Consider the following 54254-nt stretch of genomic DNA (forward strand, 5'->3'; position numbering starts at 1 on the left):
CCCATCGTGACGGCCAGCGCCTCGAGCACGATGCGCTGGACATTGTTCTCGGGCTGCGCCTCGGTCAACCCCAGGGAGTTGACCTGGACGCCGTAGCGGAAGCGCAGCTGCTTCTCGTCGGCCACGCCGTAGCGGTCGCGGCCGAGCTCCTCCCAGAGCACCGACATCGCGCGCAGCTTCGCGTGCTCCTCGACGAAGCGCACGCCGGCGTTGACGAAGAAGGAGATGCGGCCGAAGACCGCGCCCATGCGCTCCTCGGGCACGCGCTCGGCGACGGCGTCGAGCACGGCGATGGCGTTGGCCATCGCGTACGCGATCTCCTGCACCGGCGTCGCGCCGGCCTCCTGCAGGTGGTAGGAGCAGATGTTGATGGGGTTCCACTTCGGAACCTCGGTGACCGTGTAGGCCACCATGTCGGCGATGAGCCGCATCGAGGGGCCGGGCGGGAACGCGTAGGTCCCGCGCGCCAGGAACTCCTTGATGATGTCGTTCTGCGTGGTGCCCTGGAGCGCGGCCGCCTCCACGCCGTTCTCCTCAGCGGTGCCGATGTACAGCGCCAGCAGCCAGGCCGCGGTCGCGTTGATCGTCATCGACGTGTTCATCTCGCCGAGCGGGATCCCGTCCAAAAGCTGGTGCATGTCGCCCTTGTGGGCGACCGGCACGCCGACCTTGCCGACCTCGCCGCGGGCGAGCTCGTGGTCGGCGTCGTAGCCCGTCTGCGTGGGCAGGTCGAAGGCGATCGACAGGCCGGTCTGGCCCTTGGCCAGGTTGGCCCGGTAGAGCTCGTTGGACTTCTTCGCGGTCGAATGTCCCGCGTAGGTCCGCATCATCCACGGACGGTCGCGCTCGGGCAGGCGATGCTCCATGTTCAGAATCGTACTTGCGTTCAACGCAAGTAGGCTCCGCCCGAGTGCCCGAGCCTCTCCTGGAACGCGCCCGGACGTCGCTGCGACTCCGGGCCCTCGACCTCCGCGATCGCTACCTGTCCCGGCCACCCCGCGCCGACCGCCTGGTCCCGCCGCGGCGCCTGGACTTCGTCGGCCACTCGGACTTCGTCGACACCGGCGACGAGTTCCTGCGCCACTTCGTCGCGCTGGGCGGGCTGCGGTCCACCGAGCGCGTGCTCGACATCGGCTGCGGCATCGGCCGCATGGCGCGCCCGCTGACGCGCCACCTGACGCCGCCCGGCTCCTACGACGGGTTCGACATCAACGCCGAGGGCATCGCGTGGTGCCGGCGGCGCTACCGCGCGCATCCGCGGTTCACCTTCCAGACGGCCGACCTCTACAACCGGCGCTACAACCCCGCGGGCGCGCAGTCGGCCGACCGGTTCGACTTCCCCTACGCGGACGCGAGCTTCGACTTCGCGCTGGCGACCTCGGTCTTCACGCACCTGCTGGAGGGCGAGGCCGAGCGCTACGTCGCCGAGGCCGCCCGCGTCCTGGCGCCGGGGGGCCGCCTGTTCGCGACGTGGTTCCTGCTGGACGGCGGCTCGCGCGCCGCGATCGCCGCCGGCCGCGCCGGGCTGCCGTTCCTCGACGCCGACCAGCCCGTGGCCGTCGTCAGCGACGAGATCCCGGAGGAGGCCATCGCGTTCGACCGCGGCTGGCTCGCCGACACGCTGACCCGCCACGGCCTGAGCCTGACCGCCGTCGGCGAGGGCTCCTGGCGCGGCGACGGCGCGGGCGCGAGCTTCCAGGACATCGTCGTGGCGACCCGGGTCAGCACATGAGCGAGCACCGCGAGATCGACGTCCACTTCCAGGGCGCCGCCCATGCGGTCTGCGCGCACGTCATCGACGGGTTCGTCGTCGATCCGGGGCCGGAGTCGTCGTCGGCGGCCCTGTTCGCGGCGCTCGGCGACGAGGCGCCGCGCGGCGTCCTGCTGACGCACATCCACCTCGACCACGCGGGCGCTGCGGGCGCGCTGGTGCGCCGCTGGCCCGACCTCGAGGTCTGGGTGCACCGCAACGGCGCCGGGCACGTCGTCGATCCCAGCCGCCTGGTCGCCAGCGCGACGCGCATCTACGGCGACCAGATGCAGCGCCTGTGGGGCGAGATCATCCCGGTGCCCGAGGCCAACGTCCGCGTCCTGGACGAGGCCGCGCCGCTCAGCCCCGCAGACGGTGTGCGCTGGGCCTGGACGCCCGGCCACGCCAGCCACCACGTCGCCTACCTGCACGAGGCCAGCGGGATCGCGTTCGCGGGCGACGTCGCGGGGGTCCGCATCGGCGACGGCCCGATCCTGCCGCCCACGCCGCCGCCGGACATCGACGTCGCGGCCTGGCACCGCTCGATCGACCTGCTGGAGCACTGGGATCCCGGCGCGGTGGCGATCACGCACTACGGCACGTTCACCGACGTCGCCGAGCACCTGAGCACGCTCCACGGCGAGCTGGATCGCTGGGCGCAGGTGGCCCGGCGCGAGGACGAGGCGGGCTTCGAACGCGAGCTCCGGCGGGCACTGGCGGGTACCACCGAGGAGCACGGCTACCACAAGGCCATGCCCCCGAACACGCTGTACGGCGGGCTGGCGAGGTACTGGAGGAACCTGGATACTTCGGAGTCGAGATGAGCCAGACGATCGAGCTACCACGGACTTCAGGCCCCGACAGCGCGCTCGGGGGCGCCTGGCGGGTGATCGTGCGCAACGACGACCACAACACCTTCGACGGCGTCGCGCGGACGCTGGCGCGATTCATCCCCGGGATGACGGTCGCCCGTGGCTACGACATCGCCGATCGCATCCACGCCAGCGGCCTGGCCATCGTGTGGAGCGGGCACAAGGAGCTGGCCGAGCACTACTGGCACCAGCTCCGCGACGCGGGCCTCACGATGGCCCCGCTCGAGCAAGCCTAGAGTAGCCCGACTCTCCACGGCCCCGACGGGTGGCCGTTACCCTGCGAGGGGATGGCCGACGCCGGCGGGCACATCGAGAGCGGCACTCGGGCACACCGCGAGCAGGACCTGCTCCGGCGCTACCACCACCAGGGTGACACGCGGGCGCGCGACCAGCTCGCCGAGGAGATGCTCCCCCTGGCGCGCGCGCTGGCCGGCCGCTACGCCGGGCGCGGCGAGCCCATGGACGACCTCGTCCAGGTCGCCTGCGTCGGGATCATGAAGGCCATCGAGGGCTTCGACCTCGAGCGCGAGGTGCGCTTCTCGTCGTACGCGACCCCGACCGTGCTGGGCGAGATCAAGCGCCACTTCCGCGACCGCACGTGGGCGATGCGCGTCCCGCGCGGCCTGCAGGAGCTGCAGCTGGTGGTCGCCAAGAAGCGCGACGAGCTGACCGGCCGCCTCGGCCGGTCGCCGACCGTCCAGGAGCTCGCCGACGGCGTCGACGCGCCGTTCGAGGAGGTTCTCGCGACGATCCAGAGCGTCGGCGCCCGCCGGACGCGCTCGCTCGACGAGCCGACCGGCGAGGACATGACGCTGGCCGACTCGATCGGCGGGCGCGACGTCGAGCTGGAGCGCGCGGAGATCCGCGTGCTGCTGGACGAGGCCATGGACGTGCTGAGCCAGCGCGACCGCGAGGTCCTCCGGCTGCGCTTCGCCGAGGACCTCACGCAGACCGAGATCTCCACCCGCATCGGCGTCTCGCAGATGCAGATCTCGCGCATCATCCGCCAGTCGATCGCCAAGCTGCGCCTGGACATCGACAAGGCGCCGGCCGCCTGAGGCAGCCGGCGCCCTGACGCGCGCGGGATCGTGGCTACGCGACCAGCCGGAAGCGCGCGACGAGCGCCTCCAGCTCCTGCGCCGTGCCGGCCAGGCCCTGGGCCGCCGCGGCGATCTGCTGCGTGGAGGCCGAGGTCTGCTGCGTGGACGCGCTGACCTCCTCCGACGTGGCGGAGGACTGCTCGGCCACCGCCCCGACCTCGTCCATGTCCTGCTCCATCCGCCGGCTGGCGCCGGCGATCTCCTCGACGGCCGCGGCGATGCCGGCCACCCGTGCGTCCATGTCGCGCACGCCCTCGCCGATGCGCTCGAAGGCGGCGCGGGCCTGGTCGACGACATCGGCGCCGCGGGCGGTGCGGTCCGCGCCGTCCGCGACGACGCCGACGGCGCGCGCGGTCTCGGCCTGGATGTCGGCGATGAGGCCGGCGATCGACCCCGCGGCGGTCTGCGACTCCTCGGCGAGCTTGCGCACCTCGTCGGCGACGACCGCGAAGCCGCGGCCCTGCTCGCCGGCGCGGGCGGCCTCGATCGCGGCGTTGAGGGCGAGCAGGTTGGTCTGCTCGGCGATGCCGCCGATCGTGTCGACGATCGAGCCGATCTCCGAGGACTTGTCGCCGAGCGCGCGGATCGCGGTCGTGACGTCGGCCGACGAGGCCTGGACGGCGGCCATGGCCTCGGTCGCGTCGGCCACGGCGCTGGCGCCGTCGCCCGCTGCGCGGGCGGCCTCGGCGGCGGCGACGGCGCTCTCGCGGGCGCCGTCGGCGCCGGCGTCGACCGCGCGGGCCATGTCGCTCACGCCGGCGCGGGCGGAGGCGATGGCGTGCACCTGGCGCTCGGCGCCGATCGCGACGTCGGACACGGCGCGGGCGATGTCGTCGACCGCGCGGCCGGTCTCGCTGGAGGACTGGGCCATCTCCCGCGAGGCGGTGCCCAGCGCGCCGGCCGAGCCGGTGAGGCGCTCGACCAGCTCGCGCAGCTGGGCGAGCATGCCCGCGAACGCCTGGCCCAGCGCGTCACGTTCTGACCGCGGCGTGACCTCGACGGTCAGGTCGCCGTCGGCCACGCGGGCCGCCGCGCGGCTCATGGCGCGCAGCGAGTCGACGACCTCGCCGAAGTGCCGCGCGGTGCGGCCCAGCTCGTCGTCGCCGCCGACCCGGAGCTCGTGCTCGGTGTCGCCCTCGGCCAGGTGACGGGCCGCGACGCCGATGCGGCGTGCGCGGCCGGCCAGCGACCGGGTGATCAGCAGCGCGACCGCGAAGGCCAGCAGCGAGCCGAGCAGCGTGGCGACGATCGTGACGGTGCGGGCGCGCTGCGCGTCCCCGTTGGCGGCGGCGACGCTGGCGGCGCGCTGCTTGGTCAGGTAGCCGGCGATCTGCTCGCTGGCGCCGATCGGGCCGCGGACGTAGCGGTCGACCTTGCGCAGGGCGGCGAGGGTCGCGGCGGCGTCTCCGCGCTGGATCGCCGGGAAGAGGGCGTCGTGGACGCTCTTGTCGTGGCGGTGGTCCGCGGCCTTCGCGCCGGCCGCGATCTTCTCGATGGTGGGATCGCGCAGCGCGGCCGCGGCCTTGGTGCCGGCGTCGGCGATCGCGACGCCGCGGTCCCACTCGCGGCGGTAGCGGACGTCGCCGGTCGCGGCGTACATCGCCTGGGCGGACTGCTGGATGCGGGAGCCGGTGACCGACTGGGCGATGGCGTCCTGGCCTCGCTGCCAGTGCTGCAGCTGCGCCCACGACCGGTTGGCCGCGGACTGCATGGTCAGGGCGAGGGCGAGCGCGGCGACGAACAGCAGGACGACGGCGCTGAACGCGGCCGCGAGCTTGCGGCCGATGGTCCAGCGGAGGGCGAGGCGGGGCACGGGGAACGGCTCCTTGGGCGGAGAGGGGGTCCCGCCGGTTGTCGGACAGCGCGCCGCGAACCTGAGGCGCGCGGCCGATGCCTCCCGAGCCTGCTAGGGGTGCCGTAGGCGGCCAGCGAGGCCGAGGCCCACGACGGCCAGCCGTCGCCGCCGGAGGTGGGTCCCCAGTCGCGATAGCGACACGGTCTCTTAGTGGGCCGCTAGATGGCGTTGCCGACGGCGGTCGGCGCGACGCCGGACCGCTGGTGGTGCTCGTCGAGGTGGCCCTCGACGGTGACGTCGTTCCACGTGTAGAGGACCGGCACCTGGTAGAGCGCCTGGGCGGCCACGCGGAAGCGCGTGAACTCCGGCCCGGACCAGTAGCGGTCCCAGTCGAGCTTGTTCTCGAAGGTCGCCATCTGGAGGACCTTGTACCGGTCGTCGCGGTTGCGATGGACCGCGTAGCCGGTGGCGCCGTAGCGCAGCGCGACCGGCGCGATCTCGGCGACCATCGCGTCGAGCTTGTCTCCGCGGAAGACCGTGGCGTACCACGGGACGTAGACGACGCCTGCCATGTCAGCCCACCTCCGCGTAGATCGCTCCGGGGCCGTCGGACGTCTTGCCGAGACCCTCCTTCTCCGCGCCGACCAAGATCGAGATCTTGCCGGCGTGCTTGTTGTCCCTCATGAGTTGGTGAGCCTCCGCGACGCCATCGAAGCCCAGGGTACGCCAGAGGACGGGTCGGATGGCGCCCGACTCGATCAGCTCGTTGGCCTTCAGGCACTCGTACGCGTTGGCGAAGTGCGACCCGAGGATCTCCTTCTGCTTCATCCACAGGTACCGCACGTCGAAGTCCAGGTTGAAGCCCGTGGTGCCCGCGCAGATGACGACCTTGCCGAACGGCTTGACGGTCAGCACCGACGTCGGGAACGTCGCGGCGCCGACGTGCTCGAAGACGATGTCGGGGGCGGCGCCGAGCAGCTCCTGGACGCGCTTGCCGAAGCGGCGTGACTCCTTGAACCGCGCCTTCTCCTCCTCGGGCGTCTCGTTGCCGGTGCGCATCATGCCCGCGAACTCGCTGCGGTTGATGTAGTCCACGGCGCCGAGCTGCTTGACCAGCGCGCCCTTCTCGTCGCTGTTGACCACGCCGACGCACTCGGCGCCGGCCGCCTTGCAGATCTGCGTGGCGAAGACGCCCAGGCCGCCGGCGGCGCCCCAGATCAGGACCTTCTGGCCCGCCTGCAGGTTGCAGCGCGTCATGAGCATGCGCCAGGCGGTGAAGTAGACGAGGCCGTAGCTGGCGGCCTCCTCCCAGGTCAGCGCGGCGGGCTTGGGCAGCAGCTGCTGGGCCTGGACCTTCGTGAACTGCGCGAAGGAGCCCCAGGTCGTCTCGTAGCCCCAGATCTTCTGCGACGGCGCCGCCAGCGGGTCCAGGCCGTGGACCTCCGGATCCTCGTAGGAGGCCTGGTTGCAGTGCAGGACGACCTCGTCGCCGGGCTCCCAGCGCGTCACGCCCGCGCCGACCTTCCAGACGATCCCGGAGGCGTCGGAGCCGCCGATGTGATGGCCGAACTCGGGGTGGTCGCCGTACTTCATGACCGAGACCGGCTGCCCGAGGGCGGCCCACACGTTGTTGTAGTTGACGCCCGCCGCCATGACGCGCACGATGACCTCGAACGCGCCGGGCTCGGGGACGTCGATCTCCTCGAGCTGGAAGGCGTCCTTCGGCTCGCCGAAGCGCTCTTCGCGGATGACCCATGCGGCCATCTTGGCCGGCAGCTCGCCCGGCTCGGTGTCGACGGTGGAGACCTGCGTCACATCAACGGCCATGTGTTGTTCGGACCCTCTGGAGTCGGTGGCGGTTCCCTGCGGGGCGCGAACCATACGCCAGATCGGGCTATGCGGTCGCCGACGTTCAGTCGTCGCGGAGGAACCCCTGGCGGCGGAAGTAGAGCAGCAACAACCCGGCTGAGACGACCAGGCCGCCGACCCCGTAGCCCCAGAACGCCGCCGCGCTGTTGATGTGGCGCACGAGCATCCCGAAGTTCTGGCCGAAGAAGCCCGTGACGAACGTCAGCGGCAGGAAGATCGTCGCCACGACCGTCAGCTGCTTGGAGATGCTATTCAGCCGGTTGGAGACCGTGGAGAGGTAGAGGTCCAGCGCACCCGCGAGCAGGTCGCGGTAGGAGTCGATGAGCTCCGAGATGCGCACGAGGTGGTCGTAGACGTCGCGGAACCAGTCGCGCGCGTCGTCGGCCTCCAGGCCGGGGAGGCGGCCCAGCACGTCGCCGCCGCGGGCCAGGATGTCGCGCTGCGGCGTGGCGATCCGGCGCAGCTCGATGAGGCGGCGGCGCAGCGCGAAGAGGTCCTGGCGCTGATCCTGGCTCGGCTTCTCGAGCATCGCGTCCATCAGCAGGTCGATCTCGTCGTCGACTTGGTCCAGGACCGGGAAGAAGCTGTCGGTCAGCGCGTCGAGGACGCGGTAGATCGCCTCCTCCTCGGTCTTCGGCGTCTCGCGCTCGATCCGGTCGGCGGCGTTCTGCAGCAGCTGATGGCCGGCCTGGTGGACGGTGATCATCCACTGGCCGCTGACGTGGAAGTGGACCTCGACGGGCGATCCGTCGGGATCGACGCCGTAGAAGACCAGCAGCGCGGTCTGCCCGTAGTCGTCGATCTTCGGGCGCTGGCCGAACTCCTGCGTGTCCTCGACGGCCAGCGGATGCAGGCCGAAGCGCCGGCCCAGCTCGGCGATCTGCTCGTCGGAGCAGCCCTCCAGCTTCAGCCAGAAGAAGTGACCGGACTCCAGCAGCTCGGGCAGCCGGGAATCGTCGACCGCATGGAGAACCTGCACCGCCGCATCGTGGCGGCGGTGCAGGACGGATCGAGTGCTAGATGAGTTGTTCCACGGGTTCGCTGCCGCCGCTGACCGGCCCGGCCGGCGCCTGAGGCCCCCGATCCCTTGCCGATCCGACCAGGATCGGCTGCGAGATCGTGCGACCTCAGGCATCCGCCCGGACCAGCCATCGACGGGACCGCCTCGTGGAACAACCCACCTAGGCCGGGATCGCGGTCTCGGCCGCGGCGGCCAGCTCGGCGCCGCCGTCGCCCGTGCCGACCTCGGAGCTCTCGGCGTCGTGGACCGGCTGGCGGTGCGGGACGCCCGCCTCGACGAGGACCCAGGCGGCCACGGCGCCGAGCGCGGCGACCACCGCGGCGATGCGCAGACCGTCGTTGAGCGCGAAGAGGAACGCCTGCTGGACGGCGTCGTGCACCGCGCCGGTGCCGCCGGTCGCGCCCGCGCCGAGGCCCTCGGCCAGCGACGCGCGGGTGCCCTGCGGGACCTGCGGCAGCAGCTCGTCGATCTTCTGCCGGCCCAGGCCGCTGATGAGCGCGCCCATGACGGCGACGCCGAACGTGCCGCCGACCATGCGGCTCATGGAGAGCACGCCCGAGGCCACGCCGGCCTTGGTCTGGTCGACCGCGTTCATCGCCGCGGTGCTCATCGGGGACATGATCAGGCCCATGCCCAGGCCCATCAGGATGAAGGCGCCGAGCAGGCTCGTGTAGGGCGTGTCGACCTCGAGGTGGCCCTGCCAGAACAGCGAGATCGCGTTCAGCAGCAGGCCGGCGGTCATGAGCGGGCGCGGGCCGATGCGGTCCGACAGCCGCCCGGCGATCGGGCCGCCGATGATGATCACGACGGTCATCGGCAGGAACCGGACGCCGGCCTGCAGCGGGCTGTAGCCGCGCACGTTCTGCAGGTAGAGGGCGAGGAAGAAGAACGTCGCCAGCATCGCGAAGCTCACGATGAACGCGACGACGTTCGCGCCCAGGAACGACCGTGCGCGGAAGAAGCGGAAGTCGACCATGGGGTTGACCGAGCGCGTCTCGATCACGGCGAAGGCGGCGAGGCCGACGACGGCGGTGGCCAGCAGGCCGACGATCTGGCCCGAGCCCCAGCCCCACGCGTTGCCCTCGACGAGCGCGAGGACCATGGCCGCGAGGCCGACGGTGATCGCCGTCACGCCCGGGACGTCGATGGACCGCGCCGCGGTCTCGTCGCGCGACTCGTGCGTGGCGAACAGGGTGACCACGACGGCCAGGGCGGCGACCGGCAGGTTGAGGAAGAAGATCGACTGCCACGAGACGTTCTCCACCAGGAACCCGCCGACGACCGGGCCGATGGCGAGCGCCAGCGCCGAGACGCCGGCCCAGGTGCCGATCGCCTTGCCGCGCTCGTGCGGCGGGAAGGCGTTGGAGATGATCGAGAGCGTCGCGGGCATCATGAACGCGGCGCCGATGCCCTGGACCGCCCGGCCGGTGACGAGCCAGGCCTCGGACTGCGCGAGCCCGATGAAGGCGCTGGACGCGCCGAAGACGATCACGCCGAACAGGAACATCCGGCGGCGGCCGAAGAGGTCGCCGAGGCGGCCGCCGGTGACCAGCAGCACGGCGAAGCTCAACGTGTAGGCGTTGACGGTCCACTCGAGGCCGCTGATCGAGGCGCCGAGGTCCTTCTGGATGGACGGCAACGCGACGTTGACGACCGTGTTGTCCAACATGATCATGAACAGCGCGAAGCACATCGCGGCGAGGGTCCACCAGCGGCGGTTCTCGTCGTTGACGAAGCGCTTGCGCAGCGTCGTGGGGGTCATTTGCGACGCTCCTTGGGGAGGATGGAGAGGGCGTCCAGCAGGGTCTGGCGCTGGACGGGGGAGAGGTCTTCGGCCCAGGCTTCGATGCCCTGGAGCCGTGCGGTGTCGACGCGGTCGATGAGGTCGCGCGCGGCCTGGGTGGGGCCCACGCGCTTGACGCGCCGGTCGTGCTCGTCCTCACGACGCTCGACGAGCCCGCGCTGCAGCAGGCCGTCCACCGTCCGGGACGCGTTGGGGAGGGACATGGACAGCTGCTCCGCGATCTCCTTGACGGAAACCTCGGTCTGGCACTCCACGAGGACGTGCAGCATCTTGAGTTGCGTCATCGAGAGGTCGGCGTCGGCGAGCATCGCGTACAGCGAGCGCGTCGAGCCGGCCAGCAGCAGGCGCCACAGGGCGAGCATCTCCGCGGCCACCTGGGCCGCAGTCGCTTCCGTGCTCGCACTGCTTGCATGCATGCACATAAGTATTGCGCCCGCGCAGTGATTTCTCAAGCGAACATGTGTGCACCAGCGCACAGAACGGGGTCTGACCCTTCATGAAGGGGTCGATCCGGCATGCGTTCCGTTCGTGGGTGCCGGCGTTGGTGGCTCCGCTCGGGCGCCTGTGGTGCCGCGGCGCGTGGTTGGGCGGCGATGACGGGGAGGTGAGGGGAGGGCGCGGGCCGCGCCGGTCGTCCCGCGATCGCCGGGGTCCGGGCGATCCGTGCGCGATCGACCCCCATATGCGGGGTTGATCCGACATGCGTTTTCGTTTGCGATCGCCGGCGACCTCCCGCGAGTGGCGATTCACGCCCGAACGATCCCCTCACGGCGCCGGGGCAGACGACCCGGCCGGCGCCGCGTCGTCATCGCCCCCGGACCACGCGGCGCAGCGCGTCCACTGCCTGAGCTGAACGCCGCCCGTGTCGTGCCGCGGCGCGTGGTTCGGGGGCGATGACCGGGACGTGAGGTGAGGGCGCGTGCGCCGCCGGTCCTCCGCGATCGCCGGTGTCCGGGCGATCCGTGCGCGATTGACCCCCATATGCGGGGTCGATCCGACATGCGTTTCCGTTTGCCCATTGCCGGCGACCTCCCGCGAGTGGCGATTCACGCCCGAAGGGTCTGACCCCTTGATGCGACCCCTTGACGTGGCCGGCGAGGGTGACTGCGCCGTCGGGAGGCCCGTGCGGGGCTACTTCGTGAAGGCCACGTCGTGGTCCGCGGTGCGGACGAACGTGACCTTCTTGGCGTCGAACGCGTAGTCGCGCTCGCGCAGCTTCTTCGGGCAGCAGAGGTCGTCGCCCGGCGACCAGCGCGGCTCGAGGACGCTCAGCGTGGTGCCGGAGATCCGCAGCGTCGCGCGGTACAGCGACTGCAGGCGGAAGACGACCTTCAGCGACGTCTGGTCGCCGGTGTCGCCGGCCTTCTGGCCGTGCGTGCTGAAGACGTACAGCGCGACCGCGCCCGCGGCACCCGTGGTCGAGACGAGGACCAGCGCGTCCTGGCGTCCGTCGCCGGTCACGTCCACGAAGCCGCTGCGCGGGTCGACGATGCCGGCCTTCGTCGTCAGAACGCTCTTGACGGCGGAGGTGGTCGCCGGATCGTCGATCAGCTTCTGCGTGAAGACGGTCTGGGACGGCGTCGGCGCGGCGTGCGCGGCCGCGGACGGGATCGCCAGCGCGACGAGCAGCGCGACGGGCAGGACGGTGGCGCGGGCGCGACGCATCGCGACATGGTCGCGCATCGGCGCCATCGCCTTGGGGTGCCGTAGGCGGCCAGCGAGGCCGAGGCCCACGACGGCCAGCCGTCGCCGCCGGAGGTGGGTCCCCAGTCGCGACAGCGACACAGTCTCCTAGGGCTGCAGCAGATCGTTCTGCGCGGACGGCCGCTCGCGGCCGATGGTGATCCGCGCGGCGTCCACGCCGTCGCTGCTGGTGTGCAGCTCCCACGTGCCGGGCTTGACGACGGCCTTGACCGACGCCGTCTCGCGCGGGTTGATCGGGCCGGTCTGCACGGCCGTCTCGCCCGGGCCGCCGCCCGCCGCGTCGACCGTCTCCAGCGTCACCTGCTGGGTGGCGTTCGACTGGTTGGAGATCACGAGCGTGATCGGCCCGGCGCCGAAGCGCCGGGGCGAGATCGACACCTGCTGGTCGTCGATCGCGGCGCTCACCACGATCGGCGTGGGCGGGCGCTCGGCGTTCTTGTACTTGTGGTCGGAGCTCCCGCAGGCCGTGACGGCCAGGGCAGAGACCAGCGCGCAGGCAGCGACCGCTGCCTGCTTCGGCGTCCTGCGCATTGCGGGGCGTCTTCTCCTCATCCTCGACCCGGGTCCTGCGTCTCCCACGCAGCGAAACGATGTGACCCGGGCGGAACCCTAGCCGAGCGCGGTCCTTCGCGCCAATGCCCGGTGCGTCGGGGACCCGATCAGCGGGTGTTCAGGTGTGCGGCTCTCCACCGATGGGCGGTGTCGCGCGGTCGGCCTCGATGTCGCGGAGTGCATCCTGGAGGCGCTCCCAGGAGCCCGCCTCGGCGGCGTCGTACTCCCGGCCTTCCAGCTCGACGAGCTGGTCGCGGTAGGCGCTCCACGCCTCGCGCGTGCGCTCGTCCAGCGTGTCCTGATTGGGGGCGAACGTGGTCATGCGGTCCTCCGGTCCGGCTGGGGTCTGTTGTGACGGTATCCGCACCGGCGGTCGGCGAGCGCGCGAGGGCGCCTGCAACGCGCCGCCCGGACCGTCCGCGGGCGGGAGTACAAACACACGTTCGCCATGTCGATCGCCGTCTCCTCCGCCGTCCCGTCGCTCCTCGACGCCCCGCTGGCCACCGCCGAGTTCCTCGTGGTCGACACCGAGACCAACGGCCTCGGCGGCGAGCAGTGCGAGGTGACCGAGATCGGCGTGGTGCTCGTCGGGGGCGGCGAGCTGCACGAGCGCTGGGAGACCCTCGTGCCGGTGCGGGCGCCGCTGTCGCGGGGCATCCAGCGGTTCACGGGGATCAGCCAGGCGATGGTCGACGAGGCTCCGCCCGCCGAGGTCACGCTGCCCGAGCTGGCCGAGCAGCTCGAGGGCCGGGTGCTCGTGGCGCACAACTCGTCGTTCGACCGGCGCGTGCTGGCGCAGGCGTTCGGGCGCGCCGGCCTGGCGTGGCCGGATCCGCCGACGCTGTGCACGGTCGCGCTCGCGCGCCGGCTGCATCCGCTCGCGCGCCAGCGCAAGCTGCGTCCGCTGGCCGAGTCCCTGGGGATCGAGGTCGAGGTCTCGCACCGCGCGCTGGCCGACGCCGAGACGTGCGCGCGCGTGCTGTGCGCGCTGTTTCCGCGGCTGTGCGCCAACGCGGGGACGGTCGGGCAGGCGCTCGGGCTGCTGCGGTCCAGGCGGCAGCGCACCGCGCGGGCCGGCCGGACCGACGGCGGCGTGTCGCTGCGCGGCACGCGCCGGCGCAAGGTCGACTGCTCGGCGCTGCCCGAGGAGCCGGGCGTCTACATCTTCCGCAACGCCGAGGGGCAGCCGCTGTACGTGGGCAAGTCGGTGTCGATCCGCTCGCGCGCCAAGGCGCACTTCGTGCCGTCGTCGCCCGACACCGGATGGGTCGCGCAGGCCGAGATCGCCGACCACGTCGAGACCGCCAGCGAGCTGGGCGCGCTGCTGACCGAGGCGCGGCTGATCCGCGAGCTCAAGCCGCCGGGCAACCAGCGGCTCAAGCACGACGACAACTGGGTCTACCTCCGCTGCCGGCTGGACATCCCGTACCCGATTCTGGAGGTCGGGCCCGAGCCGGCGCCGGGCCGGGCCGTCAACGTCGGGCCGCTGCAGGGACGCTTCGCGGCGGCCGAGCTGGTCGAGCAGCTGACGTCGCTGTTCGAGCTGCGCCATTGCGGGCGCGGGATGAAGCGGCGCGAGCACCCGTCGGCCTACGGCCAGATGGGCCGCTGCCTGTCGCCGTGCCTCGGCGACCTGGATCCGAACGCCTACCGGCGGCGGCTGGACCAGGCGCTGGCGCTGTTCGGTGGCGACGAACGCGACCCGCCCGCCCATGCGCTGCTGGTGTACCTCGACGAGCAGATGCGGCGCGCGGCGGCAGAGGAGCGCTTCGAGCGCGCGGGGTGGCTGCGGCGCCGCCGCGAGCGCCTGGCGGTGCTGCTGGAGCGGCTGGGCGGGGCGATGGCTGCGACGCACGCGCGGCCGCGGCTCGTGCTGGCCGCCCATCCCGTGGAGGCGCGCTACGACGCGCTGTGGATCGTCGGTGGGCGGATCGCCGGCTGGGCGCCGCTGACCGATGCGGACGATGCGTGGGCGCGGACCGAGGCGGCGCTGCGCGGCGGCGACGGCCGCGGGCTCGCGCCATGCGCGACGGCCGACGAGGTGCGCGAGATCCGGATCGCGACGACGTGGCTGGCGGCGCATCCGTCGCTGGAGCTGAAGCTGTCGAGCGAGACGACGCGGGCGCGGGTCGAGCGGTTCGTGGTGCGGGCGCAGGGGCTTCCGGCGCTGTAGGACCGGCCTGGCGTCCAGCGGCGTGGACGCTCGCCCTCCCCCGAAATGGGGGTGGCGTCGGCACATGTTCGAGCGCATTCCGGCCCGAAGTTGTGCAAGATCGCTGGAGGAGTCTGCGACCGGACGTGGAGCCGGAAGTCCGGCCCCACGGGCCGGTGGCGTGGCACGGATCGCCGCCAGATGGACAAGGAGGACTCCCGCCGCAAGGGCGCGTTCGTGCCCTCGAGGCGGGAACCGTCACGCCGAAGGGCGGGCACCCGGCATGGGCTGAGGGGTCGGGTGCCTCGCCCGGCGGCGTGAGGACTAGCCCTCCCGCACGGCGCGGTAGCGGATGTGCGTGACGCGCTCGGACTCGACCACGCGGGTCGGCTCCAGCCGTGGCGCGGGGTCGCCGAGGTTCTCGAAGAGGCGGGTGCCGCGGCCCAGTCGTCGCCCCACGGGCCGTCGTCGCCGTCGCCATGGTCCTAGGACCGCGGCCGCCGCGGGAACTCATCGCTCGAAGCGCAGGACGTCCTCGGCGTCGGCGCGCAGGGCATCCATGTCGCCCGCGGTGACGGCGGCGAAGAGCTCGACCAGCGGCTCGCCGGTGCGGCGCTTGCGGGTCCAGGTGCCGACGGCGGCGCCGTCGACGGTGGCGACGGCGCGCACCATGCCGCCGCCGGGGTGGACGCGGTCGGCATGCTCGGGCGCGACGGCGAAGGCGCGGCTGCGCCACCCCAGCAGGTAGGGGTCGAAGGCGCCCAGGAGGCGCGGCGGCACGCGCGCGCCGTCGGCGGCCGAGCCGTCCGGCGCGGCGGCCGCGGCGGTCAAGGACACCAACTCGCCCTCGAGGGTCAGCTCGGCCGCGATGGCGTCCAGGCCGGCGCGGGCGTCGCGCCGCGGCAGGCCCGACCAGGCCGCGAGGTCGGCGGCCGTCGCCGGCCCGTGGGCGGTCAGGTAGCGGCGGGCCAGCGTCGCGAGGGCGCGGGCGCGCTCGTCGCCCTCCAGCGCCGTCGGGGGCGCGGCGCCGAGCCAGTCGTGCGCCAGCGCGAACGCGGCCGAGCCGTCGGCGCGGACCGGCCCCAGCACGGCGATCCCGCGCAGGACGGCGAGCATCAGCAGGTGCGGCATGGCCTGACCTTCGGTGCGCAGGCCCGCGGCGCCGAGGCGCTGCGCCAGCTCGGTACGGGTCAGCGGGCCCTCGTCGGCCACGGCGCGCTCGATCAGCGCCACGGCGCGGTCGGCCGCGTCGGGCGTGACCCGTTCCTGCGACAGCCGGCGTGCGCTCGTGGCCGCGCGCGTCGGCGCAAGCAGGCCGAGCAGCCAGCCGAAGTCCTCGGCGGCGACCAGGTGCAGGGTGCCGCGCAGCAGCCAGCCGGCGACGAGGGAGCGATCGGCGAGGGCGCCGTCGACGTCCGCCGCGGTCAGCCCGCTCGTCCGGGCCCGGAGCGCCAGCCGCGCGGCGCGCAGGTCCTGGGCCTGCACGGCGAGCAGGTGTCGCACGACGGCGACCGGATCGGCACCGGGCGCGGGTGTCGCGGTCAGCCGCTGCGCAGCCGCGCGCCGGCGGCGCACCGCGGCCGGGTCGGCGTCGGCGTCGACGGCCGGCTCAGGCAAACGGCGGCGCGACGACGTCGGCCGCGACCCCGTCGGGGCCGACCGTCACGCGGTCGCCCGGGGCGACCTCGCGGCGCAGGATCGCCAGCGCGATGACGCCCGCGCGCGGCGACACGACCACGCTGCCGACCGTGCCGACCTCGCGCCCGTCCTCGCCGGTGGTGCGGACCGTGGCGCCCGCGTCCACCGGCGCGGCGAGCGTCAGCCCGCGCAGGTGGCGGTTCGGCTTGCCCTTCCAGTGCAGGCGCGCGACGGTCTCCTGGCCGACGTAGCAGCCCTTGGTGAAGCTCACTGCGCGGTCGACGATCCCGGCCTCCTCCGGCATCACGGTCTCGTCGAGCTCGACCCCGTAGCGCGGGCGGCCGGCCTCGACGCGCACGATCTCGGCGACCGCCTCCGGCGCCTCCACTGCGCCCGCCGCCAGCAGCGCGTCCCGGACCGACGCGGCGCGCTCGGCGTCCGGCAGCACGTCCAGCCCCGCGGCGGTGCGCACGACCTCGCCCGCGACGTCGTGCTCGTCCGGGCCGGGGATCGGCAGGCCGGCCGCGGCGGCGACCTCCTCGGCGCGCGCGCCGACGAGCGAGAAGAGCGCGAGCTCCAGCGTGCGCTTGTGCAGCTCGGCCTGCCAGCCGATCAGCCCGCGCCGGACCTGGTCGAACAGCGCCTGGAGCGCGACGCGCTCGGTGATCAAGAGGAGGGCGGGCGGGGCCGAGCTCATGGCGAGGATGCGCAGGTCGCCGAGCATCCGGCCCTTGTTGGTCAGCAGCGTCGCGTAGCGGCCGTGGCCGGCCTCGAGCGTCGCGATGTCGTTGCTGACCTGTCCGTCGAGGAACTTCGCCGCCTCGTCGCCGACGAGCAGGAGCTTGCCCATGGCGGAGCGGTCGATGAGGCCGGCACCGCGCGTGCAGGCCTCGTAGGCGGGGGAGAGCGCATCGACGGTGGCCATGTGTCCGAGCATACGACGGACGATCCGCTATGTTCTTGAATCGAAATTTCGTCACGGCTAAATTGGAAGTGCATGACGCTCGAAGTCTCGTCCGCCGTTCAGGACTACGCGAAGGCCATCTACTCGCTCGAGCAGCGCCGCGACGGCGGCGCCGTCAGCACGAACGCGCTCGCCGAGCGGCTCGGCGTCTCCGCCGCGTCGGCGTCCTCGATGGTCAAGCGCCTCGACGGCCTCGGCCTCGTCGAGCACGTGCCGTACAAGGGCGTCGCGCTGACCCAGCGCGGGGTGAAGGTCGCGCTCGAGGTCCTGCGACACCACCGGCTGCTGGAGCGCTTCCTCGCCGAGGAGCTGGGCGTGCCGTGGGATCGCGTCCACGACGAGGCCGAGGTGCTCGAGCACGTGCTGTCCGAGGAGCTCGAGGAGCTCATCGCCGCCAAGCTCGGCCATCCGACGATCGACCCGCACGGCGATCCGATCCCCACCGCGGAGCTCGAGATCGTCGAGCCGATCACGGTCGGCATGGACGGCCTGGACGTCGGCGACCACGGGCTGTTCGTCCGCGTGTCCGACAGCGACCCCGAGATGCTGCGCTACCTCGGTGCGCGGGGCATCGCGCCCGGCGCGACGTTCGAGATCGTCGACAAGCAGCCCTTCGGGGGGCCGATCTTCGCCCGCTTCGGCGACGCGACCGCCGTGCACCCGCTGGGCGGCCGGCTCGCCGCGGCGATGCGCGTCGAGGTGGGAGCGTGACCGCCCCGCCGAACGGATCCGGCGGCGCCGATGCCGCCACGCTCCCGTCGCCCACCCTCCTGCGCCGTCATGGACACGGCCGCACGATGCGCACGCGCCTCGCCCTCCTGGGCCCCGCGTTCGTCGCGTGCATCGCCTACGTCGATCCCGGCAACTTCGCCACCAACATCGCCGGCGGCTCCAAGTACGGGTACCTGCTCCTGTGGGTCCTGCTCGGGGCCAACATGATGGCCATGCTGATCCAGAACCTCTCGGCGAAGATCGGCATCGCGACCGGCAAGAACCTCGCCGAGCTCTGCCGGGAGCACTTCCCGCGCCCGGTCACCTGGGGGCTGTGGGTCCAGGCCGAGCTGATCGCGATGGCGACCGACCTCGCGGAGTTCGTCGGCGCGGCGATCGCGTTGAACATCCTCTTCGGCATCCCGCTGCTGCCCAGCGGCCTGATCACCGCCGTCGTCGCGTTCGCGCTGCTGGGCCTGCAGAGCCGCGGCTACCGGCGCTTCGAGGTCGCGATCATGGGCTTCCTGGCCGTGATCCTGCTGGGGTTCCTGTACGACACGCTGAAGATCGGGTTCGACGCCGGCGAGGCGGCCAAGGGGTTCGTCCCGCACTTCGACGGCAGCGACTCGATCCTCCTGGCCACCGGCATCCTGGGCGCGACGGTCATGCCGCACGTCATCTACCTGCACTCGGCGCTGACGCAGGGGCGCACCCCGGCGGCCGACGACGCCGAGCGGCGCACGCTGCTGCGCTTCAACCGCATCGACGTGAGCATCGCCATGGGTGTGGCCGGCGTCATCAACATGTCCATGTTGATCATCGCGGCGTCGCTGTTCCACGGTGGTGTCGGCGAGATCGACACGATCGAAGGCGCCTACGACGGCTTCAAGTCGATGGTCGGCCCGGAGGCCGCGCTCGCGTTCGGGCTGGCGCTGATGGCGTCGGGGTTCGCGTCGTCCAGCGTGGGCACCTACGCCGGCCAGGTCGTGATGCAGGGCTTCATCAACCGGGGCGTGCCGCTGCTGGTGCGCCGTGCGGTGACGATGACCCCGGCGTTGATCGTCCTCGCCCTCGGGCTCGACCCGACCAACTCGCTGGTCATCAGCCAGGTGGTGCTGTCGTTCGGCATCCCGTTCGCGCTCGTGCCGCTCGTGCTGCTCACCCGCCGCCGCGACATCATGGGCGCGCTCGTCAACCGGCGGATCACGACGGTGGTGGCGGCGTTCGTCGCCGCGATCATCAGCGCGCTGAACGTCTTCCTCGTGATCGACACCCTCGGCCTGGTCTAAGAAGGTCTGGGACGCGCTGCACCGGTGGCCAGGTGAGGCAGGGTCGTTGCGAGCGCGAAAGGATTCGGCGTGAGCCGCAACGCCGGACCACCGGGAGCGATGCCGGTGGTCCGTGATGCGCGGCGTGCTCAGCGAAGCGAGATCGCGATCTGCTCCAGGAGGTCCATCCCCTCCTGCATGCCGGCCTCCATGCCGGAGTTGATGATCATGTCGCGGACCTCCTTGCTCGCGCACTGCACGAGGAGCGTGAGGGTCGTGCGCCCGTCCACCTCGGTGAACGTCACGATGTTCAGTGGGGCTTCCGCGTCCGGCGTTTCGGGCGCGCCCTCGAAGACCTCGGTCATGACGATCCGCTCGTTTGGGACGAGCTCGCGGTACTCGCCGTGGAAGGCGACCTCGGATCCGTCTTCCGCCACCATCGCGTATCGCCACGTGCCGCCGACCCGCAGGTCGATCTCGGTGATCGTCGTCTCCCCGCGGTGGCCGCTCCACCAGCGCTTGACCAGCTCGGGCGTGGTGTACGCCTTGTACACCAGGTGCTTGGGTGCGTCGAACTCCCGCGTGATGAGGATCTGCTCATCGGTGGGGAGCGTCACCTTCGCCGTGCCGCTACTCGTCGCTGCCATGTCCTTCCTCCTTCTGCTTGAGGTCTTCCAAGACGTCGTCCATCCCGTCGAACCGCTCCGACCATGTGCGCTCGTAGTTGCTCACCCAGTCGTGGATGGGCTTGAGCGCGTGGCCGTTGAGCCGGTACATCCGCTGCCGTCCTTCCTCCCGCACGTTCACGACTCCGACTTCTCTGAGCACGCGCAGGTGCTTGGACACCTGTGGTTGCGCCAGCCCGAGCACACGCACCAGGTCGTTCACGGGGCGCTCGCCGCCGGCGAGGACGTCCAGGATCTGTCGCCGCCGGGGCTCGGCCACCGCGTTGAACGCATCTGTTGTCGTCGCTGCTCGTGACACGGGCGAATAATATACCCATATGAGCATGCGTCACGCCGCTGGTGTCGAGCGCCGAGATCGACATGGCGTTCCTGAGGCTCGCCCGTTCAATTCTCTGCCGGCGCCGCCTCAAGTCATTGTGAAAGACCTTCCAGCTAAGTTGGCATCGGCGATCGGGCCGTATATTTGGGGGTGATGGCCCTCGCCGAAACCTTCCAGGAAGTCCTCGACTCGCTGCCCGACGACTGGACCGATCTCGAGCTGGATGTGCGCATCCACGACGAGACGCGCTACGTCAACGCGTGCGTCTACCTCTCCACGGTCAACGCCCAGCCGTACTCCAAGCACGACTGGCACTGGAACATCCTCGTCGCCCATCGCTTCGGGCACGCCGCAGCCGCCCCCGCCGTCCACGGCGCGCTGAAGCTGCTCGACGACGCCGGCATGGAGGGCGAGCTGCAGATCCGCGAGGTCCGTAGCGGCCGCGTCGAGGTCGTCCAGATGTGGGGCCGGCCCGAGTCGGTCCGCCAGGAGTTCAAGAAGATCCGCTCGCAGTAGTGGCGCGCGTGACGGCGCTCATCGGCGACCTGCTGTTCGGGTCCAAGGCCGTCGAGCTGCTGTCCGCCGCCGGGCACGACGTGCGCCTCGCGCCGTCGGCTCCCGACGACCTCGCGACGACCACCGACGTCGTGCTCGTCGACCTCACGACCGGCACCATCCCGGCCGGGGTCACCGGCCTGGGTGTGAAGACGCTGGGCGTGTTCGCCCACGTCGAGCCCGCGGTGCGCGAGCGCGCCCTCGAGGCGGGCTTCGACCTCGTCGTCCCACGCTCGCGCTTCATGCGGGAGGGCGGCGAGCTGGTGACGAAGCTGGCGTCCGAGTGACGTAGCACAAACTGTGCTACGGTAGACGGCATGGCTTCTCGTACGGTTCGTGCGCGTCTCGATGATCCTTCCGAGCAGGCCCTCGCGACGCTGATGCGCGAGGGGCGCAACGAGTCCGAGGCGGTGCGCATCGCGCTCGTCGAGGCCGGTGATCGCCGCCTGAGGCGCTCGGCCCTCGCGGACGAGGTCCGCCGGCTGGCGGCGGATCCGGCCGACGTGGCGCAGCGGCGCGCCGTCATGGAGGACATGGACGCCGCCGAAGCCGACTGGCCCGAGTGACCCGCGGCGAGGTGTTCCGCGTCCGGCTCCCCGTTGGCCGCGGTCACGAGCAGCGGGGTCCCCGCTACGCCGTGATCGTGCAGGCTGACGAGCTGATCGGGCTCTCCACGGTGATCGTCGCCCCCACGTCGCGGAGCGCGGCGCCCGCGACCTTCCGGCCGGAGGTCGACGTGGCGGGCGGCCGCACGCGCGTCCTGGTCGAGCAACTGCGCACGGTCGACCTCGAGCGCCTCGCCGACCGTGTCGGCCGGCTCGACGCGTCCGAGCTGCGCGCCATCGACGAAGCGCTCGAGATCGTCCTCGGTCTCTGACGCCTACGCGTTCGGGTCCGAGTCGCGCTCGGTGCTGGCCGTCTCGGGGCTGAAGGCCGCGGAGACGTCGGGCTTCTGGGCGACGATCCCGAAGCGCTGCTCCCACGTGGCCCAGGCGGCGAGGCGCTTGGGGTTCAGCTCGCCGAAGTAGGCGGCGCCGGCGGTGAAGGAGGGCGAGACCGCGTCGAGCTCGGAGGCGGTGAGGGCGCGCTTGAGGGACGGCTCGGCGTCGGTGAGCGCGGAGACGGCGGACTCCGGGTCGTTGATCGTCGCCTCGTAGCCGCGGCGCAGCGCGCGGACGGTCGCGCGGACGACGGGGCCGTTGGTGTCCAGCGTCTCGCGGGAGGTCGCCAGGACCAGCTCCGGGTAGGACGGCGCGCCGAACTGGTCGACGCGGAACTCGTGCATGCCGGGGCGCTTCGCCTGCAGCGCCACGCCCTCGGCGTTCCAGAACGCCGTCGCGCCGTCCACCTTGCCGGCCAGCAGCGACTGCACGGCGTTGAACCCGATCGTGACCTTGCGGACCTTGGAGGGATCGCCGCCGTCGCCGGCGACGACGGAGTCCAGGACGGCGTCGTCGCTCGGCAGGCCGGTGACGCCGGCCTTCTTGCCCTCCAGGTCGCGCGGGCGCTTGACGCCGGGCTGGGCGAGCACCGCGGCCAGCGGCGTCTGCACCAGCGCCATCACGCCGACCACGTCGCGCCCCTTGGCGCGGGCGATGGCCAGGTCGTGGATGTCGACGATCGCGACGTCGACCTGCCCGCTCAGCAGCGCCTTGATCCCGTCGGTCGACGATCCCGGCGTGTCGATCTGCAGGTGGACGCCCTCGGAGTCGTCGTAGCCGCGCTGCTTGGCGAGGTAGATGCCCGCATGGACGGCGTTGGGCGCGAAGTCCAGCAGCAGGCGGGCGTCCTGCTCGGGGCGGCTCTCGCTGCCTCCGGAGGCGCCGGCGCAGCCCGCCGCGAGGGCGACGGACAGCACGAGGAACAGGGCGGTGAGAAGACGGCGCGACATCGGCGCGGGAGGATACGGATGGCCGACGCGTAGGATCAGGGAGGTGCGCCGCCGTGTGACCTTCTCGCGCAACCTGACGCTTTCGCTCTCGCGGACCTGCGTCTCGCATTGCAAGTACTGCGCCTTCCAGACGCACCAGCCTCACCTGCATACGCCGGACGAGGTCCTGGAGCTGCTCGATCGCGCCGCCAAGCGCTCCGTCAAGGAGCTGCTGGTCCTCACGGGGGACGACCCGGCCCACCACCCGGGCGTCAAGGCCCGCCTGGCCGAGCTGGGCTTCGAGGACTTCGTCGCCTACGTCGTGTGGTGTTGCGAGCGTGCGCTGGAGCGTGGGCTGCTGCCGCACACCAACCTCGGTGCGGTGACGCGGGAGGAGCTGGGGCGGCTGCGGGAGGTGACGGCGTCGCAGGGGTTGATGCTCGAGTCGATGCGCGACGACCTCGTCGCGCATCAGGGGTCGCCGACCAAGGATCCGGAGCTGCGGTTGCAGACGATCCGTTGGGCGGGGGAGCTGAGGATCCCGTTCACGTCGGGGATTCTGGTCGGGATCGGCGAGTCCAAGGAGGACCGGGTCGCGGCGCTGAAGGCGCTGGCCGCGGTTCACGCCGAGCACGGGCATCTGCAGGAGGTGATCCTGCAGAACTTCGTTCCGCACCGGAAGTACTACGGCGAAGAGCCGGCTGACATCGCGACCGATGCGGCCGAGCGGTTCTGGCGCACGGGGCTGCGCGACGTGATGAATCCGGCCCACCCACCCCTGCCGGACTGGGCGTCGCCCGTCTCGCTGGAGGATCTGATCGAGCTGATCGGCGTGGCGCGCGAGCTGCTGCCGGGCGTCGGGATCCAGGTGCCGCCGAACCTCAGCGAGCACTGGCCCGAGCTCGTCGCCGCGGGCGCGACCGATCTCGGGGGGCTGAGCGCCAACGGGGATCACATCTCGCCCGAGCACCCGTTCCCGTCGCCGCATCAGGTGCGCAAGCGCCTGGCCGAGGACGGCGTGGCGCTGACCGAGCGCTTGTGCGTCTACGGCCAGTACCTCGACCCGGAGTGGGTCGAGCAGCACGTCCTCGACGTGGTCAAGGTCAAGTACTGGTCGTTCATCCCGCGCGGCGGCTCGGGGCGCCAGGACGCGCCGTTCGCCATCCAGTCCGGGCTCGTGGGCCCGGCGACCGAGAAGGCGCGCGACGGCCACCCGCTGTCGATCGAGGAGCTGACGGCGATGTTCGCGTCCACCGACACGGGGGCGATCGAGGGCATGCGCGCCGCGGCCGACGAGCTGCGCGCCGAGCTGGCGGGCGACACGGTGACGTTCGTGGTCAACCGCAACATCAACGTCTCGAACGTCTGCATCGTGGGCTGCGCGTTCTGCGGCTTCGGGCAGGGCAAGCGCTCGCCCGACGCCTACGAGCACCCCGAGGACGAGTTCCGCGCCCGCGTCCGCGAGGCCGTCGACTACGGCGCGACCGAGTTGTGCATGCAGTCGGGGATCCACCCCGACTGGAAGCTCGACGACTACCTGCACTGGCTGCGCGTGGCCAAGGACGAGGGCGCGCGGGTCGGGACCGATCTGCACCTGCATGCCTACTCGCCGATGGAGATCGCGCACATGTGCGACATCTCGGGCCTGGCGCCGTCCGAGGTCTTCGCGCGGCTGCGCGACGCGGGGCTGGGCTCGACGCCGGGCACCGCCGCCGAGGTGCTGCACGACGGGGTGCGCGAGCGCATCAGCCCCAACAAGCTGCCGGTCGCGCGCTGGGTGGAGATCATCGAGGCCAGCCACCGCGCCGGCCTGCGCTCCACGAGCACGGTCATGTTCGGCCACATCGAGGAGCCGTGGGAGCTCGCGCAGCACATGACGGTCGTGCGCGAGCTGCAGGAGCGCACCGGCGGGATCACCGAGTTCGTGCCGCTGAGCTTCATCCCGTTCATGACGCTGCTCGGGCGCACGCACGGCGTCGAGGAGATCACTCGCGAGGAGAACCTCAAGCACACCGCGGTCTTCCGCCTCGCGCTCGGGCGCACGATCCCCAACGTCCAGGCCTCGTGGGTCAAGATGGGCCTCGACGCGGCGACCGAGGCCCTGCGCTGGGGCGTCAACGACCTCGGCGGCACGCTGATGGAGGAATCGATCAGCCGCCTCGCCGGCTCCTACCACGGCGTCAAGCTCGACCCGCCGGAGCTCATCGCCGCCGCCCACGCCGCGGGCCGCCCCGCCGCGGAGCGCTCGACGCTCTACGCGCGGCTGCGCGAGTACCCGGTGGGCCGGCAGCGCACCGCGGCGGCGTAGAACCGCTTCCGAAAGTTAGGCGACCGTCAGGACCGCGGCGGCGATCGCCGCGAACGCGAGCACGAGGACCAGAAGGCCGCCGGCCAGTGTCTGCAGCAGACGGTCCTCGTCGGTCAGCGCCATCCCGGCCAGCCGGCTCTGCGCCCAGTGGTGCAGCGCGTAGGCCCCGACCGCGTCGACGGCCAGGACGAGGAACGGCGCGAGCGTGCCCGCCAGCGTCAGCGTGCCGACGAGCACGAGCACGGCCAGCAGGATCGCCCCGGCGAGGTACGCGCCGAGCGTCTTGCGCAGCTCGGCGGGCGTCGGCGGCGCCGGCGGCGGCGTGCTCTGGATGCGGGCCAGGGCGGCGGCGCGCTGCGCCTTGGCGGCGGGCGACGTCGGGGTGGAGGCGGCGGCGATGCGCGTACGGCGGCGGGAACGACCCATGGCGCTCAAAGGTAGTGCTGGCCGTACTTGACCGCGCTGACATATTCGCTTTAGCATGGCTCAAATGAAAACGGAGCGCCGGCCCTACCGCCAGACCGCCCGTGCGCAGGCCGTCGCGGCGACGGGTGAGCGCATCCTGGACGTCGCCACCGAGCAGTTCCTGCAGCGCTTCTACGACGAGGTCACGCTCGCCGGCGTGGCCAAGGAGGCGGGCGTCTCGCAGCAGACGGTGATCAACCGCTTCGGCTCGAAGGAGGGCCTGCTGGAGGCCGCCGCCGACCGGCTGGGCCCCGAGCGGTTCCGGCGCGAGCTCGCCGGCGATCCGGTCGGCGGCGTCGTCGGCGACTACGAGGCCGGCGGCGACGCGACGATCCGCCTGATCGCCCTGGAGGAGCGGGTGCCGGCGCTGGCGCCCTTCCTCGCCCGCGGCCGCGCCGGGCACCGCGCGTGGGTGCAGGAGGCCTTCGCCGACCAGTTGCCGGCCGCCCACGGGCCCGCACGCGAGCAGGCGATCGCCACCCACGTCGTCGCCACCGACATCTACACCTGGAAGCTGCTGCGCCGCGACATGGGCCTGTCGCGCGCCAAGACGATCGACGCCATGCGGGCGATGGTCGCCGCGCTGGCTCACGAGGCCTAGTCCATGCCCGCCGACCCCGAGAAGCCGAGGACCACCACCATGGCCAAGTTCCTGTTCACGCTCTGGGAGGGCGGCGGCGAGACGCCGCCGATCCTCTCCGTCGTCCGTGCCGTCGCCGAGGCGGGCCACGCGGTCACGGTCCTCGCCGACGACGTGCTGGGTCCCGACGTCGAGGCGGCGGGCGCCATATGGGTCCCGTGGGAGACCGCGCCCAACAAGTCCTCCTACTCGCCCGACCAGGACCTGGCGCGCGACTGGGAGGCCAAGACGCCCCTCGGCGCGTTCCAGCGCTTCCGCGACGGGATCGCCTTCGGGCCGTCGGCGCGCTACGCCCGCGACACGCTGGCGCAGATCCGTCGCGACCGTCCCGACGTGGTGGTCAACCCCACGCTCATGTTCGGCGCGCAGGCGGCGGCCGAGGCGGCCGCCGTCCCACAGGCGCTGCTGTTGACCTGCAGCTACGTCGTCCCCGGCACCGGCGCCGCGCCCTACGGCTCGGGCTGGGCGCCTCCGCGCAACCTCTTGGAGCGGGTGCGCCTGAAGGCCATGGACAAGCTGGCGCTGCGCCTCTGGGGCAGTGGCGGTCCGCCGCTCAACGCCGCACGCAGCGAGCTCGGCCTCGCGCCGGTCGCGCATCCGCTCGACCAGCTCCATGCCGCCGAGCGCTTCCTCGTGCTGACCAGCGAGACGTTCGACTTCCCCGTGCCACGCCTGCCGGCCAACGTCCGCTACGTCGGCCCGCGCCTGGACGATCCGGCGTGGGCGGGCCGCTGGACGCCGCCGCCCGGCGACAAGCCGCTCGTGCTCGTCGGGATGAGCTCGACCTACATGGAGCAGCGCGACGTCCTGCGCCGCACCGCCGCCGCGCTCGGCGAGCTGCCCGTGCGGGCGCTGGTGACGCTCGGTCCGGCGCTGGAGCCCGACGCGCTCGGCACGGTCCCGGACAACGTGACCGTGGTCGCGGCGGCCCCGCACGCCGAGGTGCTGCGGCATGCGTCGGCCGTCGTCACCCACGCCGGGCACGGCACGATCATCAAGGCGCTGGCGGCCGGCGTGCCGATCGTGGCCCTTCCGATGGGTCGCGACCAGCCCGACAACGCGGCGCGGGCCGTGGCTGCGGGCGCCGGGGTGGCGCTGAAGCCCGCGGCGAAGGTCGCCGCGATCCGGGCCGCGGTCGCCGACGTGCTCGGCACGCCCGGCTACGCGGAGGGCGCGCGCCGGGTGGCGAGGGCGATCGCCGCCGAGTCCACGACCGACCGGGCGCTCGCCGAGCTCGAGGCCCTGGCGGCGGACGTGCGGGTCGCAGCCCTTCGCTGAGGCACGGCCCGCTAGGTTTGAGGAATGGCCGAAGCGATCACCCGCGAAGGATTGGCACAGCTCAAGAGCGAGCTCGAAGCGCTCGAAGGAGAAGGCCGGCGCCAGATCGCGCAGCGGATCCTGGTCGCCCGTGAGCTGGGCGACCTCTCCGAGAACGCGGAGTACCACGCCGCCAAGGAGGACCAGGCGCACCTGGAGACCAAGATCGCCCGCCTCACCGAGCGCCTGCGCAACGCGACGGTCGTCGAGTCCGACGCCGACGCGACGGTCGTGACGTTCGGCGCGACGGTCAACGTGACCGACGTCTCGTCCGGCCAGACCACGACCTACACGATCGTGGGCGCCACCGAGGCCGATCTCAAGAAGGGCCGCCTCTCGGCGGAGTCGCCGGTCGCCAAGGCGCTGATCGGCACCGCGCCGGGCGACACCGTCGCGGTCTCGACGCCGCGCGGGACGCGGGAGTTCAAGGTCGAGTCGCTCGGCTAGTAGGGGAACACTGGCCCAGAGGGCCAGGTTCCCTTGCGGGTGTTCGCCCAGGGGGCGAAACCCGCGGCGGGTCAGGGACCCACGCTCCTGGGCTAGGACCCGCCGCCGGCCAGCAGGGCGGCGACGTCCACGTCGCCGGGCCGGAGGTCGACGTCGTCGGTGATGCGCCCGTCCTGGAGGCGCACGAGGCGGTCGCAGCGGGCCGCGACGACGGGGTCGTGGGTGGCGAGCAGGATCGTCGTCCCGCGCTCGGACCGCAGGGCGAGGAGCAGGTCGAGGATGTCGGCGCCGGTGCGACTGTCGAGGTTGCCCGTCGGCTCGTCGGCGAGCAGCAGCCCGGGGCTCCAGATCAGCGCGCGGGCGATCGCGACGCGCTGCTGCTGGCCGCCCGACATGCGCGACGGCAGCGAGCCTTCGCGGCCGGCGAGGCCGACGGCCGCCAGCAGCTCGCCGGCGCGCGCGGCCTTGTCGAACGGGACCTTGAACGGCACCACCGGCGCGAGCACGTTGTCGCGCGCGGTCAGCGCGCCGAGGAGGTTGAAGCGCTGGAACACGAACCCGACGTGGCGGCGGTGGGCGGCCAGCGCGTCGCCGCGCAGCGCGGTCACCTTGCGGTCGTCGACGGTGATCGTGCCCGCATCGGCGCCGTCCACGCCGCCGACGAGGTGCAGCAGCGTGGACTTGCCCGAGCCTGAGGGGCCGGTGAGGGCCACGAGTCCGCCGGCCTCGACGGCGAGCGAGACGCCGTCGGCGGCGACCAGCTCGGTCCCCTCGTCGAGGACGTATCGCTTGACCACGCCGTCGAGCAGCACGGTGGATCCGGTGGTGGTGAGGTCGGGTGTGGAGGTCATTCCTCGGCGAGCAGGGTGGCGGTGGGCAGGCGGCGCAGGCCGGCGGCCGGCGCGATCGAGGCGAGCGTGGCGATCAGGACGCCGAGCGCGGCGGCGCCGACGGCGATCAGCGGCATGGCGGTCGTGAGCTCGCCGATGAACCACACGCCGGCGCCGAGGCCGAGCGCCGCCCCGCCGACGCCGCCGGCGAGGCCCAGCCCGGCGCCCTCCAGCGCGATCAGGCGCGTCAGGTGGCGCTCCGGCCATCCGGTGGCGCGCAGCGTCGCGATCTCGGCGGAGCGGTCGCGGAGGTTCAGGTACAGCACGTCGGCGACGGCGAGGCAGCCGAGCACCAGGGTGGCCCCGACGGCGACGTAGTCGGCGGTGCGCACCTGGACGGCGACGGCGTCGCCGAGCACCGTGCCGACGACCGCGCCGCGGAAGGCGATGGCGACCGCGAGCAGCAGCGTCAGGGCGAACACGCCGACGCCGAGGCTGAGGATCCCCAGCGCCGTGCGGCCCGGCACGCGCAGGAGGTTGATCGCCGCGAGCCCGCGGATCGAGCGCACCGCATGCGCCGAGCGGCTCGAGCGCACCGCCGGCCGGACCGCCTCCAGCGGGTCGCTGCGCGCGGCACGGGCCGCGGGGACAGCGCCCGCGACCAGCGCGAGGAGCGTCGCCGCCGGCACCGCGAGCGCGGCCCGGGCGCCGGAGACCGGGAGGTCCAGCAGCGCGCCGGCGGGCACCGCGACCGCCGTGCCGGCCAGGCCGGCGAGCGCGCCGACCGTCCCGACCTCGATCAACAGGTAGGTGAACAGGGTGCGCCGCGGCCAGCCGACGCAGGCCAGGACGCCGAGCTCGCTGCACCGCGTGCGCACCGCGGCGGACGTCGCGTTGACGCAGAACAGCGCGCACACCAGCAACACCAACAGGAACAGGACGAAGGACTTGCGGTCGACCGCGGTCAGGATCGCGGTGGCGACGCCCTTCTTGATCCAGCCCTCGCGGAGCGTCACCGCCGGGCGGCCGAGCCGAGCCACGGCGCAGCGGCGGAGTCGGCGGCCTTGGCCGCGGGCGGGTGGAACGGGTTGAGCGGTGCGACGTCCGGGTTCAGCGCTCCCACGAGCTTGTTGGGGTCGAACGTCCCGATCACCTTGGTGGAGGTGATGAACGGCGGCGGGGTCGCGGGGCTCTGGATGTGCTCGGTGAACGCGCGGAAGCCGGTGTCGCGGCCGAGGATCGGCGCCTGGATGAAGCCCGTGCCCGTGCCGATGGCGCTGTAGGCGGCGCCCCACGCGAAGCGGTCGGTCTTGACCGGCAGGGCCCGGACGTGCCCGGGCCCCACCGTGGCGTAGCGGGGCGGGCCGGTGGTCCAGAGCGCGTTGACGAACGTGTTCTCGCGCATCTGGCGCAGCAGGGTGGAGTAGGCGTCGGCCGCGGTGAGCGTCCGGCGGACGACGGGCGTGCCACCGGCCTGGGCCAGCACACGGTCCGCGCGCGGCCGGTCGCCCTTGGCGCGGGCCAGCGCGTCGGCCGCCGCGCGCGGCAGTTGCTCCACCGTGTAGTCGGCGCGCAGGCTGGTCGGCGTGCTCGACGCCGCGAGCAGCGGCGCGACGAACGTCTTGGTCGACCCGCGACCCAGCCGCCGCGCGTCCTCGTCGCCGCGGAAGTAGCGGCCGGACACGACCGCGCGGTCCGCGCCCGACAGCGCCGCCTCGGCCTTGGGGTCGATCCCGGCGACGAGCAGCGGGAACGGGTACTGGATCAGGGCGCCGATGTCATCGGTCCGACGGCGCTCCGGCGGGAACTCGCCGTTCCCGAGGTCGCCGTTCGTCGACCAGCACCACATCCAGCGCCGCGCCGCGGGGGAGAAGGCGGACGCCGCGTGGCTGCGCGTCGGGCAGATCGGCCCGAGGGCGGACGCCGTGAACTGCTCCATCGCGCGCGTACGCGTCGGCGTGCCGACGGTGTGGGGCGGCGCCGCCTGGATCGGGTTGCGCGTGACGTAGACGAACGAGTCGGCGTCGCGCAGCCGGATCGCGCCGCCGTCGGCCGTCCACCGCGTGCGGACCCGGAACAGCGTGCGCTTGCCGGGGCCGAGCCGGTCGCCGAGGCGGATCGGGATCTCGGCCGTCGGCAGCATCCAGCCGTAGACGGCCAGAGGCGCCGCGACCTCGACGCCGGGCGCGTGCCGCACGACCTTCAGCTGGTCCATGGTGATCCCGCCGAACGAGCCGGCGAGGAAGTTCTGCTGGACCAGGCCCTCCTTGCGCTCCAGCGCCGACATCGACCCCTGCGGCCGCACCAGCACGTCGTAGGCCGTGCGGAAGTGCTGGGCGACGTTGCCGCGGACCTCCAGGCGCGAGCTCTCCGACGCGCCGGTCAGGACGGTGAACGAGGCGGTCGCCACCGCGATCCCCGCCAACAGCGCCAGTGCGCGCCCGCGGCGGTGGGCCAGCTCGGCGGCGATCAGGCGCAGCACGCCGGGGAGCCTTGCAGCCCGGCGGGCTATGCGCAACGTCCGTTAAGCGAAGAGGTCTTCTTCGCGGCTGCGCACGAGCGCCGCCGCACCGGGTCCGTCGTCGCCGGCGGGCAGCACGTGGCGGTCCAGGCCCGTCACGAGCACCGCGGGCTCGCCGGCGTCCTTGCCGCCGCGGGCGAGGTCGGCGGCCGCGGCGGCCTGGTCGGCGACCGCGATCCAGGTCGCCCTGAGCTCACGGCCGTGCGCGTCGGTGCGCCCGCGCCAGTCCTCCAGCGGCGCCAGGCCGGCGATCCCGACGGCGACGTCGCACTGGCCGTGGCGCCAGGCGCGGCCGAACGAGTCGGCGATCACGATCGCCGGTGACCCGGCCCCTGCCCGACCCAGCGCGGCGCGCAGCGCGCGGGCCGACGCGTCGGGGTCGACGGGCAGCAGGATCAGCTCGTCGCGAGCCGCGGCGTTGGACGCGTCGACGCCGGCGTTGGCGCACACGAACCCGTGGTGGGTACGGCAGATCATCACGCCGTGCGCGGCGCGAACGACCTCGGCGGTCTCGCGGAGCACGACCTCGACGGGCCGGGGGTCGTCCTTGCCCAGCGCGGCGGCCAGCTCGACGGCGCGGGCCGACGGCTGCACGTCGGCCAGCGCCACCACGCGCCCCTCGGCCTTGGACACGATCTTGTGGGCGATCACCAGCACGTCGCCGGGGGCGAACCCGCCGTCTCCGCGGGTGGCCGCCAGCAGTGCCGCGAGGTCGTCGCCGCGCCGCACCTCGCCGATCCCGGGCAACGCCCGGGCCGCGATCATCGCCCGCCCACGCGCCCGACCCGCGCCAGCAGGCCACGGGTGTGCGACGCGCCGCCGCGGAAGTCGTCCAGGGCGCCGCGCAGCGCCTCGAGGTCGTCGAGCGTGTCGACGTCCAGGCCGAGCGTGTGGACCTCGACGACGTCGCACGCCGCGCCCGCCTCGGCGGCCAGCTGCTGGTGGCGCTCGCGGCTGCCGGGCCCGAAGGCCGGGCGGATGACGTCCGGCGGCGTCAGCACGAGCGCGTTGGTGCCGCTGCCATGGCGGTCGGGGACGACCAGGACGTCGGGCCCGCTCTCGGCGCGCTCGAGCAGCGCGTCGACCTCGACCGGATCGAGCGCCGGACAGTCGCCGGGGACGAGCAGGACGCGGGTCGCGCCGCGCTCCAGCGCCGCCTGCACGCCCCGCACGGCGGCCGAGCTGTGGCCGGCGTCGTCGGGGTCGTCGACGACCGCGGCCGCGTCGTAGCCCGCGGCCAGCGCAACGGCGGTGTGCTCCCCGGAGACGACGAGCACCTCGTCGACGAGCTTGGAGCGGCGCAGCGCGATCAGCACGTCGGTGACCATCGCCTCGGCGAGCGCGCGGCGCGTGCCGTCGGAGATGTCGCCGTCGAGCCGCTTCTTGGCGGCGGAGAAGCGCTTGACGGGGAGGACCGCCGCGGTGCGCTCGCGAGGTGCGCGCATCAGCGCAGGCCCTCGGCGAAGCGCAGGACCTCGCCGGCGACGCGGGCGCGCCCGGCGGTGTCGGCCATCAGCGTGTCGGTCTGCAGCAGCGGGAGGTCGACGCCGTCGATCGGCTCGTCGGCGACGAAGCCGTCGAGCACGTCGCCGTAGTACCCGGCGACCCCCGCGGCGCTGGCCTCGACGCCCGCCCAGTCCAGGAACGGCTTGGTCGGGCCCTTGACGACCTGGCCGCCGACGACGGGCGAGATCGCGACGACGGGCGCGGCCGCGGCGCGCAGGGCGTCGGCCATGCCGCGGACCGACAGGATCGGGCGGATCGAGATCACCGGGTTGGAGGGTCCCACGACGATGACCCGCGCCGCGGCCAGGGCCTCGAGCGCCTCGGGTGGCGGGCCGGCCGTGTCGGCGCCGTCGAAGCGCACGCCGTCGATCGGGATGGCGGCGCGCTCGCGCACCATGAACTCCTGGAACGGCACCCAGCGGTCGCCGCTGCGGACGCTCGTGCGGACCCGCGCGTCGGCCATCGGGACGACGCGGGCGGTGACGCCGAGGGCCCGCGTGAGCTCGGCGATCGCCTCGGTCAGCCGCGCGCCGCCGGCCAGCAGCTCAGCCCGGCGCACGCCGTAGGCCAGGTCGCGGTCGCCGAGGTTGAACCACACCTCGACGCCCAGCTCGCGCAGGCCGTCCATGACGTGGAACGTGTCGTCGCGCAGGCCCCAGCCGCGCTCGTCGATGCGATCGGCCAGCCAGAACGTGACGAGGTCGGGATCGGGCGCCACGTAGGCGCCGTAGAGCTCGACGTCGTCGCCGGTGTTGGCGATGACGACGAGATCGTCGCCGGCCACGTCGAGCATCCCGCGCGCGAGCTTCGCGCCACCGGTGCCGCCGGCCAGGACGACCACCGGGGAACGGGAGTCGGAGTCCATGCGGCGCGGACGATAACGTGCGGCCGGTCGCGACCGAGATCCACGGACGTCGCGGTGCTCGACGGCGAGCGCGCCGTACGGACGCGGCCCGCCCTCCTACTTCCCCGTGAACTCCGGCTGGCGCTTCTCGGCGAAGGCGCGGGTGCCTTCGGCGAAGTCGTCGGAGCGGGCGCAGAGCTCCTGCGCCTGGACCTCGAGCTCCAGCGACGCCGACAGCGTCGGCTTGGCCACCGTGTCGAGCAGGCGCTTGGCGAGGGCGACCGCGCGCGGCGCGCAGGCCAGCAGCTCGCTGACGAGCTGCGTGGTCGTGTCGTCCAGCTCGTCGGCCGGGGCGACTCGGTTGACCAGGCCGATGCGCTCCGCCTCGATGCCGTCGACGATCTTGGAGGCGAGGATCATCTCCTTGGCCCGGCCGAGGCCGACGACCGACGGCAGCCGCGACGACCCGCCGACGTCGGGCACCAGGCCGACGCGCGTCTCGACCAGGCCGATGACCGCGTCGGCGGCCATCACGCGCAGGTCGCAGGCGAGCGCGAGCTCCATCGCCCCGCCGATGCACCCGCCGTGGATCTGGGCGATCGTCGGCTTGGGCATCTCCTCCAGGAGGTTCCACGTGTCGATGATCGGGCGGCGCGACGTGCGCAGCCGGCCGGGGTCGAGGGCGAGCGCGCCGAGGAAGTTGACGTCCATGCCCGATGAGAACATCGGCCCCGCGCCGCGGAGCACGACGCAGTGGATCGCGTCGTCGTCGGCGGCGGCCTCCAGCACGGTCCGCAGGCCGACCACCAGCTCGTCGTTGAAGGCGTTGCGCTTCTCGGGGCGATTGAGGACGACGTGGCGCACCGCGCCGCGGTCCTCGGTGAGCACGATGGACATGACGGCACTGTACGCGGCGGTTCATCCGGGCGCCCGGCCGGTTAGGGTCCCCCGCCATGGCCGAGATCAAGAAGGTTGGAATCGTCGGGTGCGGGCTCATGGGTCACGGGATCGCGCAGGTCGTCGCGACCGCCGGCTACGACGTCGTGGTGCGCGAAGTCGACGACGCGACCCTGCAGAAGGGCCTGGGCAAGATCGACAAGCAGCTGGCCCGCGCCGTCGAGAAGGGCAAGAGCACGCAGGAGGACGCCGACGCGATCCGCGGGCGCCTGCACGGCACCACCGACTACGCGGACCTCGCCGGCGCCGACCTCGTCATCGAGGCGATCACCGAGAACCTCGGCCTCAAGCTCGAGATGTGGAAGGAGCTCGACGGCATCGTCAAGGACGAGGCGATCTTCGCGACCAACACGTCGTCGCTGGCCGTCATCGACCAGGCCGCCTCGACCACCCGCCCGACGCGCTTCGCCGGCCTGCACTTCTTCAACCCGGCGCAGGTGATGAAGCTCGTCGAGGTCGTCCGCGGGGTCACGACGACGGACGAGACGTTCGCCGCGGTGCTCGGGTTCGCCGAGTCGCTGCAGGGCAAGATCGCGATCCCGACCAAGGACAAGGCCGGGTTCATCGTCAACCGCCTGCTCGTCCCATACATGCTGGACGCGATGCGCGCCTACGAGGAGGGCGTCGGCTCGATCTCGGAGATCGACACGGCGATGAAGGCCGGCGCGGGCCACCCGATGGGCCCGCTGACGCTCGCCGACCTCGTCGGCAACGACACCACCGGCGCGATCTGCGACGTGCTCTTCGACGAGTTCCGCGAGCGCCGCTTCGCCCAGCCGCCGATCCTGCGCAAGATGCTGTCGGCCGGCTGGTACGGCCGCAAGGCCGGCATCGGGTTCTACGACTACTCGGGCGACGAGCCGGTCGAGAACCCGGGCCTGGCGCGGTAGCGCCCCCCGGGGCACCGGCGGCTGCCCGGCCCGCGTTTGGCCAGCGCGCGGTCGGGCACGGAAGGGGGATGACCCCGCCGCCCACCACCGTTCCCACCGTCACGCTCAGCGACGGCGAGCAGATCCCCCAGCTCGGCTTCGGCGTCTTCCAGGTTCCGCCCCGGGACACCGCCGACGTCACGACGCGCGCCCTGCTGGCCGGCTACCGGCACATCGACACCGCCTCGGCCTACCGCAACGAGGCCGGGGTCGGCCAGGCGGTGCACGCCGCCGGGCTGCAGCGCGACGACGTGTACATCACGACCAAGTGCTTCAACGACGACCATGGCTTCGACCAGGCCAAGCGCGCGCTGCGCGCGAGCCTCGACCGCCTCGAGACCGACCACGTCGACCTCTACCTGATCCACTGGCCGGTGCCGAGCACCGACAAGTACGTGGACACGTGGAAGGCGTTCGTCGAGCTCCAGCAGGAGGGCCTCACGCGCTCGATCGGCGTGTCGAACTTCCAGCCCGCGCACCTGGACCGGATCATCGCCGAGACCGGCGTCACGCCCGCGGTCAACCAGATCGAGCTGCACCCCTACTTCCAGCAGGCCGGACTGCGCCGCGACCACGCCGACCTCGGCATCGTGACCGAGGCGTGGAGCCCGCTCGCCCAGGGCAGGGTGCTCGACGAGCCCGCGATCACGGCCATCGCCGAGGCGCACGGCAAGAGCGCCGGGCAGGTCGTGATCCGCTGGCACCTGCAGCTCGGCAACGTCGTGTTCCCGAAGTCGGTGACGCAGGAGCGCATCGAGCAGAACTTCGACGTCTTCGACTTCCATCTGAGCGCCGACGAGATGGCGGCGATCGACGCGCTGGACGGCGGCGGCCGCATCGGCCCGGACCCCGACACGTTCGTTCGGCCTTAGGGGTGCCGTAGGCGGCCTGCGAGGCCGAGGCCCACGATGGCCAGCCGTCGCCGCCGGAGGTGGGTCCCCAGTCGCGATAGCGACACAGTCTCCTAGGGGAACGCTGGCCCAGGGGGCCAGGTTCCCTTGCGGGTGTTCGCCCAGGGGGCGAAACCCGCGGCGGACTAGCCCTGCGCAGAGGAGTGCCGTGCCGCGCACCGAAGTGCGCGGCATGGCGCCCTCCGCCGCGGACCTGCTGCGCCCGAAGCCGTTTCGCGGAGACGTCGTCGCGGCCGGCGTGGTGGTGCTCGCGACGCTCGTCTACGTCGTCGCGGTGCGGTTCGACGACGCGTGGGGAGCCGGCGCGCATCTCGCCTACGCAGCGGTGGCCTGGGCGTTCGTGACCGCCATGGCGGTGCTGGCGCCGATGGAGCGCGACGAGCCGCGCGCCTACCAGTCGGTGCTGTACGTCTCGAGCTTCGCCCTGCTGATGGTCGTGCTCGCCGAGCTGGGCCGCGTGCTCGGCGCCGACGGCGCCCTGTCGTCGGCCGGCAACGGCACGTGGTTCTTCGCCGCGCTGGCCGCGTACGCGCTGGCGTTCGCGGTGCGCCGCAACAGCGCGGTCTGCACGCTGCTCGGGGCGCTGTCGGGCGGCGCGGCCGTGCTCGCCGCGGTGAGCTGGATCGGCGATGCCCCGCACTTCGCGACCGACCGCTGGGTGCTGGTCGGGCTCATGGTGGTCTACGGCCTGGCCGCCATCGGCCAACGCGATCGCCGGCTGCGGCACGGGGTCGCGCTGATCGACGCCGCGGGGCTGGCCGCGCTGGTCATCGGCTGGAGCTTCGCCGCGAACGAGTTCTTCTTCGCCGACGACGGCACGGAGCAGGCCATCACCGGCGTCGCGTGGGGCTGGGAGCTGCTGATCCTCGCCGCCGGCTTCGGCCTGATCGCCTACAGCTCGGTCGATCGCCAGCCGGGCCCGGCCTACCTCGGCGTGGGCAACCTCGTCGCGTTCGCGGTGATCACCGCCGTCGGCGTGACCCGGCAGGGCGCGACGCTGCTGGGCTGGCCGGTCGCGCTGGCCGTCGCGTCCGCCGCGCTGCTGGCCATCGGCCTCCGACCGACGACGCCCGCGCCGCCGGCGCCCGACGTCGATGCGCCCGAGCCGCCGCCGCTGCCGCTGCGCTGAACCGACGCCGTTTCGCAACGGTCGCAACGGGGGTCAGGCCCCGTGTCGGGTTGGTGGCGGAAGGGCTGAGACGGAGCCGTTTCGCAACGGGGCCTGGCCCCGTGTGGCCCCGTGCGTGGGTCAGCGGCTGGGGAGCACGCGGAGTGTGGCCCGGTCGACCGACTGCGCCGCGCCGTCGGTCGCGGTGAGCGTCACCGCGTAGCTGGCGGCAGCGAGGCGGCCGAGGGGCAGCTGCTTGCGGCCGGCGGTGCGAAAGGTCGTGCGACGGCTCAGGATGGTGCGATTGCCGCGCGTCAGGCGCAGCTGCACGACGGCGGGGCCGGTGAGGACGATCCGCAGCGTCGTGGCGCGTCCGGCGCGGCCGGTGAGCTTGCTGGACGCGAACGCGGCGGTGAGCGTCGGCGCCGCCGCCCGGCCGTCGAGCCCGGGCGCGCCGTCGTTGCCCGAGGCGCCGTCGCGGCCCGCGGTCCCCGCGACGCCCGCGGTCCCCACGGTCCCCGCGGCGCCGGCGGCTCCCGCGGCCCCGGGCGCACCCGTGGCGCCGGTGGCACCGGCAGACGCCGGGCCGGAAACGCCGTCGGGGCCGGTCGCGCCCGTCGCGCCCGCCGGACCCGCCGGGCCTGGGAGGTCGGGGATCCGCAGGCGCAGGCGGTTGGTGCCGGAGTCGGAGATGAGCGTGGTGCCGTCGGGCAGGTCGATCGCGCCGCGCGGCGTGCTGAGCGAGGCGAGCCCGGCCGGGCCGGCGTCGCCGCAGAGCGTCGTCGCCGTGGCGCACAGCGCGCCGGAGCCGGCGATCGTCGTGATCACGCCGGCCGAGGTGACGCGGCGCACGCGGTTGTCCACCGTGTCGGACACGAGGTAGCCGGTGCCGGTCGCGTCGGCGGTGATCGCGGCGGGGCCGTTGAACAGCGCCAGGGGCGCCGGCCCGTAGTCGCCGCAGAGCGAGAGCGCGGTGGCGCAGGCCGCGCCGGTCCCGGCGATGGTCGTGATGGTGCCCGCCACGTCGACCTTGCGGATCCGGTTGCCGCCGGTGTCGGCGATCAGGTAGCTGCCGTCGGCGAGCGCGGCGACGTCCTGCGGGCCGTTGATGCTGCCGAGCAGCGCGTTGGCGTTGTCGCCGGTCGACGATGCCGCCCCGTTGCCCGCGATCGTGCTGATGATGCCGCCGCTCACCAGCCGGATCCGGTTGTTGGTGGTGTCGGCGACGAGCAGGTTGCCGGCCGTGGTGACGCCGACGCCGCTGGGGCCGCTGAGGCCCGCCAGCGTGGCCGAGCCGGAGTCGCCCGAGAAGCCGGCCACGCCGGTGCCCGCGACGGTCTGGATGATGCCGGCGGGGTCGACGCGGCGAATGCGGTTGCCCGCGGTCTCCGCGATGTACCAGGTGACCCCGTCCGGAGCCACGGCCACGTCGCGGGGCGCGTTGACCTGGGCGAGCGGCGCGCCGGCGCCGTCGCCGACGCTGCCGGCCACGCCGGTGCCCGCGGCGGTCGTGATGATCCCATCGGGCGCGATGCGGCGCACGCGGTTGCCGACCGTGTCGGCCACGAGGATCGACCCGTCGGCCAGGCGCGCGATGCCGCGCGGGCCGTTGAGTTGTGCGGCGGCGGCCATGGCGCCGTCGCCGACGGCGCCGGCGGTGCCCGTGCCGACCTTGGTCAGCAGCAGGTCGGCGCGCGCGGCCGGCGGCGCGACGCACGGCAGGAGCGCGAAGGCGGTGACCAGCGCCGCGTGGCGGGGACCCAGGTGGAACATGGGCCGGGTGGTCGGCGGGGGCACTCGAACACCCGTCGACCGGCCCGCCATATGGAGGTTCGCGGCGCGAAAGCTGCCGCCGACCGCGCGGTTCTCAGCCGTTCAGCGGATCGCCGCCCGAGAGGCTCCCGCGCTGGCCGGGCGCTTCCGGCGCCGCGGGCGGGGCCTGGGTGGTCGGCGCGGGTGGCAGCCCGGTGCCGCCGTCGCCACCGCCGAGCGCGGCGCCCTGCTGATCCAGGAACGGCGGCCAGTCCTCGGTCAGGAGCATCAGGTAGGCGTACGCGCGCTGCTGGTAGGAGACGCCCAGGACGATCATGTCCTGCAGCCCCTTCGGCTGCTTGCCGAGGATGACGATCGCGAACCAGGCGATGAACAAGCCGACCGAGTACACGACCTGCATCGCGTAGACGATGATCAGCACGGGGATCGCCAGGATGATCCGGAACAGCACCTTGACGCGGTTGTACTCCGCCTTGGGCGGCGGGACCCGGATCTGGACGGGGTAGTTGTCCGTGTCGCCGCTGAACGGCGGGTACCGGTCGGTGAGGAACGTGATGTAGGCGTACACGGCGGTGCTGTAGCGGAGGAATCCTGCGGCGAAGTCGTAGAGCGCCTGCGGGTAGCGCCCGGTGAACAGCAGCGCGAACCAGGCGACGATCACCGCGATGCCCACCGCGATGCCCCAGACGTACAGGACGATGAAGTGGGGGATGGCGAGGATGTAGCGGAAGAACGTCGTGAGGCGGCTGCGCTTCTCGACGTACTGCGCTTCGAAGGTCGGCTGATCGGTCACGAGACGAACCCTAACCCCGTGGCGCGTCGGATGCCAGGGCGGTTGCCCACCCGCAGACGGGGGGTGCTACCGCACTATCCGCCCCGCGCCAGCTCCACGAAGACGTCGAGCGCGGCCGGGTTGGCGAGCGAGTCGCGCGATGCCGCCTGGTCGGCGGGCTGACCCATGAGGATGCGCTTGACGGGGACCTCGAGCACCTTGCCGCTGAGCGTGCGGGGGACCTCGGCGATCTGCCGGATCTCGTTGGGCACGTGGCGCGGCGAGCACTCCTCGCGGATGCGCTTGCGGAGGCGCGCGATCAGCTCGTCGGTCAGCTCCTCGCCCTCGCGCAAGACCACGAACAGCGGCATCCAGCCCTCGGTGCCTTCACGCGGGATGTCGACGACGAGGGCGTCGACGACCGCGTCGTCGGCGAGGACGGCACGGTAGATCTCGCTGGTGCCCATGCGGATGCCGCCGCGGTTGATGGTGGAGTCGCTGCGGCCGTAGATGATGGCCGTGCCGCGGTCGGTGATCTCGATCCAGTCGCCGTGGCGCCAGACGCCGGCGTACGTGTCGAAGTACGACTCGCGCAGGCGCTGGCCGTCCTCGTCGCCCCAGAAGCAGATCGGCATCGACGGCATCGGCTCGGTGAGCACGAGCTCGCCGACCTCGCCGAGATGGTCCCGGCCCTCGGGATCCCATGACTGCACGTCGGCTCCCAGCGCGCGGCACTGCAGCTCACCGAGGTAGACCGGCAGCGTCGGCACGCCACCGACGAACGCGGTGCACACGTCGGTGCCGCCGCTGGTGGAGAACAGCCACGTGTCGGCGCCGACGTGCTCGTAAACCCACTCGAAGCCCTCGGGCGACAGCGGCGAGCCCGTCGAGCCGACGGACTTCAGCGCGCCCAGGTCACGGCTGCCGCCGGTGGGCTCGACGCCCTCCTTCTGGCACGTCGCCAGGAACGAGGCGCTCGTGCCGAACGTCGTCGTGCCGGTGTCGGCCGCGAGGTCCCACAGGCGGTCGAGGGTGGGCGTGGCCGGGTTGCCGTCGTAGAGGACGATCGACGCCGGCGTCAGCAGCACACCGGCCAGGAAGTTCCACATCATCCAGCCGGTCGTCGTGAACCAGAAGACCCGGTCGCCGGCCTGCGCGTCGAGGTGCAGGTGCATCTTCTTGAGGTGCTCGAGCAGGATCCCGCCCTGGCCGTGGACGATCGGCTTGGGCAGCCCGGTGGTACCGGAGCTGTAGAGCACCCACAGCGGATGGTCGAACGGCAGTTGCGCGAAGTCCAGCGGCTCCTGCTGCTGGATGAGCTCGCCCCAGGGCACGGCGCCCTCGACCTCCCCGGAGCCGAGGTAGTCCAGCAGCACGACGTGCTCCAGCGACGGGATCTCGCGGGCGAGCGCGGCGACGACGTCGCGGCGGTCGAAGTCCTTGCCGCCGTAGCGGTAGCCATCGACGGCCAGCAGCACCTTCGGCTCGATCTGCGAGAAGCGGTCGACGACCGAGCGCGTGCCGAAGTCCGGTGAGCAGGACGACCACGTCGCGCCCAGCGAGGCGCACGCCAGGAACGCGGCGATCGCCTCGGGGATGTTCGGCAGGTAGGCGACGACGCGGTCGCCCGGGCCGACGCCCCAGAGCCGCAGGCCGGTCGCGATGCGCGCAGTGAGGTCGCGCAGCTCGCCCCACGTCATCCAGTCCAGCTCGCGGGTCTCGGAGGCGTGCTGCAGCGCGAGGTCGGCGTCCTGCTTGCCGCGGAAGACGTGCTCGGCGTAGCTGAGCCGCGCGCCCGGGAACCACTCCGCGCCCGGCATGTCGCGCGAGCCGAGCACCCGCTCGTACGGCGTCTGCGCCTGGACGTCGAAGAACTCCCAGATCGCGGCCCAGAAGCCCTCGAGGTCGTCGACCGACCACTGCCACAGGGCGTCGTAGGAGCCCGTCACGTCGACGGCGCGCGTCGCCGAGACCCAGCGGGCGAAGCGCGTGATCGTGGCGTGCTCGACACGCTCGCTGGTCGGCGTCCACAGAACCTTCGGCTCGGCGCTCTCCATCGCGGTGCACTCTGTCACAGCCGCGCCGGTGCGGTCACTGGTTGGTCAGGGTGCGGCGGTGACCGTCAGCGTCGCGCTCATGCCCGCCGCCGCATGGTCGCGGGCGGCGCGGCGGGCGTGCCCGGGGTGACCGGCGAGCGCGAGGGCACGGTGGACGGGCGCCGGCATGGTCACGGGTAGCATCGACGCCGCCGCGGTGGACCTGAAGGATCAGGCGGGCGGGCTGCCCGATAGCGTGCCCGCCCATGGACCCCGACACGCTCGCCTTCGCCGGCGCCGCCGAGCAGGCACGACTGATCCGCGACGGCGAGGTGAGCTCGCGCGAGCTGGTCGAGACGACGCTCGCGCGCATCGACCGCCTCGATCCCGTGCTCAACGCCTATCGCGTCGTGTTCGCCGAGCGCGCGCTCGCCGAGGCCGACCAGGCCGACGCCCGCCGCGGCGCCGGCAACGAGCGCCCGCTGCTCGGGGTGCCGGTGGCGATCAAGGACGACGTGGACGTCGCCGGCGAGGCCACCGCGTGGGGCACCGCGGCGCACGCCGGGCCGGTCGCGCGCGACGCCGAGGCCGTCCAGCGCCTGCGCGCCGCGGGCGCGGTGATCATCGGCAAGACGCTCGTGCCGGAGATGACGATGCTCCCCGCGACCGACACCACCACCTTCGGCTCGGTGCGCAACCCGTGGGACCTCACGCGCACGCCCGGCGGCTCCAGCGGCGGCAGCGCGGCCGCGACGGCGGCGGGGCTGTGCGGCGTGGCGCTGGGCTCCGACGGCGCGGGCTCGATCCGCAACCCGGCGGCGTGGACCGGCATGTTCGGGATCAAGCCGACGCGCGACCGCGTCCCGGTCGCCCCGCACGCCGACGCGTGGCAGGGCCTGTCGGTCAACGGGCCAATCGCCCGGACGGTCGCCGACGCGGCGCTCTTCCTGGACGCGACGATCGACGACGCAGGCGTGCCCGAGGGCGGCTTCGCGGCCGCCGCGGCGCGCGAGCCGGGCCGGCTGCGCATCGCGGTCAGCACCAAGGTGCCGACGGGCGCGCTGCCATATATCGGCAAGGAGGAGCGGCGCGCGGTCGCCGCGACGGCCGAGCTGCTGCGCGGGCTCGGCCACGACGTCGTCGAGCGCGATCCGGACTACCCGCCGACCATTTGGCCGTCGGCCTACCTGCGCGTACTGCGCGGGATCTCCGACGACGTCGCGGCGTCGATGCCGTACCCCGAGCGGCTGGAGCGCCGCACGCGCCGCATCGCCGCGATCGGCGGCCGGATCCCGAGCGGCGTGGTGCGCTGGGCGCGGGAGGCGGAGGCGGGGCAGACGCGCCGGCTCGCCGCGCTCTGGGACCACGTGGACGTGCTGCTCACGCCCGCGGCGGTCGACGGCCCGTACGAGGTCGGGGTGATGGGTGCACGCGGCGCCGCCGGGTTCATCGCGCGCGGCGCCGAGCGCCTGACGTTCATGCCGGTCTGGAACGTCACCGGCCAGCCCGGCGCCTCGGTGCCCAGCGGCTTCGACGACGACGGGCTGCCGGTCGGCGTCCAGCTGATCGGGCGCCACGGCGACGATGCGCTGCTGTTGTCGCTCTCGGCGCAGATCGAAGGCGCGCGGCCGTGGGCCGGCCGCCGCCCGCCGGTTGCCGCATGAGCCACGCCGAGCTGCTGGACATCGCGACCGAGGCGGCGCGGACGGCGGGCGCGCTCCTGCTGGAGCGCTTCGGGACCGAGCTCGTGCTGGCGACGAAGTCGACGCCGACCGACGTCGTCAGCGAGGCCGACCTCGCCGCCGAGCGCGCGATCCGCGAGGTCCTCGCCCGCCGCGCGCCCGACGACGCGGTGATGGGGGAGGAGGGCCCCGACGTCGGCGGCACCAGCGGGCGCCGCTGGATCGTCGACCCGCTCGACGGCACGGTGAACTTCTTGTACGGGTTGCCCATGTGGGCCGTGAGCGTGGCGTGCGAGGGGCTGGCGGGCGTGGTCTACGACCCGCTGCGCGACGAGCTGTTCGCCGCGGTGGCCGACGGTCCCGCGACGCTGAACGGACGTGAGCTGCGGGTGGAGGGGCCGAGCGAGCTGAGCCAGGCGCTCGTGGCGACCGGCTTCGGCTACGACCCGGCGCGCCGGATCCTCCAGGCCGAGGTCGTCTCCCGCGTGCTGCCGCGCGCCCGCGACATCCGCCGCGGCGGGTCGGCGGCCCTCGACCTCGCGTGGGTGGCGGCCGGCCGGCTGGACGCGTACTACGAGCGCGGCATCAACCCCTGGGACGTCGCGGCGGGCGAGCTGATCTGCGCCCGCGCCGGGCTCGTCGTCGAGCGGCTCGATCCCGTCGGGGAGCTGCCGTGGGGCGTGCTCGCGGCGCCGCCCGCCGTGGCGGGCGAGCTGCGGGCACTGGTGACGTGACGCCCAGCCCGCAGGCGCGCGCCGCGGCGGCCGGCTGAGCGACTCCTAGGGGCGTGGGTCCCACAACCCGCCGCGGGTTTCGCCCTCTGGGCGAAGACCCGCAAGGGAACCTGGCGCTCTGGGCTCGCTGGCCGCCTACGGGCACCCCTAGTTGCCGCGCAGGACGACGCGCTCAGGCGCGAGCCGGAACGTCACGCGCTGCTCGTCGGCGGTGCGGCCGGGGTAGCTGTCGACGTCCAGGTACTTCTTGGCGAGCGCGTCGATGACGTCGTCCGCGCCGTCCTGCGTGTCCTCGTCGATCGTGGCCACGATCGAGACGAACTCGTAGGGGTTCTCGGCGTTGGCGACGCTGATCGTCGCCTGCCCGGCGCGGCGCAGGTTGTTGGGCCAGCCGCGGCCCTCGGCGGAGTTGACGACGACGCGCCCCTGGTCGTCGGCGTCGGCCCAGACCACGACGCTCTGGATCGAGCCGTCGGTCCGCGGCACCGAGAGGTGCGCGAAGTTCTTGTCCTGGACGATCTCGCGTGCGCGACCTTCGAGCTTGCTGGCCACCGGGTGTCTCCTGACATATGGAAGGGGTCGGCGTCAATCTACCTGCCCGTTCGCAGGGCTCCCGCACGCGCGTAGCGGGCCGCCAGCCGGCGGAAGCGCCCGCCGTCGGTGCGTTTGGTCGTGGTGCCGTCGGCCCCGCCGCCGAGCAGGAGGGTCGCGATCACGTCGGGGCCCCGGCCGCCGCGACGAGCGGGGCGGTGCGGTAGCGGATCGGCTGGCTCAGGGCGATGTAGCTCGTCGAGCGCCGGATCGCGTTGTTGGACAGCAGGCGGTTCACGATCTCCTGGAGGTGCTCGGTGTCCTGGGCGACGATGCGGCACAGCAGATCGCTCGGTCCGCTCGTCGCCGTCGCCTCGAGGACTTCCGGCGTCGAGTCGAGCACCGAGACGGCCTCCTTCAGCCGGCCCTGCGCGATCTGCAGGAAGACGAACGCGAGGACGGGATAGCCGAGGCGACCGGGGTCGACCTCCGGTCCGTAGCCGCGCACGACGCCGCGCTCCTCGAGCTTGGCCAGGCGCGCCTGCACGGTGCCGCGCGCGACGCCGAGGCGGCGCGACGCCTCCATGAGCCCGAGGCGCGGCTCGTCGCGCAGCAGCGAGATCAGGCGGTGGTCGAGATCGTCGATGCAGCTGGTCAAGATGTACAGAGCCTACGCCGGTTGACTGCGCATCGATGGGCAGAATGCCCGGTCGAGCTGGTCGCTCTTGCCAGCGCGGGCCGGTGGTGGTCTCCTTCGTGCATGTTCGAAGAGGCCCAGCTCTACTCGCCGGTGACGCAGGGCGCCGACGGCCGCGTCGAGGTGCACCTCGGCGAGGACCATCCCGGCTTCCACGACGAGGTCTACCGCGCGCGGCGCAACGAGATCGCGGCCGCCGCGATGGCCTGGACGCCGGGCGAGCCGATCCCGCAGATCGCCTACAGCGACGTCGAGAACGACATCTGGCGCACGGTGTGCGGCGAGCTGCACGTCAAGCACGAGAAGTACGCGTGCCGCGAGTACCTCGAGGCCAAGGCCGCGCTCGGGCTGCCCGAGGATCGCGTGCCGCAGCTCGACGAGGTGACCGCGGCGCTGGCGCCGCTGACCGGGTTCGAGTACCACCCGGCGCCTGGCCTCGTGGAGCTGCGCGAGTTCTACGGGTCCTTGGGCGATGACGTGTTCCACTCGACCCAATATGTACGCCATCCGTCGGAGCCGCTCTACACGCCGGAGCCCGACATCATCCACGAGGTCATCGGCCACGGGAACATGCTGGCCAGCCCGCGCTTCGCGGCGATCAAGCGCGAGGCCGGGCGCGCCGCCCAGCGGGTCCAGACCGACGCGGCGCTGCAGGTCGTGGCCGACGTGTTCTGGTTCACGATGGAGTTCGGCGTGCTGCACGAGGGCGGCGAGCTCCGCGCCTACGGGGCCGGCATCTTGTCGTCCTACGGCGAGATCGAGGAGTTCCGCCACATGGAGATCCGTCCGCTCGACCTCGCCGAGATGACCACCATCGACTACGACATCACCAAGTACCAGCCGGTGCTCTACGCGGCGGACTCGATCTCCCACCTCGAGGATGCGGTGGGCGGGTTCTTCGCCGCGGCCGACGACGACACGCCGGCGCGGCTGAAGGCGGCGGGCGTGGGCGGGCCGTCGTAGGCGGCCGCGGCGGTCACCGCCACTCAGCTCGACGCGATACCCGGGGTGGGAATCGAACCCACACGCCCCGAAGGGCAGAGGATTTTGAGTCCTCCGCGTCTACCGTTCCGCCACCCGGGCGGGTGAAGAAGCCCGCAGTCTAGAGCCGCTATGCAGCCTGCGGGGCGCCGCGGCTGGACTTGACCGGCGCGGGCGTGCGCTCGACTTCGACGTTCCAGGCCTGGACGAAGCCCCGCATCGCGAAGGCGACGAGGAGGATCTGGACCGGGATGATGAGCGCCGTCACGAGGCCGAGGACCGCAGCGTCGATCGCGGGCTGGGCGAAGCCCGGTGCGTCGCGATCGAACCAGCCGGGAACGGCGACGGCCGCGAAGATCGCCAGCAGGATCGCGAGCGCGGCGGCGACCGGCAGCACGCCGCGGTTCCACCGCGCGACGTAGAAGGCGATGACCAGATAGATGACGACGTAGCCGATCTGCACGGGCTTGGCACCCGCCAGCGTGCTCCATCCGCCGATGGTCACGACGAGCATCAGCGCGACCGAGACGAGCAGCAGCAGGAGCACGACCGCCTTGGTCGCCTTGTTCGCGGCCTTGGCCCGGTTCGGGTGCTCGATGACGACGTCGTTCTCCTCCATCCCGCGCCGACCATACAATCCTGAGCGGTCGCGCGCGACGGTGAACCTGTCTTCACGCGCGACGCGGAGCTGGGCGGGTGTGGCGGAACTGGCAGACGCGCGAGGTTTAGGTCCTCGTGGCCTATGGCCGTGGGGGTTCGAGTCCCTCCACCCGCATCTCCGCGCGCATGACGCCAAAGCCCGGAGCGGCTAACCTCTCCGGGGCAACCCAGGGGAGTAGCTCAATTGGCAGAGCACCGGTCTCCAAAACCGGGGGTTGCAGGTTCGATTCCTGTCTCCCCTGCTGCACCGGTCCTCGCCGCGGGCCGCCGCACACTCAACCCAACCCCGCGGCCTCGCGTACTCGCGCGGCGGCCGACGGCACGTCGTCGAGGGTGACCACCAGGCGGTCCCAGTCGCCCCCCTCGGCCTCGATCACGAGCGCCGGCGTGCCGCAGTAGACCGCCGCGAACGTCCGGATGCCGCCCCGGCGGCGGAAGCGCCCGAAGGCCAGCCGTCGCGGGATGCCCGTCCCGCCGACGCGCCAGCCCAGGTCGACGTCGCAGCCGTCGGGCACCACGGACACCGACCGGATGTCGCCGGTCGGGACCGACACCTGGCGGGCGAGGGCCATGACCGCCTGTCGCCCGGAGAAAGAGACGACGACGCGGCCGTCTTGCAGGTCGAGCGTGGGCATGGCGTGCATCCTGCCAAAAGGCTGGAGCACTGAATATAAGATTTGCCGTGCGGCCATCGGCGCAGCCTGAACGTTCGGCGAGTTCCGAGCGTCAGGGCGATGCACCGGTTGCCAACGCATCGGCCCGTCGCTACTCTCGCCGTGCGCCTGGGGAGGCGTCGGGAACGGATTCGGAAGTACTGCCATGAAGCGCATCTCACGCCACACGGTCGTGGTCATCGTCGTCGCCCTGCTCACGAGCCTCGGAGGGATGGGCGTCGCCGTCGTCGCCTTCGGCCAGGACGGGGCCGACCAGGACGCCGGGGTTCCACTCGGGGACTTCACCGGGACGACGCCCCGCCAGGCCGTCACGCCGACCTCGGCCTACACGACCACCACGCCGACCTCGGGCTACACGACGACCACGCCGACGTCCGGCTACACGACCACGACGCCGTCGACGGTCACGACGCCCTCGACCACCGGTCAGTCGTCGCCGACCACGCCGTCGGGCAGCTCGAGCGAGCCGTCGCAGACGCACGGCAGCACGGCGTCGAACCCTGGGACGTCGTCGCCCGCGCAGCCCTCGCGCGTCACGCGCGCCGGGCCCACCCGCCTCGCCTTCACCGGTGCCGACCCGATCCTGCTCGGGGGCGCGGGCGTGCTGCTCATGCTCGCCGGGTTGGGACTCCACCTGCGCCGCCGGAAGGCGACGCAGCTGCACCCCTAGGCAGCGGCCGCGCCACGGGGCGCGGCCCGCTCGAGGCGGGCGATCACGATCAGCCGCTTCGCCGCGCTGTACAGCGGGTGGCAGGCGGTGAGGACGAGGCGCTGGCGGCCCGCGTCGCGCAGTGCCGAGACGTCCTCGGGCTTGACGATCCGCGCGCCCTCGACGCGGTAGGTGAAGCGGCCGTAGGGCATCGTCACGTCGATGGCGTCGCCGCGGCGCAGCGCGTCGAGATGGCGGAACGGCGCCCCGTAGGTCGTCCGGTGGCCGGCGATCCCGACGGTGCCCGGCTGACCGGGGAGCGCGGTGCCGGTGTAATGCCCGGGTCCGCGGCGCAGGCTCGCGGTACCGGTGCCCTGGACGACGACGAAGTGCGCGTCGATGCGCGGGATCCGCAGCTCGCCGACGGCGCGGCCGCCGTCGGTGCGGCGCTCCAGCTCGGTGGCCAGCGCGCGCATGCGCACCTGCGGACTGGCCGGGAGCGCGGCCGCGGCGGCGGTGGCGGGCGAGCGTGTGGCGAAGGTCTGGTCGAGCCGCTGCAGGTCGCCGGCGAGGCCGTGCTGCTGGTGGGCGGCCCAGAGGGCGGAGACCGGCTCCTGCCAGAGGACCGTGGCCGCGGCGTCGCCGAGGGCCAGCGCGCCCGCCGCGACGAGGAGCGCCGGCAGGGTGGGGCGCAGCGCGCGCAGGCGCGGGCGCGGGACGGCGACGGCGGCGCTTGTGGGGGCGCCGTCGGTGGGGACGGTCGCCGCGTCGCGCTCCACGCGCTGCCGCAGCGCCGCGACCTCGGCGCCCAGCGCCGCGACGCGCGCGGCGAGCTGCTCGACGCGCCCGTCCTGGACGGTGGGGCCGGGCTCCAGCCACCACGCGCCGCCGTCGACGGCCAGGTGCAGCGGCACCTCGAAGTCCACCGCGAACGCGGGTCCGTCCGGCCCGGCGGCCGGCAGCGCGGTCCCCGGAACGCAGGCGAGGCGGCGCCACGACGGCCCGTCGGCGATCAGCAGCGCGGGCAGCGCGAGGCGGGTCGGCGCCGCCGCGCGGGCACGGCCGGACAGGCGGACCAGGGCAAAGCCGGGTCCGCCACCCGCGTACTCCGCGTGTGCGACGTCCAACGTCATGGCAGGCCTTGGCGGCCCTCCTGGCCGCCGCGCGGCAAGTGTACGGGCCCGAACCACCACTTCCCAGGGCTGCACCCTGGCCGTCAGGCGTGCTTGGCGATGAGGAAGTCGGCGACGCGCTGAGAGGCCGCGCGCAGGCGGCGGAAGTACGTCGCGCGGCTGACGTGCAGCTCGTCGGCGGCGAGCTCGTGGCTTCCCGCGGGGTCGAGGTAGCCGCGCTGGACGACGCGGCGCAGCAGCTGCTCGTCGGGCGAGTCGCCGAACGCGCTCGCGACGGCGTCCTCGATCTCGGCGCGCACCGACGCGCTGCGCTCCTCGGTGCTCGCGCCGCGCGCCAGCGGGCTGGCCGCCAGCTCGAGCGGGTGGTCGAGGCTGCGCAGCGCGTCGCGCACGACCTGGACGGTGATCACTGCGGCCGCGGGGCGGCCGGGCGACTCGCGCGCGCCGTTCGAGCCGTTGCCGGCGCGGGCCTCCGCCGGCGGCGGCGTCAGCCCCAGCTCGCCGTACACGGCGGCGCGGATCCCGCCGAGCAGCCCGTCCGCGGTGTGGTCGACCACGTGGCACTCCACGACCTTCGTGCCGAAGGCGATGTCGAGCTCGACGATGTGGTTGGTCGCGACCGCCTTGGCGAACGCTCGCGCCGCCGCGTTGTCGGGATCGATCGGGATGTAGGACCAGCGCGGGTTGGTCAGCCCCGAGCGCAGGATCGCGGCCGTGTTGAGGATCGACAGCACGGGCGACGCCGCGTCGCCGTGGCCGACGAAGTCGATCGAGTCGCGCCAGATGAGGACCTCGTCGCCGGGGTGCTCGGCGCGCGCGTGGGCGAGCCAGGGACCGAGGCACACGTCGGTCTCGGCGACCGGCGGCGCGTTGTCGGGCGTGACCGAGATCGCCAGGCCGCAGAGCTGGTCGAGCTGGTCGCGCACCGTGACGACGCGGTCGGGCGCCTGCTCGAGGATCGGCAGCGTGACGTCCCACCACGCCCCGCCGTTGGTCTTGGCGAGGAAGCGCTCGCGCGCGGCGTCCTGGTCCTCAGCACGCCAGAGGTCGGAGCGGTAGGTCGTCGAGCCGTCGGCGCCGAGGCCCCAGCGGATCGCGGGGCTCTCGACCAGCTCCGCGAGGTCGACGACCATGCGCGGACCCACGCGCAGCCCGCGCGTGTAGAGGTGGTCGGCGATGCGGCGGCGCAGCTCGCGGTCGCGCTCCGGGGCTCGCGCGCGCAGGTCGGAGCGCATCGCCTGGCGGACGATCTCGTGGAGCGTCAGCCCGCCGCCCACCGCCTCGGTGAACGTGCGCTCGCGCAGCCACGCGTACGCCTCGTCGGGGTCGACGTCCGGCAGCACGTCGCGCAGCAGCCGCGCGTCGCACGTGCGCGCGATCGCGGCGACGGCCGCGACGTCGAGGTTGCCGCCGTCGAGCTCCGTGCGCGCGATCCGGTGCAGGATCGCCTGGACGAGGTTGGGGTGCTCGTGGATGCGCTCGGGTGCCCAGGAGCCGCCGTCGCGACGGGCGGCGTCGGCGGCGAGCGACAGGGCGAGCGGCGAGCCGTCGGCCCACGTGACGAGCTGGCGGCTCAGCTCGCCGTCGGGCAGGCCGTGGGCGAGGACGAGCCGGTGGGCGACGTCGGCGGGCAGCGGGTCGAGCTTGAGCTCGACGGCCAGCCGCTCCCAGCCGCCCTCGAACCAGCCGCGCTCGGGCGGCGTGCGGCCCGCGAGCACCACGACCGAGCGCGCCGGCAGCGACGGGAGCAGGCGACCGCGCAACCAGCCGTCGGCGGCCGACATGCGCTCGTAGGTGTCGAAGAGGATCAGCGGGCGCGCCTCGCCGCTGACGTCGCCGAGGGCCGACTCGATCTCGCCGGGCACGGGCGCGAGGTCGCGCCCCTCGACCAGCCGGCTCGTCCAGCCGCGCTGCGTGCCGCGGCGGGCGACCTCGCGCAGCAGCGTGCTCTTGCCGATCCCGCCCGGGCCATGGACGAGCACCACCTGGGCGGGCGGGTCGTCGACGAACAGCGAGTCGAAGAAGGCGAGCTCGCGCTCGCGGCCGACGAAGCGCTGCGCATCGCGGGCGGCGAGGCGTTCGGCAAGGGTGCTGGACACGGCGATTCACCTGAAAGCGTCCCACGGCTGTCCAGTGGCGGACCGCTCCATAGACTTCCGCCTCGAATGGGCGGGCCTTCGAAGATCTTCCGGGCCGGCCTGCTGGCCGGCCACGCAGCCGTCGTCACCGGCGGCGGAACCAACCTCGGACGGCAGGCGGCGGCCGAGCTGCTGGCCTGCGGCGCGCAGGTCGTGATCGCGGGGCGCCGTGAGGACGTGCTGGCGGCGGCCGCCGACGAGCTCGGCGACGGCTGCTCGTGGGTGAGCGGCGACATCCGCGAGGCGGCCGACGCCGAGCGGATCGTCGCGACGGTCCTGGAGCGCCACGGCCGGCTCGACGTGCTGGTCAACAACGCGGGCGGCCAGTACTTCGTCCCGGCCGAGGCGATCGCCGCCAAGGGCTGGCGCGCGGTGATGCGGCTGAACGTCGAGGGGACGATGACCATGACCACGGCCGCGGCCGACGCGCTGCGCGCCGGCGGCGGCGGGACGGTCGTCAACGTGACGGTCTCGCCGCACCACGGGATGCCGGCGATGGCGCACACCGGCGCGGCCCGGGCGGCGGTCGAGGCGCTGACCCGCGAGCTGGCGCTGCGGTGGCGCGAGCACGGCGTGTCGGTGGTCGCGGCGGCCATCGGCCGGTTCGACACGGAGTCGCTGCGCAAGTACCCCGAAGTCGTCTGGCGCGGCGCGGCGCGCAGCGTGCCGCTGCAGCGCCTGGGAAGCATGGACGAGTTCGCGTGGCTCGTCGCGATGCTGGCCTCGCCGCTCGGGCGGTCGCTGAGCGGGACGACCGTGACGCTCGACGGCGCAGCGGACAACTGGTGGGGCGCCTGGCCTCCTCCCGCGATCGCCGACGACGCCGGCACGGTCCCGACCGAGGCACGCAAGGCCGCACCCGGCGGCTGACCGCTCCGGAGCAGTACAATCGCCGCAGGCTTGCGGGCGAGGTGTCAACGGCTGCACGGGAGCCTTCCAAGCTCTAGGAGCGGGTTCGAGTCCCGTCGCCCGCTTCGTCCGCAGTCAGCAGTGCATAGCCACGGGGAGTGGCGCAGTCTGGTAGCGCACCCGGCTGGGGGCCGGGCGGTCGCAGGTTCAAATCCTGTCTCCCCGATAAGCACGAAAGGCCCGCAAATGCGGGCCTTTTTCGTGGGCTGAGGCGGGTGTGGCGAGAGGCTTGCGGTCCAATTTGCGGTCCAATTTCTGCACGGCACACCTCGGCTGGGTCGCGAGTCTCAAGACAGACCGGATCGCAGCGACTCGTTCTCCGATAGTGAGAGCGCCGTACGCAACGTTTGCCTGGGGCTTGCGAAACCGGTGTTCGGCCAACCGCGCACCGCGCCGCCACTACGTTGCGGCGAGCGGCTGTCGGGAGCTGCGGCTATTCGCGTCCTCGCGAACGGCTCCTGCTTTCGTCTCGCGGGGTGAGGTCGATGATCAGCTCCCGCGCCAGCGCCTCGTCGATCGCGTCGCCCTCGCTCAGGACTTCGAGGAGATGGTCGGGGTTGGGCTGCCCGAGCGTGAGCCGATATCGCGCGACCCGACGCAGCAGCGGACCGATGTCCGCACTCTCGGCGCTCAGCGGAAGGTGCGGCAGATGACGCTGAATTCGATGCGGTCCCAGGCTGACCCATGAGGGCGCCATGCCGTCGTCGCTAGGTGAGGCGGCTCGCGCGGCGTCGGTTCCCGCTTCCCAGAGAGCCCGCCACGGCTCGCCGATGGGTGCGGCGAACGCGGCGGGGCGGTGCATCTCTGCGAGGTTGCGACGCTGGACGTGTCCGCGAAAGCGGTCCACGCGCCCTTCTCGCTGCTCGAAGTCGATCGGCGATCGAGGCAGGTTCCAGTGGACAACCGCGTGGCACCACAGATGGAAGTCCAGCCCTTCCTGGCCGACGGACGTGGTCGCCAGGATGAACGGCGGAAACGGCGAGTTGAAGGCCAGCCGCAGGCGCTCGACGTGGTCTCGCTCCTGAGCGGCAGCGTTGGCCGTCGGGATGCGCATCGCGGCCCTCGTCGTCATCGTGGCCCGGCCTGATCCTCCCGGGACGTGCACCCTCAATGGCACGGCCGGCAAGTTGAGCGCCTCACGAAACGCCCGCACGACCCGCTTGACGTCATCGTTCTCGTTGGACTCCGAGGGCGCCCAGGTGACGAGAGCGGCGAGGTGCTCGTCGACGACTGCGGCAAGGTCGGCCATCACGCACAGTCGCAGGATCCTCCGCCACCAGTGCTTCTCGCGGGGCGCCAGTCGGCGGGCCAATGCCAGGCTCTCCGGCTGTTCCAGCAGATTGCGGAAGCTCTCGGCGATGAGCGCCGCGTGGCGAGCGAGCTCCTCGGTCCGGCGCTCGGGAAAATGACGGACAAGTGCGCGAAGGACCGAGGTCGCTGGGCCGAGGGCGGACTCGGCGAGCACCAGCGGC

59 protein-coding genes and 5 tRNA genes (1 of these 64 running past the window's edge) are annotated in these 54254 nt (G+C 73.0%); 27 read left to right on the forward strand and 37 right to left on the reverse strand.

The window, feature by feature from the left end; all coding sequences use genetic code 11:
- On the reverse strand, positions 1-866 hold an 866-nt coding region (locus VK501_RS12425; protein ID WP_324337737.1), incomplete at its 3' end, for a methylmalonyl-CoA mutase family protein.
- Between the two features lie 44 nt (positions 867-910).
- On the opposite strand from VK501_RS12425, the gene VK501_RS12430 reads away from it, so the two are divergent.
- Genes VK501_RS12430 through VK501_RS12445 form a run of 4 tightly spaced genes read left to right on the forward strand, consistent with a single transcriptional unit; the run spans position 911 to position 3680 of the window.
- Positions 911-1732: a class I SAM-dependent methyltransferase gene (locus VK501_RS12430; RefSeq protein WP_324337739.1), complete on the forward strand. Its 822-nt coding sequence runs from the start codon at positions 911-913 to the stop codon at positions 1730-1732.
- Positions 1729-2574, forward strand: a complete 846-nt coding sequence (locus tag VK501_RS12435) for an MBL fold metallo-hydrolase (protein ID WP_324337741.1) — start codon at positions 1729-1731, stop codon at positions 2572-2574. Before VK501_RS12430 ends, VK501_RS12435 begins: the two co-directional genes overlap by 4 nt.
- Positions 2571-2858: an ATP-dependent Clp protease adaptor ClpS gene (locus VK501_RS12440; protein ID WP_324337743.1), complete on the forward strand. Its 288-nt coding sequence runs from the start codon at positions 2571-2573 to the stop codon at positions 2856-2858. The genes VK501_RS12435 and VK501_RS12440 overlap by 4 nt, the downstream gene beginning before the upstream one ends.
- A gap of 51 nt (positions 2859-2909) precedes the next feature.
- Positions 2910-3680: a SigB/SigF/SigG family RNA polymerase sigma factor gene (locus VK501_RS12445; protein ID WP_324337745.1), complete on the forward strand. Its 771-nt coding sequence runs from the start codon at positions 2910-2912 to the stop codon at positions 3678-3680.
- Between the two features lie 34 nt (positions 3681-3714).
- Here the strand turns inward: VK501_RS12445 and VK501_RS12450 are convergent, their stop codons facing one another.
- The 9 genes from VK501_RS12450 to VK501_RS12490 form a co-directional block, all read right to left on the reverse strand.
- On the reverse strand, positions 3715-5535 hold the full coding sequence (locus VK501_RS12450; protein WP_324337747.1) for a methyl-accepting chemotaxis protein: 1821 nt from the start codon (positions 5533-5535) through the stop codon (positions 3715-3717).
- Positions 5536-5735: 200 nt separating this feature from the next.
- Positions 5736-6089 carry a hypothetical protein gene (locus tag VK501_RS12455; RefSeq protein ID WP_324337749.1) on the reverse strand — a complete coding sequence of 118 codons (354 nt, stop codon included), beginning with the start codon at positions 6087-6089 and terminating at the stop codon, positions 5736-5738.
- A 1-nt stretch (position 6090) separates the two neighbouring features.
- Complete coding sequence (gene ccrA, locus VK501_RS12460) at positions 6091-7344, reverse strand: crotonyl-CoA carboxylase/reductase (protein ID WP_324337751.1); 1254 nt, start codon at positions 7342-7344, stop codon at positions 6091-6093.
- Positions 7345-7429: 85 nt separating this feature from the next.
- Positions 7430-8365, reverse strand: coding sequence for a magnesium transporter CorA family protein (locus tag VK501_RS12465; protein ID WP_324337753.1), 936 nt, complete (start codon positions 8363-8365; stop codon positions 7430-7432).
- A gap of 202 nt (positions 8366-8567) precedes the next feature.
- Positions 8568-10169, reverse strand: coding sequence for an MFS transporter (locus VK501_RS12470; RefSeq protein ID WP_324337756.1), 1602 nt, complete (start codon positions 10167-10169; stop codon positions 8568-8570).
- The gene (locus tag VK501_RS12475; RefSeq protein ID WP_324337758.1) at positions 10166-10585 is read right to left on the reverse strand and encodes a MarR family winged helix-turn-helix transcriptional regulator; all 420 of its coding nucleotides are present in this window, start codon (positions 10583-10585) and stop codon (positions 10166-10168) included. Before VK501_RS12475 ends, VK501_RS12470 begins: the two co-directional genes overlap by 4 nt.
- Before the next feature lie 757 nt (positions 10586-11342).
- Entirely contained in the window at positions 11343-11894 is a 552-nt protein-coding gene (locus VK501_RS12480) for a hypothetical protein (protein ID WP_324337759.1), read from the reverse strand.
- A 108-nt stretch (positions 11895-12002) separates the two neighbouring features.
- Positions 12003-12446, reverse strand: coding sequence for a hypothetical protein (locus VK501_RS12485; protein WP_324337761.1), 444 nt, complete (start codon positions 12444-12446; stop codon positions 12003-12005).
- Between the two features lie 139 nt (positions 12447-12585).
- The gene (locus VK501_RS12490; protein WP_324337763.1) at positions 12586-12789 is read right to left on the reverse strand and encodes a hypothetical protein; all 204 of its coding nucleotides are present in this window, start codon (positions 12787-12789) and stop codon (positions 12586-12588) included.
- 126 nt (positions 12790-12915) lie between these two features.
- Here VK501_RS12490 and VK501_RS12495 point away from each other — a divergent pair, with 126 nt between their 5' ends.
- Positions 12916-14640 carry an exonuclease domain-containing protein gene (locus VK501_RS12495; RefSeq protein ID WP_324337765.1) on the forward strand — a complete coding sequence of 575 codons (1725 nt, stop codon included), beginning with the start codon at positions 12916-12918 and terminating at the stop codon, positions 14638-14640.
- Positions 14641-14943: 303 nt separating this feature from the next.
- Here the strand turns inward: VK501_RS12495 and VK501_RS12500 are convergent, their stop codons facing one another.
- The 3 genes from VK501_RS12500 to VK501_RS12510 are packed head-to-tail and all read right to left on the reverse strand — an operon-like array spanning position 14944 to position 17182.
- Positions 14944-15078: a hypothetical protein gene (locus VK501_RS12500; RefSeq protein ID WP_324337767.1), complete on the reverse strand. Its 135-nt coding sequence runs from the start codon at positions 15076-15078 to the stop codon at positions 14944-14946.
- A gap of 51 nt (positions 15079-15129) precedes the next feature.
- Complete coding sequence (locus VK501_RS12505; protein ID WP_324337768.1) at positions 15130-16236, reverse strand: winged helix DNA-binding domain-containing protein; 1107 nt, start codon at positions 16234-16236, stop codon at positions 15130-15132.
- The gene (locus tag VK501_RS12510; RefSeq protein WP_324337769.1) at positions 16229-17182 is read right to left on the reverse strand and encodes a YgfZ/GcvT domain-containing protein; all 954 of its coding nucleotides are present in this window, start codon (positions 17180-17182) and stop codon (positions 16229-16231) included. The genes VK501_RS12505 and VK501_RS12510 overlap by 8 nt, the downstream gene beginning before the upstream one ends.
- Before the next feature lie 72 nt (positions 17183-17254).
- Between VK501_RS12510 and VK501_RS12515 the strand changes: the two genes are divergently transcribed.
- Positions 17255-17932, forward strand: coding sequence for a metal-dependent transcriptional regulator (locus VK501_RS12515; RefSeq protein WP_324337770.1), 678 nt, complete (start codon positions 17255-17257; stop codon positions 17930-17932).
- A gap of 86 nt (positions 17933-18018) precedes the next feature.
- Positions 18019-19221 carry an Nramp family divalent metal transporter gene (locus tag VK501_RS12520; RefSeq protein ID WP_349261008.1) on the forward strand — a complete coding sequence of 401 codons (1203 nt, stop codon included), beginning with the start codon at positions 18019-18021 and terminating at the stop codon, positions 19219-19221.
- Positions 19222-19349: 128 nt separating this feature from the next.
- Here the strand turns inward: VK501_RS12520 and VK501_RS12525 are convergent, their stop codons facing one another.
- Both VK501_RS12525 and VK501_RS12530 read right to left on the reverse strand, forming a co-directional pair.
- Positions 19350-19847 (reverse strand): SRPBCC family protein, encoded by a 498-nt coding sequence (locus VK501_RS12525; protein ID WP_324337773.1) that lies wholly within the window; start codon positions 19845-19847, stop codon positions 19350-19352.
- A complete protein-coding gene (locus tag VK501_RS12530; protein ID WP_324337774.1) occupies positions 19831-20184 on the reverse strand; it encodes a metalloregulator ArsR/SmtB family transcription factor in 354 nt (117 codons plus the stop codon). The genes VK501_RS12525 and VK501_RS12530 overlap by 17 nt, the downstream gene beginning before the upstream one ends.
- Positions 20185-20358: 174 nt before the next feature.
- On the opposite strand from VK501_RS12530, the gene VK501_RS12535 reads away from it, so the two are divergent.
- The 4 genes from VK501_RS12535 to VK501_RS12550 are packed head-to-tail and all read left to right on the forward strand — an operon-like array spanning position 20359 to position 21637.
- Complete coding sequence (locus tag VK501_RS12535; RefSeq protein WP_324337776.1) at positions 20359-20721, forward strand: hypothetical protein; 363 nt, start codon at positions 20359-20361, stop codon at positions 20719-20721.
- Positions 20721-21047, forward strand: coding sequence for a hypothetical protein (locus tag VK501_RS12540; RefSeq protein WP_324337778.1), 327 nt, complete (start codon positions 20721-20723; stop codon positions 21045-21047). Before VK501_RS12535 ends, VK501_RS12540 begins: the two co-directional genes overlap by 1 nt.
- Before the next feature lie 30 nt (positions 21048-21077).
- Entirely contained in the window at positions 21078-21326 is a 249-nt protein-coding gene (locus VK501_RS12545; RefSeq protein ID WP_324337780.1) for a hypothetical protein, read from the forward strand.
- 11 nt (positions 21327-21337) lie between these two features.
- Entirely contained in the window at positions 21338-21637 is a 300-nt protein-coding gene (locus VK501_RS12550) for a type II toxin-antitoxin system PemK/MazF family toxin (RefSeq protein ID WP_324337863.1), read from the forward strand.
- Positions 21638-21640: 3 nt separating this feature from the next.
- Here VK501_RS12550 and VK501_RS12555 read toward each other — a convergent pair whose 3' ends face one another.
- Positions 21641-22651 (reverse strand): ABC transporter substrate-binding protein, encoded by a 1011-nt coding sequence (locus tag VK501_RS12555; RefSeq protein WP_324337782.1) that lies wholly within the window; start codon positions 22649-22651, stop codon positions 21641-21643.
- A gap of 43 nt (positions 22652-22694) precedes the next feature.
- Here VK501_RS12555 and cofH point away from each other — a divergent pair, with 43 nt between their 5' ends.
- Positions 22695-24938: a 5-amino-6-(D-ribitylamino)uracil--L-tyrosine 4-hydroxyphenyl transferase CofH gene (cofH, locus tag VK501_RS12560; protein WP_324337784.1), complete on the forward strand. Its 2244-nt coding sequence runs from the start codon at positions 22695-22697 to the stop codon at positions 24936-24938.
- A 15-nt stretch (positions 24939-24953) separates the two neighbouring features.
- Here cofH and VK501_RS12565 read toward each other — a convergent pair whose 3' ends face one another.
- Positions 24954-25364 carry a hypothetical protein gene (locus VK501_RS12565; RefSeq protein ID WP_324337786.1) on the reverse strand — a complete coding sequence of 137 codons (411 nt, stop codon included), beginning with the start codon at positions 25362-25364 and terminating at the stop codon, positions 24954-24956.
- A gap of 64 nt (positions 25365-25428) precedes the next feature.
- On the opposite strand from VK501_RS12565, the gene VK501_RS12570 reads away from it, so the two are divergent.
- From VK501_RS12570 to greA, 3 genes are read left to right on the forward strand one after another with little or no spacing between them, the layout of a single operon-like run.
- The gene (locus VK501_RS12570; RefSeq protein WP_324337788.1) at positions 25429-26004 is read left to right on the forward strand and encodes a helix-turn-helix domain-containing protein; all 576 of its coding nucleotides are present in this window, start codon (positions 25429-25431) and stop codon (positions 26002-26004) included.
- 3 nt (positions 26005-26007) lie between these two features.
- On the forward strand, positions 26008-27321 hold the full coding sequence (locus VK501_RS12575) for a nucleotide disphospho-sugar-binding domain-containing protein (protein WP_324337789.1): 1314 nt from the start codon (positions 26008-26010) through the stop codon (positions 27319-27321).
- A gap of 24 nt (positions 27322-27345) precedes the next feature.
- Positions 27346-27807: a transcription elongation factor GreA gene (gene greA, locus VK501_RS12580; RefSeq protein ID WP_324337791.1), complete on the forward strand. Its 462-nt coding sequence runs from the start codon at positions 27346-27348 to the stop codon at positions 27805-27807.
- A 92-nt stretch (positions 27808-27899) separates the two neighbouring features.
- Here greA and VK501_RS12585 read toward each other — a convergent pair whose 3' ends face one another.
- From VK501_RS12585 to VK501_RS12615, 7 genes are all read right to left on the reverse strand, one after another.
- Complete coding sequence (locus VK501_RS12585; RefSeq protein WP_324337793.1) at positions 27900-28658, reverse strand: ABC transporter ATP-binding protein; 759 nt, start codon at positions 28656-28658, stop codon at positions 27900-27902.
- A complete protein-coding gene (locus VK501_RS12590) occupies positions 28655-29653 on the reverse strand; it encodes an FtsX-like permease family protein (RefSeq protein WP_324337795.1) in 999 nt (332 codons plus the stop codon). Before VK501_RS12590 ends, VK501_RS12585 begins: the two co-directional genes overlap by 4 nt.
- Positions 29650-31119 carry a hypothetical protein gene (locus VK501_RS12595; RefSeq protein ID WP_324337797.1) on the reverse strand — a complete coding sequence of 490 codons (1470 nt, stop codon included), beginning with the start codon at positions 31117-31119 and terminating at the stop codon, positions 29650-29652. The genes VK501_RS12590 and VK501_RS12595 overlap by 4 nt, the downstream gene beginning before the upstream one ends.
- A 42-nt stretch (positions 31120-31161) precedes the next feature.
- Positions 31162-31923 carry a coenzyme F420-0:L-glutamate ligase gene (gene cofE / locus VK501_RS12600; protein WP_324337799.1) on the reverse strand — a complete coding sequence of 254 codons (762 nt, stop codon included), beginning with the start codon at positions 31921-31923 and terminating at the stop codon, positions 31162-31164.
- Positions 31920-32603, reverse strand: coding sequence for a 2-phospho-L-lactate guanylyltransferase (gene cofC / locus VK501_RS12605; RefSeq protein ID WP_324337801.1), 684 nt, complete (start codon positions 32601-32603; stop codon positions 31920-31922). Before cofC ends, cofE begins: the two co-directional genes overlap by 4 nt.
- Positions 32603-33529: a 2-phospho-L-lactate transferase gene (gene cofD, locus VK501_RS12610; protein ID WP_324337804.1), complete on the reverse strand. Its 927-nt coding sequence runs from the start codon at positions 33527-33529 to the stop codon at positions 32603-32605. Before cofD ends, cofC begins: the two co-directional genes overlap by 1 nt.
- A 96-nt stretch (positions 33530-33625) precedes the next feature.
- A complete protein-coding gene (locus VK501_RS12615; protein WP_324337805.1) occupies positions 33626-34405 on the reverse strand; it encodes an enoyl-CoA hydratase/isomerase family protein in 780 nt (259 codons plus the stop codon).
- Between the two features lie 56 nt (positions 34406-34461).
- Between VK501_RS12615 and VK501_RS12620 the strand changes: the two genes are divergently transcribed.
- From VK501_RS12620 to VK501_RS12630, 3 genes are all read left to right on the forward strand, one after another.
- Positions 34462-35355, forward strand: a complete 894-nt coding sequence (locus VK501_RS12620) for a 3-hydroxybutyryl-CoA dehydrogenase (RefSeq protein WP_324337806.1) — start codon at positions 34462-34464, stop codon at positions 35353-35355.
- A gap of 68 nt (positions 35356-35423) precedes the next feature.
- The gene (locus tag VK501_RS12625) at positions 35424-36266 is read left to right on the forward strand and encodes an aldo/keto reductase (protein ID WP_324337807.1); all 843 of its coding nucleotides are present in this window, start codon (positions 35424-35426) and stop codon (positions 36264-36266) included.
- A 187-nt stretch (positions 36267-36453) separates the two neighbouring features.
- The gene (locus tag VK501_RS12630; protein ID WP_324337808.1) at positions 36454-37434 is read left to right on the forward strand and encodes a hypothetical protein; all 981 of its coding nucleotides are present in this window, start codon (positions 36454-36456) and stop codon (positions 37432-37434) included.
- 120 nt (positions 37435-37554) lie between these two features.
- On the opposite strand, the gene VK501_RS12635 is transcribed toward VK501_RS12630, so the two are convergent.
- The 4 genes from VK501_RS12635 to VK501_RS12650 all read right to left on the reverse strand — a co-directional run bounded on the left by VK501_RS12635 (position 37555) and on the right by VK501_RS12650 (position 42183).
- A complete protein-coding gene (locus VK501_RS12635) occupies positions 37555-39186 on the reverse strand; it encodes a hypothetical protein (protein ID WP_324337809.1) in 1632 nt (543 codons plus the stop codon).
- Between the two features lie 94 nt (positions 39187-39280).
- The gene (locus VK501_RS12640) at positions 39281-39979 is read right to left on the reverse strand and encodes a DUF4389 domain-containing protein (RefSeq protein WP_324337811.1); all 699 of its coding nucleotides are present in this window, start codon (positions 39977-39979) and stop codon (positions 39281-39283) included.
- 74 nt (positions 39980-40053) lie between these two features.
- Complete coding sequence (locus tag VK501_RS12645; protein WP_324337813.1) at positions 40054-42015, reverse strand: acetoacetate--CoA ligase; 1962 nt, start codon at positions 42013-42015, stop codon at positions 40054-40056.
- Positions 42016-42060: 45 nt separating this feature from the next.
- On the reverse strand, positions 42061-42183 hold the full coding sequence (locus VK501_RS12650; RefSeq protein WP_324337815.1) for a hypothetical protein: 123 nt from the start codon (positions 42181-42183) through the stop codon (positions 42061-42063).
- 77 nt (positions 42184-42260) lie between these two features.
- Between VK501_RS12650 and VK501_RS12655 the strand changes: the two genes are divergently transcribed.
- Both VK501_RS12655 and VK501_RS12660 read left to right on the forward strand, forming a co-directional pair.
- A complete protein-coding gene (locus VK501_RS12655; protein WP_324337817.1) occupies positions 42261-43658 on the forward strand; it encodes an amidase in 1398 nt (465 codons plus the stop codon).
- Positions 43655-44410: an inositol monophosphatase family protein gene (locus tag VK501_RS12660; RefSeq protein WP_324337819.1), complete on the forward strand. Its 756-nt coding sequence runs from the start codon at positions 43655-43657 to the stop codon at positions 44408-44410. Before VK501_RS12655 ends, VK501_RS12660 begins: the two co-directional genes overlap by 4 nt.
- A gap of 147 nt (positions 44411-44557) precedes the next feature.
- Here VK501_RS12660 and VK501_RS12665 read toward each other — a convergent pair whose 3' ends face one another.
- From VK501_RS12665 to VK501_RS12675, 3 genes are read right to left on the reverse strand one after another with little or no spacing between them, the layout of a single operon-like run.
- Positions 44558-44962, reverse strand: coding sequence for a TIGR03618 family F420-dependent PPOX class oxidoreductase (locus tag VK501_RS12665; protein WP_324337821.1), 405 nt, complete (start codon positions 44960-44962; stop codon positions 44558-44560).
- Between the two features lie 38 nt (positions 44963-45000).
- Positions 45001-45126, reverse strand: coding sequence for a hypothetical protein (locus VK501_RS12670; protein ID WP_324337823.1), 126 nt, complete (start codon positions 45124-45126; stop codon positions 45001-45003).
- Complete coding sequence (locus VK501_RS12675; RefSeq protein WP_324337825.1) at positions 45123-45599, reverse strand: Lrp/AsnC family transcriptional regulator; 477 nt, start codon at positions 45597-45599, stop codon at positions 45123-45125. The genes VK501_RS12670 and VK501_RS12675 overlap by 4 nt, the downstream gene beginning before the upstream one ends.
- A gap of 102 nt (positions 45600-45701) precedes the next feature.
- Here VK501_RS12675 and VK501_RS12680 point away from each other — a divergent pair, with 102 nt between their 5' ends.
- Positions 45702-46601 (forward strand): phenylalanine 4-monooxygenase, encoded by a 900-nt coding sequence (locus VK501_RS12680; protein ID WP_324337827.1) that lies wholly within the window; start codon positions 45702-45704, stop codon positions 46599-46601.
- Positions 46602-46638: 37 nt separating this feature from the next.
- On the opposite strand, the gene VK501_RS12685 is transcribed toward VK501_RS12680, so the two are convergent.
- Positions 46639-46721 (reverse strand) — tRNA-Leu (locus VK501_RS12685).
- A 28-nt stretch (positions 46722-46749) separates the two neighbouring features.
- Positions 46750-47238, reverse strand: a complete 489-nt coding sequence (locus VK501_RS12690) for a hypothetical protein (RefSeq protein WP_324337828.1) — start codon at positions 47236-47238, stop codon at positions 46750-46752.
- 73 nt (positions 47239-47311) lie between these two features.
- Here VK501_RS12690 and VK501_RS12695 point away from each other — a divergent pair.
- Both VK501_RS12695 and VK501_RS12700 read left to right on the forward strand, forming a co-directional pair.
- Positions 47312-47394, forward strand: a tRNA-Leu gene (locus tag VK501_RS12695).
- Between the two features lie 54 nt (positions 47395-47448).
- A tRNA-Trp gene (locus VK501_RS12700) sits at positions 47449-47521 on the forward strand.
- 33 nt (positions 47522-47554) lie between these two features.
- Here the strand turns inward: VK501_RS12700 and VK501_RS12705 are convergent.
- Entirely contained in the window at positions 47555-47914 is a 360-nt protein-coding gene (locus VK501_RS12705; RefSeq protein ID WP_324337829.1) for a hypothetical protein, read from the reverse strand.
- 184 nt (positions 47915-48098) lie between these two features.
- Between VK501_RS12705 and VK501_RS12710 the strand changes: the two genes are divergently transcribed.
- Positions 48099-48623, forward strand: coding sequence for a hypothetical protein (locus tag VK501_RS12710; RefSeq protein ID WP_324337830.1), 525 nt, complete (start codon positions 48099-48101; stop codon positions 48621-48623).
- Here VK501_RS12710 and VK501_RS12715 read toward each other — a convergent pair.
- Positions 48620-49735 (reverse strand): class E sortase, encoded by a 1116-nt coding sequence (locus VK501_RS12715; protein WP_324337831.1) that lies wholly within the window; start codon positions 49733-49735, stop codon positions 48620-48622. The two genes, VK501_RS12710 and VK501_RS12715, sit on opposite strands and share 4 nt — an antisense overlap.
- A gap of 83 nt (positions 49736-49818) precedes the next feature.
- Positions 49819-51834, reverse strand: a complete 2016-nt coding sequence (locus VK501_RS12720; protein ID WP_324337833.1) for an ATP-binding protein — start codon at positions 51832-51834, stop codon at positions 49819-49821.
- Positions 51835-51900: 66 nt separating this feature from the next.
- Here VK501_RS12720 and VK501_RS12725 point away from each other — a divergent pair, with 66 nt between their 5' ends.
- From VK501_RS12725 to VK501_RS12735, 3 genes are all read left to right on the forward strand, one after another.
- Positions 51901-52743 carry an SDR family NAD(P)-dependent oxidoreductase gene (locus VK501_RS12725; protein WP_324337835.1) on the forward strand — a complete coding sequence of 281 codons (843 nt, stop codon included), beginning with the start codon at positions 51901-51903 and terminating at the stop codon, positions 52741-52743.
- A 32-nt stretch (positions 52744-52775) separates the two neighbouring features.
- Positions 52776-52847: transfer RNA gene (locus VK501_RS12730), tRNA-Gly, on the forward strand.
- 27 nt (positions 52848-52874) lie between these two features.
- A tRNA-Pro gene (locus tag VK501_RS12735) sits at positions 52875-52948 on the forward strand.
- A gap of 267 nt (positions 52949-53215) precedes the next feature.
- On the opposite strand, the gene VK501_RS12740 is transcribed toward VK501_RS12735, so the two are convergent.
- Positions 53216-54254: the end of a hypothetical protein gene (locus tag VK501_RS12740; protein ID WP_324337837.1), read on the reverse strand. Its footprint extends 1892 nt past the window's final position; the window shows 1039 of its 2931 coding nt (coding positions 1893-2931); its start codon lies off the right edge, out of view; the stop codon is at positions 53216-53218.

The organism is Baekduia sp., from assembly GCF_035318805.1.
Classification (GTDB): domain Bacteria; phylum Actinomycetota; class Thermoleophilia; order Solirubrobacterales; family Solirubrobacteraceae; genus Baekduia.

What these genes read in the sequence shown, in the direction of transcription:
- VK501_RS12435 (WP_324337741.1), top strand. Translation starts at nt 1,729, where the DNA reads ATGAGCGAGCACCGCGAGATCGACGTCCACTTCCAGGGCGCCGCCCAT.
- VK501_RS12440 (WP_324337743.1), top strand. Translation starts at nt 2,571, where the DNA reads ATGAGCCAGACGATCGAGCTACCACGGACTTCAGGCCCCGACAGCGCG.
- VK501_RS12445 (WP_324337745.1), top strand. Translation starts at nt 2,910, where the DNA reads ATGGCCGACGCCGGCGGGCACATCGAGAGCGGCACTCGGGCACACCGC.
- VK501_RS12455 (WP_324337749.1), bottom strand. Translation starts at nt 6,089, where the DNA reads ATGGCAGGCGTCGTCTACGTCCCGTGGTACGCCACGGTCTTCCGCGGA.
- ccrA (WP_324337751.1), bottom strand. Translation starts at nt 7,344, where the DNA reads ATGGCCGTTGATGTGACGCAGGTCTCCACCGTCGACACCGAGCCGGGC.
- VK501_RS12470 (WP_324337756.1), bottom strand. Translation starts at nt 10,169, where the DNA reads ATGACCCCCACGACGCTGCGCAAGCGCTTCGTCAACGACGAGAACCGC.
- VK501_RS12480 (WP_324337759.1), bottom strand. Translation starts at nt 11,894, where the DNA reads ATGCGCGACCATGTCGCGATGCGTCGCGCCCGCGCCACCGTCCTGCCC.
- VK501_RS12485 (WP_324337761.1), bottom strand. Translation starts at nt 12,446, where the DNA reads ATGCGCAGGACGCCGAAGCAGGCAGCGGTCGCTGCCTGCGCGCTGGTC.
- VK501_RS12490 (WP_324337763.1), bottom strand. Translation starts at nt 12,789, where the DNA reads ATGACCACGTTCGCCCCCAATCAGGACACGCTGGACGAGCGCACGCGC.
- VK501_RS12495 (WP_324337765.1), top strand. Translation starts at nt 12,916, where the DNA reads ATGTCGATCGCCGTCTCCTCCGCCGTCCCGTCGCTCCTCGACGCCCCG.
- VK501_RS12510 (WP_324337769.1), bottom strand. Translation starts at nt 17,182, where the DNA reads ATGGCCACCGTCGATGCGCTCTCCCCCGCCTACGAGGCCTGCACGCGC.
- VK501_RS12515 (WP_324337770.1), top strand. Translation starts at nt 17,255, where the DNA reads ATGACGCTCGAAGTCTCGTCCGCCGTTCAGGACTACGCGAAGGCCATC.
- VK501_RS12520 (WP_349261008.1), top strand. Translation starts at nt 18,019, where the DNA reads ATGCGCACGCGCCTCGCCCTCCTGGGCCCCGCGTTCGTCGCGTGCATC.
- VK501_RS12525 (WP_324337773.1), bottom strand. Translation starts at nt 19,847, where the DNA reads ATGGCAGCGACGAGTAGCGGCACGGCGAAGGTGACGCTCCCCACCGAT.
- VK501_RS12535 (WP_324337776.1), top strand. Translation starts at nt 20,359, where the DNA reads ATGGCCCTCGCCGAAACCTTCCAGGAAGTCCTCGACTCGCTGCCCGAC.
- VK501_RS12545 (WP_324337780.1), top strand. Translation starts at nt 21,078, where the DNA reads ATGGCTTCTCGTACGGTTCGTGCGCGTCTCGATGATCCTTCCGAGCAG.
- VK501_RS12555 (WP_324337782.1), bottom strand. Translation starts at nt 22,651, where the DNA reads ATGTCGCGCCGTCTTCTCACCGCCCTGTTCCTCGTGCTGTCCGTCGCC.
- VK501_RS12565 (WP_324337786.1), bottom strand. Translation starts at nt 25,364, where the DNA reads ATGGGTCGTTCCCGCCGCCGTACGCGCATCGCCGCCGCCTCCACCCCG.
- VK501_RS12570 (WP_324337788.1), top strand. Translation starts at nt 25,429, where the DNA reads ATGAAAACGGAGCGCCGGCCCTACCGCCAGACCGCCCGTGCGCAGGCC.
- VK501_RS12575 (WP_324337789.1), top strand. Translation starts at nt 26,008, where the DNA reads ATGCCCGCCGACCCCGAGAAGCCGAGGACCACCACCATGGCCAAGTTC.
- greA (WP_324337791.1), top strand. Translation starts at nt 27,346, where the DNA reads ATGGCCGAAGCGATCACCCGCGAAGGATTGGCACAGCTCAAGAGCGAG.
- VK501_RS12585 (WP_324337793.1), bottom strand. Translation starts at nt 28,658, where the DNA reads ATGACCTCCACACCCGACCTCACCACCACCGGATCCACCGTGCTGCTC.
- cofE (WP_324337799.1), bottom strand. Translation starts at nt 31,923, where the DNA reads ATGATCGCGGCCCGGGCGTTGCCCGGGATCGGCGAGGTGCGGCGCGGC.
- cofC (WP_324337801.1), bottom strand. Translation starts at nt 32,603, where the DNA reads ATGCGCGCACCTCGCGAGCGCACCGCGGCGGTCCTCCCCGTCAAGCGC.
- cofD (WP_324337804.1), bottom strand. Translation starts at nt 33,529, where the DNA reads ATGGACTCCGACTCCCGTTCCCCGGTGGTCGTCCTGGCCGGCGGCACC.
- VK501_RS12615 (WP_324337805.1), bottom strand. Translation starts at nt 34,405, where the DNA reads ATGTCCATCGTGCTCACCGAGGACCGCGGCGCGGTGCGCCACGTCGTC.
- VK501_RS12620 (WP_324337806.1), top strand. Translation starts at nt 34,462, where the DNA reads ATGGCCGAGATCAAGAAGGTTGGAATCGTCGGGTGCGGGCTCATGGGT.
- VK501_RS12625 (WP_324337807.1), top strand. Translation starts at nt 35,424, where the DNA reads ATGACCCCGCCGCCCACCACCGTTCCCACCGTCACGCTCAGCGACGGC.
- VK501_RS12635 (WP_324337809.1), bottom strand. Translation starts at nt 39,186, where the DNA reads ATGTTCCACCTGGGTCCCCGCCACGCGGCGCTGGTCACCGCCTTCGCG.
- VK501_RS12645 (WP_324337813.1), bottom strand. Translation starts at nt 42,015, where the DNA reads ATGGAGAGCGCCGAGCCGAAGGTTCTGTGGACGCCGACCAGCGAGCGT.
- VK501_RS12650 (WP_324337815.1), bottom strand. Translation starts at nt 42,183, where the DNA reads ATGCCGGCGCCCGTCCACCGTGCCCTCGCGCTCGCCGGTCACCCCGGG.
- VK501_RS12655 (WP_324337817.1), top strand. Translation starts at nt 42,261, where the DNA reads ATGGACCCCGACACGCTCGCCTTCGCCGGCGCCGCCGAGCAGGCACGA.
- VK501_RS12660 (WP_324337819.1), top strand. Translation starts at nt 43,655, where the DNA reads ATGAGCCACGCCGAGCTGCTGGACATCGCGACCGAGGCGGCGCGGACG.
- VK501_RS12680 (WP_324337827.1), top strand. Translation starts at nt 45,702, where the DNA reads ATGTTCGAAGAGGCCCAGCTCTACTCGCCGGTGACGCAGGGCGCCGAC.
- VK501_RS12690 (WP_324337828.1), bottom strand. Translation starts at nt 47,238, where the DNA reads ATGGAGGAGAACGACGTCGTCATCGAGCACCCGAACCGGGCCAAGGCC.
- VK501_RS12705 (WP_324337829.1), bottom strand. Translation starts at nt 47,914, where the DNA reads ATGCCCACGCTCGACCTGCAAGACGGCCGCGTCGTCGTCTCTTTCTCC.
- VK501_RS12710 (WP_324337830.1), top strand. Translation starts at nt 48,099, where the DNA reads ATGAAGCGCATCTCACGCCACACGGTCGTGGTCATCGTCGTCGCCCTG.
- VK501_RS12715 (WP_324337831.1), bottom strand. Translation starts at nt 49,735, where the DNA reads ATGACGTTGGACGTCGCACACGCGGAGTACGCGGGTGGCGGACCCGGC.
- VK501_RS12725 (WP_324337835.1), top strand. Translation starts at nt 51,901, where the DNA reads ATGGGCGGGCCTTCGAAGATCTTCCGGGCCGGCCTGCTGGCCGGCCAC.